We start from the raw sequence: 44051 nt of genomic DNA on the forward strand, positions 1-44051 counted from the left end.
TTTACTTTCTTAAAATATTTATAAACACATATAACCAAACGGGGGCGTACGGCTTGCGGTTGTTTCCACCCGCACCACACGGGGGGGGGGGGGCCCCTGGCCACCCGCCCTCGGTACCGGTGCGTCTCCTAGACGCCGACGAACGAACGCAGCGCGGCGGCGCGGTCCGTGCGCTCCCAGGTGAACTCCGGCAGCTCACGGCCGAAGTGACCGTAGGCGGCGGTCTTGGAGTAGATCGGACGCAGCAGGTCCAGGTCGCGCACGATGGCGGCCGGACGCAGGTCGAAGACCTCCTTGACGGCCTTCTCGATCAGCTCCGGCGCCACCCGCTCGGTGCCGAAGGTCTCGATGAACACACCCACCGGGTGGGCCTTGCCGATCGCGTAGGCCACCTGGACCTCGGCGCGCTCGGCCAGCTCAGCGGCGACGATGTTCTTCGCGACCCAGCGGGTGGCGTAGGCGGCGGAACGGTCCACCTTCGACGGGTCCTTGCCCGAGAAGGCGCCGCCGCCGTGGCGGGCGTAGCCGCCGTAGGTGTCGACGATAATCTTGCGGCCGGTGAGACCGGCGTCGCCCATCGGGCCACCGATCTCGAAGCGACCGGTCGGGTTGACCAGGAGGCGGTAGTCGTCCGCGTCCAGGCCGTAGGCGGCGACCACGGGCTCGATGACGTGCTCCCGGATGTCCGGGGTCAGCATCTCCTCCAGGTTGATGTCCGCCGAGTGCTGGCTGGAGACCACGACGGTGTCCAGGCGGACCGGGGTCTGGCCCTCGTACTCGACGGTGACCTGGGTCTTGCCGTCGGGGCGCAGGTAGGGGACGGTGCCGTTGCGGCGGACCTCGGACAGGCGCTCGGAGAGCGAGTGGGCCAGCTTGATCGGCAGCGGCATGAGCTCGGGGGTCTCACGGTTGGCGTAGCCGAACATGAGGCCCTGGTCGCCGGCGCCCTGCCGGTTGAGGACGTCGTCCTCGTGCTCGACGCGCGCCTCGTAGGCGGTGTCGACGCCCTGGGCGATGTCCGGGGACTGCGCGTCGATGGAGACGTTGACCCCACAGGAGTCACCGTCGAAACCCTTGGCGGACGAGTCGTAGCCGATCTGGAGGATCTTCTCGCGCACGATCGCGGGGATGTCGACATAGGTCTGGGTGGTGACCTCACCCGCGATGTGGACCTGACCCGTGGTGATCAGCGTCTCGACCGCGACCCGGCTGCCGGGGTCGGTGGCGAGCATCGCGTCGAGGATCGCGTCACTGATCTGGTCGGCCATCTTGTCGGGATGGCCTTCGGTGACCGACTCGGAGGTGAAAAGGCGGCGGGACACGTTGCGTGACTCCTTGCAGCGGCTGCTGGCTGACATGTGTCGGGACGGCAATACCGACCGACGCGGTTGGTTATCGGTCCACTGTAACGGGACTGGTGGGGGCGGGTGCGCGGCGGCGGGCCTCCTCAGCCGTTCGTCGGCACCCGAATGAGTCTGTCGTACTCAGCGGTAGGAATCCAGCGCGCCGAGCGGAAGTTTTGCCGACGGAACGGCGACGGACCCCCGGATCGCACTGTACGTCGGGAGTTCCCTCCGCGACGGTGACCCTCATCCCGGCAGCCGTTCGACCACCAGGTCCCAGACGCGGTCCGCGAGGTCCTCCTTGGGCCCTGTGGGAATGTCCACGGCGCTCCCGTCGGAACCGAGCACCGTCGCCTGGTTGTCCTCGGTGCCGAAGGCGCGGCCGCCGCCGACCTGGTTGACCACGAGCAGGTCGCACCCCTTGCGGGCCAGCTTGGCGCGGCCGTTGGCGATGACGTCGTCGGTCTCGGCGGCGAACCCGACGATGGTCTGCTCCGTGTGCTCCCGCGCCCGCGAGGCCACCAGGCCGGCGAGGATGTCGGGGTTCTCCACCAGTTCGATCGGTGCCGGGGCGTCCCCGGACTTCTTGATCTTGGAGGCGGCGCTGGTCACCGGGCGGAAGTCGGCCACGGCGGCGCTCATCACCACGGCGTCGGCCCCGGCGCGCTCCGTCTCCATGGCCTCGGCCAGCTCCACCGCCGACTCCACCCGCACCAGGCGCACCCCGGCGGGGTCGGGCAGGGAGACGTTGGCCGCCACCAGGGTCACGTCAGCGCCCCGGGCGGCGGCGGTGCGCGCGAGGGCGTACCCCTGACGGCCCGAGGAGTGGTTGCCCAGGAAGCGGACGGGGTCGATGGCCTCGCGGGTGCCGCCCGCGGAGACGACCACGCGTCGGCCCGCGAGGTCGGAGCGGGTGGCGCCCCGACGCAGGACCAGACGGGCGGCCTCGAAGAGTTCGGCGGGGTCGGGCAGGCGTCCACGGCCGGTGTCGGCGCCGGTGAGGCGGCCCACGGCCGGGTCCAGGACGACGGCGCCGCGCGAGCGCAGGGTGGCCACGTTGGCCTGGGTGGCGGGATGCTCCCACATCTCGGTGTGCATCGCGGGGGCGAACACCACCGGGCACCGCGCCGTGAGGAGGGTGTTGGTCAGCAGGTCGTCCGCGAGTCCGGCGGCGGCCTTGGCGAGGAGGTTGGCGGTGGCCGGGGCGACGAGGACCAGGTCGGCCGACTGGCCGATGCGCACGTGCGGGACCTCGTGGACCTCGTCCCACACGCCGGTGGCGACGGGCTGGCCGGACAGGGCGGCCCAGGTGGGCTCACCGACGAAGCGCAGGGCGTCGGCGGTGGGCACGACCCGGACTCGGTGGCCGGACTCGGTCAGTCGGCGCAGCAGCTCGCACACCTTGTAGGCGGCGATGCCCCCGCCGACGCCGAGGACCACCTGGGGAACGGAATCTGTGTCACTCACACATGGAGTTCTACCAGGCCGCGCCCGCCGCACGCCCCGGGCGGGGGTGCGACGGGCGCGGTCGGTGCCCCCGAGGGGGCGTGCCCGTGTGGGGCGCGGCTCAGGTGCCCTCGTACGGCTCGGCGGTGAGCAGGCCGGACCTGACCTCGCGCAGGGCGATGGAGAGGGACTTCTCCTGGACCTGGGTCTCGACCAGCGGGCCGACGTACTCCAGCAGGCCCTCGCCCAGCTGGGCGTAGTAGGCGTTGATCTGGCGGGCCCGCTTGGAGGCCATGGTGACCAGGCTGTACTTGCTGTCGACGCACTCCAGCAGGTCGTCGATCGGCGGGTTGGTGATGCCTTCGGCGACGGGCTCGGTACCAGCCACTTCGTTACCTCCAGGGACGGTCTGCGGCTCCGTCGGAAGCCGTGACACGGGTTGGACAGAAAGGTTCTTGGGGCCCGGAAACGGGGCGGACGCGGCCGCTGCCGGAGTGCGGCGCGGCCCGATACGCACCCGTTATCACACCTTGGGCGCTGTCATCAACGCTAGCAGCTCGTCGCACACTTCCTGCACGGACGTGTTGACGAGCGTGGTGTCGAACTCCTTCTCGGCGGCGAGCTCGACCTTGGCGACCTCCAGGCGGCGCCGGATCACGTCGTCGGACTCGGTTCCGCGGCCGGTCAGCCTGCGGACCAGCTCCTCCCACGAGGGCGGGGCGAGGAAGACGTGCAGGGCGTCGTCCATGGACTCGCGGACCTGGCGCGCTCCCTGGAGTTCGATCTCCAGCAGCACGGGGATCCCCTCGCTGAGGCGCTCCTCGACGGGTCCGCGCGGGGTGCCGTAGCGGTTGCCCGCGAACTGGGCCCACTCCAGGAGCTGGTCCTCGGCGACGAGGCGGTCGAACTCCTCGTCGGTGACGAAGTGGTACTGGACCCCGTCGCGCTCGCCGGGTCGGGGGGCGCGGGTGGTCACCGACACCGAGAGCCACACGTCGGGGTTGACCTGGCGCAGGTGGGCGACGACCGTGCTCTTTCCCACGCCGGAGGGGCCGGACAGGACGGTCAGTCGTTTCTCGGCCGGTCGGGTCTGGTCTGCGGTCTGCGCAGGCATGTGAGTATCAGGCTTCCATTCGGCTCTCCGCCACGCGGTGGGCCGTGGGCCTCGTGAGCGCTGCCGGGGCCGGACCCGGTGGTCCGGCGCGCACCGCGCGGGCGGCTCGTGCTGGCGCGCTGGCGCGCAGCGTACGGTCGCGGGAAGCTCCCTTTATATCACCGAGCCACGGTGGGGCGGACGGGGTGTGACCTGGGGCCCACCCGCCCGCCACACCGTGGCGTCGGGTTGTTGCTCACCGCGTGCCGTGGCCACTGGTGCGGCGGCTCCGCGCGACTGTGGGGGACGCGTCGGGGGCGGTGTTGGCCGGTGTCGCCACCGGACCGGTGTTACTTGGTGAGGTCGCCGAACTCGCTCTCGAGGGCGGCACGCTGGTTGGTGCCGAGGCCTCGGACACGGCGCGACTCAGCGATGTTGAGCCGCTCCATGATCTGCTTGGCACGCACCTTGCCGACACCGGGGAGGGATTCCAGCAGAGCCGAAACCTTCATCTTGCCGATGACGTCGTCCTTGAGGCCGTTGGAGAGGACCTCGGACAGCGAGATGCCGCCGTTCTTGAGCTTGTTCTTGACCTCCGCACGCTCTTTTCTGGCCTTGGCGGCCTTCTCAAGAGCCGCGCTGCGCTGCTCGGGTGTGAGGGGAGGAAGGGCCACGCCGGGTCACCTCGGTTTTCTACTCGTTTGTAGAGGGCGGACGCCTGCGCAAGTTAGTAGGTCTGACCCCTGTTAGGCAACGTAAAGTGCCCTTTCAAGGGCTATTTCATCGAAGGAACTACCCTGAGTGACGATCCAATTGCGGTCGGACACGAAAATCAGGACTTTGGTCCCGATTGCCGAGCTGGGAAAGCGCACCACCTGCGCAGGTCACCCTGCGGTGACTCGGGTCACTCTTCGCCATGGATTCCTAGTTTTGGACACGCCTAATTGGTGACCGTCCGTGATCCACAACTGTGAGTGATGGGACAGATGCGACAAATGGGACTGTCCTGCTCTCACCTGCGCCGTGTCCGGGCAGCCCACGGCCGCCCCGCCCCGGCCCCTCCCTGATTTCAGACACGACCCCCGGCCCTCCGCACGGCCGCCGCGATCGAGGCCGCCGCCGCGCCCGGGTCCGGGGCGCGGGTGATGGGTCGTCCGATGACCAGCAGGTCCGCCCCGGCCTCGATCGCCGCCTCCGGGGTGGCGACCCGCGACTGGTCACCGACGTCCGCCCCGGCCGGGCGGACCCCCGGGGTGATCAGGGTGACGTCCGGCCCCACCTCCGCACGGACCAGCGCCACCTCCTGGGGCGAGCAGACCAGCGCCCGCGCGCCCGCGCCCACCGCGAGCACGGCCAGGCGCCGCACCGCGTCCCGCGACGGACCGAGCAGCCCCACCTGCTCCAGGTCCGCCTCGTTCATGGACGTGAGCACGGTGACCGCGGCGATCCTGGTGTCCGGCGCCGCCTCGACCGCGGCGCGGACCATGTCCGCTCCCCCGGAGGCGTGCACGGTCAGGATCGAGGGACGCAGCCCAGCGACCGAGCGCGCGGCCCCGGCGACCGTGGCCGGGATGTCGTGCAGCTTCAGGTCGAGGAAGACCCCGACACGGTTGGCGCCGCGCACGGCGCTGATCACGTCGGGGCCGTAGCGCAGGTACAGCTCCAGCCCCACCTTCACCGTGCTCACGTGCGGCGCGACCGCGGAGGCCCAGGTGGCCGCCGTCTCGATCTCGTTCGCGTCGATCGCGACGGCGATGGGCGCGGAGTGCGCGGTCATGTCGGTATCTCCAATCGTGTGCCACCGGTGCTGCACCTCGTGTGCCACCGGTGCTGCACCGGTGCCGGAATACTTCCGTTCGTGCCTTACGTCCGTACTTACGCCCGTGCTTACACACGCATCGGCCGATGCACGTTCGCTGTCATGTGCACACCACCAAGGTGTGCGGTTCCCCGGATCGGCCGCTTCATGCGCCCTACCCGCGTCACTTCCCCGTAACGGCCACTCAAGCGGACGTAGGCGCACGTTCTCCGCGAACCCACCCACGTATCCCCGGAGCACGCGTTCGGCCACACAGAGCCATCTCAGGGCCGTTCAGGCCGGTCAGGGCACTGTTGGCGCGTGAACGGGTGGTCACACACCCGTTCCGGCGCGATGGGCGGCCCCCACCACGTCCGAGGCCCTGGAGACCCCGCGCGCCTCCAGCGCCTCCGTGAACTCCCGCAGGATCCGCGTGCACGCCGACGGGTCGGAGAAGTTGACCGTCCCCACCCCCACCGCGCTGGCGCCCGCCGCCATGAACTCCAGGACGTCGGTGCCGGTGCGCACCCCGCCGACGCCGACGATCGGCACCTCCGGGAAGGCCTCGTGCACCCGGTAGACGCACCCCACCGCCAGCGGGCGGATCGCCGGGCCGGACAGCCCGCCCATCCCCCCGGCCACCGCCGGGCGCAGCGTCCGCGTGTCCACGCTCATCCCCCGCAGGGTGTTGATCATGGTCAGACCGTCGACGCGGGCCGCCACACAGGCTCCGGCCAGCTCCACCACGTCGGGGACGTCGGCGGAGAGCTTGGCCAGGACCGGAACGTCCGAGCGCGCGTGCGAGCGCACCGTCTGCACGATCACCGCCGCCTGGGCGGCGTCGTCCGCGAAGTGCCGCCCCACGGGGTCGGCGGGGTTCGGGCAGGAGAGGTTGACCTCGATGGCGCCCACCCCCTCCGCCTCGGAGACCCTCCGTGCCAGCTCACCGAACTCGCCCACGCCGGACCCCGCGATGGAGACGATCGCCCGACCTCCTCGCGCCAGCAGCCAGGGCAGGTCCCGCTGGAGGAACACGTCCACCCCCGGGCCTTGCAGGCCCGTGGTGCTGAGCATCCCGCTGGGGGTCTCCGCCATGCGCGGCGCGGGTCTGCCCGCGCGCGGTTCCGACATCAACGACTTCGTGGTGACCGCGCCGATCTCCCCGATGTCGAAGAACTGCGACAGCTCACGCCCCGAGCCCGCGCAACCGGCGGCGGTGACCACCGGGTTCGGGAGTCGGAGGGAGCCGAGCCTGGTCCTGAGGTCTGCGTTCACTGGCCTTCGCTCGCTCGTGGCCCGGCGCCGCTCGGCACCGGGCCTCTCGTGGCTCTGATGTGTCAGGCGATGTCGCGGGCCGACTCCGCCGCGCGGGCCGCGCTGGACCCCTTCCACCCCGGGGCGCCCAGGGCGTCGAAGGGGATGGACCCGACGTCGTCGAAGCGCACCTGCTCGCCTCGGAACACCGGCCCGTCCACGCAGGAACGCACCATGCGGGTGATGCCGTCCTCCCCGACCACCGGGATCACGCAGGTCATGCAGACCCCGATCCCGCACGCCATGGTCTCCTCGACCGCGACCTGCACAGGGAGCCCGTGCTCCCCCGCCACCTGGGTGACGGACCGGAGCATCGGCATGGGGCCGCAGGCGTACACCGCGTCCGATCGGGAGTCCTCGATCACGCGGCCCAGGACGTCGGTGACCCTCCCCCGGGTGCCGAAGGAGCCGTCGTCGGTGGTGAAGGTCGCGGTCTCGGCGACGCGACGGGCGGTGATGGCGCTGAACACGCGGTCGGCGGAGGCCGCGCCCAGCACGAAGTCCACGCGGCAGCCGCGCCTGCGCAGCGACTGCGCGAGCGGGAACAGCGGCGCGCTCCCGGACCCGCCGCCCACAAGGACGCAGTTGACCGGATCACGCGGCAGTGGGAAGGGCCGCCCGAGCGGACCCACCACGTCGAGCAGGTCGCGTGATCTTCTCTCCGCCAGCCAGGCGGTCCCCGTGCCGCGCACCGCGAACAGGAACTCGACGGTCCCACCGTAGTCGGGCTTGACGTCGTGGATCGCGAAGGGGCGGCGCAACAGCGTGCTGGAGTGGTCCCCGCCGACCGCCACCGACACGAACTGGCCGGAACGGAACCGTTCCGCGATACCCGGCGCGACGACGGTGATGGCGTAGTAGGCGTCCACCCTGCGCACGTTCAGCACGGGGCACCTGGTCTGCACCGGTCCGTGGTCGCTCATGTCTGGTGGTGGCCTCTCTGGAACTGGGCTTCACTGTCCGGGTGCCGCGACGATCCGCGGCACCCGGACTGCGCCTGCTGTGGGCCTCCGCTCCGCTTCAGCCCGTGTCCGGGTACCCGGACAGCCAGGGATTCCTCATCCTCGTCCACGCCTGGCTCGTTCCTCGCCGACGGCTCGACTCGTCTTGCAGAACCCTGGCGGTACCCGGACTGCTACAGCCTAGGAGCTCCGGCGGCTCTCCGTGAGCGACTGGGCGTGCTCCTGGAGGGACCGCACCCCGACGTCGCCGCGCACACGGGCCTCGATCGCCTGGACGGCGGCGGCCAGGCCCTGCACGGTGGTGACGCTGGGGACCGCGCGGGCGATGGCGGCGGTCCGGATCTCGTACCCGTCCAGACGCGGGCCGGACTGGCCCGCGCTGCCGAACGGGGTGTTGACGATCAGGTCGACCTCACCGTCGTGGATGAGCTGCACGATGGTGGGCTCGCCGTTGGGGCCGGTGCCCGTGCTGTGCTTGCGTACCACGGTCGCGAGGACGCCGTTGCGGCGCAGGACCACGGCGGTGCCCTCGGTGGCCAGGATCTCGAAGCCGAGGTCGGCCAGGCGCTTGACCGGGAAGATCATCGAGCGCTTGTCGCGGTTGGCGACCGACACGAACACCTTGCCCTGGGTGGGCACGGTGCCGTTGACCGCCAGCTGGGACTTGGCGTAGGCGGGGCCGAACCCGGTGTCCAGGCCCATGACCTCGCCGGTGGAGCGCATCTCGGGGCCGAGGATGGTGTCGACGCCCTCGCCCTCCTTGTTGATGAACCGGTTGAAGGGCAGCACGGCCTCCTTCACCGACACCGGGGCGTCGGCGGGCAGGTCGCCGCCGTCGCCCTTGGCGGGCAGCATGCCCTCGGCGCGCAGCTCGGCGATGCTGCTCCCCGCCATGACGCGGGCGGCGGCCTTGGCCAGCGGAACCGCGGTGGCCTTGGAGACGAACGGGACCGTGCGGGAGGCGCGCGGGTTGGCCTCCAGGACGTTGAGGACGCCGGAGGCGAGCGCGTACTGGACGTTGAGCAGGCCCCGGACCCCGGTACCGCGCGCGATGGCCTCGGTGGAGTAGCGGATGCGCTCGATGTCCTCGCTGCCCAGGGTGATGGAGGGCAGGGTGCACGCCGAGTCGCCGGAGTGGATGCCGGCCTCCTCGATGTGCTCCATGACGCCGCCCAGGTACAGGTCCTTGCCGTCGTAGAGGGCGTCGACGTCGATCTCGATGGCGTCGTCGAGGAAGCGGTCGATCAGGACCGGGTGTTCGGGGCTGACCTCGGCGTTGCGCTCGATGTAGTCGGCGAGCATCCGCTCGCTGTAGACGATCTCCATGCCCCGGCCGCCCAGCACGTAGGACGGGCGGACCATGACGGGGTAGCCGATCTCGTCGGCGGCGGCCTTGGCCTGCTCGAAGGAGTAGGCCATGCCGTACTTGGGCGCGGGCAGTCCGGCGTCGGCCAGGACCTGGCCGAACTCGCCCCGGTCCTCGGCCAGGTCGATGGCCTCGGGGCTGGTGCCGATGATGGGCACGCCCGCGTCCTTGAGGCGGCGGGCCAGGCCGAGCGGGGTCTGGCCGCCCAGCTGGACGATGACGCCCACGACCGGCCCCGCGGCCTGCTCGGCGCGCACGACCTCCAGGACGTCCTCCAGGGTGAGCGGCTCGAAGTAGAGCCGGTCACTGGTGTCGTAGTCCGTGGAGACGGTCTCCGGGTTGCAGTTGACCATGACGGTCTCGAACCCGGCGTCGGAGAGCGCGAAGGAGGCGTGGACGCAGGAGTAGTCGAACTCCACGCCCTGACCGATCCGGTTGGGTCCCGAGCCCAGGATGATGATCTTGGGCCGGTCTCCGGTGGGGACCTCGGTCTCCTCGTCGTAGCTGGAGTACAGGTACGGCGTGGCGGCCCTGAACTCGGCCGCGCAGGTGTCCACGGTCAGGTAGACGGGGTGGATGCCCAGGGCGTGGCGGAGCTCGCGGACGACGTCCTCGGTCCGTCCGGTGATCTCACCGATCTGGACGTCGGAGAAGCCGAGGCCCTTCGCCTCGCGGAGCAGGGCGGCGTCGAGCTTGGGCGCGGTGGCCAGGACGCGGGCCATCTCCTCCAGGCGCAGCATCTGGTCCAGGAACCACGGGTCGATCTTCGTGGCCTCGTGCAGCTCCTCGACCGTGGCTCCGGCGCGCAGGGCCTGCTGGACCTGGCGCAGGCGGTGCTCGGTGGGCTGGACGGAGCGGCGCAGGAGCTCGTCCTTGTCGCCGGGGTTCCCGGCCCAGGTCAGACCGACCCCGGCCTTCTCCAGGGAGCGCATGGCCTTCTGGAGCGCCTCGGGGAAGGACCGGCCGATGGCCATCGCCTCGCCCACCGACTTCATGGTGGTGGTGAGGGTGGGGTCGGCGCCGGGGAACTTCTCGAAGGCGAAGCGGGGGACCTTGACGACCACGTAGTCGAGCGTGGGCTCGAAACTGGCCGGGGTCTCCTTGGTGATGTCGTTGGGGATCTCGTCCAGCGTGTAGCCGACGGCGAGCTTGGCGGCGATCTTGGCGATCGGGAAGCCGGTGGCCTTGGAGGCCAGCGCCGAGGAGCGGGACACGCGGGGGTTCATCTCGATGACGATGACCCGGCCGGTGGTGGGGTGGACGGCGAACTGGATGTTGCAGCCGCCGGTGTCCACGCCGACCTCGCGGATGACCGCGATACCGATGTCGCGCAGCTTCTGGTACTCGCGGTCGGTGAGGGTCATGGCGGGGGCCACGGTGATGGAGTCACCGGTGTGCACGCCCATGGGGTCGAGGTTCTCGATGGAGCAGACGACCACGACGTTGTCGTTGGTGTCGCGCATCAGCTCCAGCTCGTACTCCTTCCAGCCGAGGATGGACTCCTCCAGGAGCACCTCGGTGGTCGGGGAGAGCGCCAGGCCCTGGCCCGCGATGCGGCGGAGCTCGGTCGCGTCGTGGGCGAAGCCGGAACCGGCGCCGCCCATGGTGAAGGACGGGCGCACGACGACCGGGTAGTCGAGTTCCTCGGCCGCGTCCAGGCACTCCTGGAGGGTGTGGCAGATGCGCGAGCGGGCGGACTCGCCGCCGATGCGCTCGACGATGCCCTTGAAGATCTCGCGGTCCTCGCCGGACTGGATGGCGTCGATGTTGGCGCCGATGAGCTCGACGTCGTACTTGGCCAGGATCCCGGCCTCGTGCAGGTCGACGGCGGCGTTGAGCGCGGTCTGTCCGCCCAGGGTGGGCAGGAGCGCGTCGGGGCGCTCCTTGGCGATGATCTTCTCGATCATCTCGGGGGTGATCGGCTCGACGTACGTGGCGTCGGCGATCTCCGGGTCGGTCATGATCGTGGCCGGGTTGGAGTTGACCAGGATGACCCGCAGGCCCTCGGCCCGCAGGACACGGCAGGCCTGGGTGCCCGAGTAGTCGAACTCGGCCGCCTGCCCGATCACGATCGGGCCGGAGCCGATCACGAGGACGGATGAAAGGTCACTACGGCGCGGCATGCTCTGTTCCTCTACTACTTGGCAGCCGGTGCGGGCTGGGCGGACATCAGGTCGACGAACTCGTCGAAGAGCTCAGCGGCGTCGTGGGGGCCGGCGGCGGCCTCCGGGTGGAACTGGACGCTGAACACGGGTCGGTCCAGCAGCCGCAGACCCTCGACGACCTGGTCGTTGAGGCCGATGTGGCTGACCTCGGCCCGGCCGTAGGGGGTGTCGAAGGGCGCGTCGAGCGGGGCGTCCACGGCGAAGCCGTGGTTCTGGCTGGTGATCGCCACCTTCTTGGTGCGGGTGTCGATGACCGGCTGGTTGACGCCTCGGTGGCCGAAGGGCAGCTTGTAGGTGCCCAGGCCAAGGGAGCGGCCCAGGATCTGGTTGCCGAAGCAGATGCCGAAGAGCGGCTTCCCCGCGTCCAGCACCCCGCGCATGGCGTCGACGGAGCGGTCGGCGGTGGCGGGGTCGCCGGGGCCGTTGCTGAAGAAGACGCCGTCCGGGTCCAGCGCGAGGATGTCCTCGGCGGTGGCCGTGGCGGGCAGGACGGTGACCCTGCACCCGCGCTCGGCCAGCCGCTGGGGGGTCATGGCCTTGATGCCGAGGTCGACGGCGGCCACGTGGAAGCGGGTCTCGACGCCCTGGGGAGGCAGGATCTCGTAGGCGGCGTCGGTGCTGACCTCGACGGCCAGGTCGGAACCGGCCATGCGGGGCTGCTCCAGGATGCGGGCGTGCAGCGCCTTCGGATCGGTCTCCACGCTGCTGACCGCCGCGCGCATCGCGCCCCGGTCGCGCAGGTGGCGGGTGAGCGCGCGGGTGCCGGTCAGCGCGATGCCGACCACGCCCTGGCGGCGCAGTTCCTCGTCGAGGGTGCGCTCGGCCCGCCAGTTGGAGGGGATGCGCGCGGGCTCGCGGACGACGTAGCCCGCCACCCAGATCCGGCCGGACTCGGGGTCGTCGTCGTTGACCCCGGTGTTGCCGATGTGCGGGGCGGTCATCACCACGATCTGGCGGTGGTACGAGGGGTCGGTGAGGGTCTCCTGGTAGCCGGTCATACCGGTGTTGAAGACGGCCTCCCCGAAGGTCTCGCCGGTGGCGCCGAAGGAGCGGCCGTGGAACACACGACCGTCCTCAAGCACCAGGATCGCCGGACCGCCGGTCTCCTCGGACACGTTTCCCCCCTCTGTCGCACCAGGCATGACCTGGGCGTTCACTGCGTTCTGTGTGCTCAATTGATCTTCCCCTCCAGGACGGTGGGCACCCCGCGCAGGAACGTGGCGCGGACCCGTCCGGGCAGGGTCATGCCCCGGAAGGGGGTGTTGTCGCTCTTGGTCACCATCGCCGCGCCGTCGACGTCGACCGGCGAGGCGGGGTCGTAGAGGACGACGTTGGCGGGCTCGCCCACGGCGAGCTCACGGCCGTGCCCGCCGACCCGGCCGATGCGGGCGGGCGCGGTGGACATGCGGTCCGCGACCTCGGTCCAGGTGAGCAGGCCGGTGTCGACCATGGTGCGCTGCACGACCGCCAACGCGGTCTCCAGACCGACCATTCCCATGGCGGCGTTGGACCACTCGGTCTCCTTGGCCTCCGCCGGATGGGGGGCGTGGTCGGTGGCGACGATGTCGATCGTTCCGTCGGCCAGTCCCTCGCGCAGGGCCTGGACGTCCTCGGCGGTGCGCAGGGGCGGGTTCACCTTGTAGATCGGGTCGTAGCCCTCCACCAGGTCGTCGGTGAGGAGCAGGTGGTGGGGGGTGACCTCGGCGGTGACGTCGCAGCCGCGCTCCTTGGCCCAGCGGATGATGTCCACCGAGCCCTTGGTGGAGACGTGGCACACGTGCAGGCGTGAGCCGACGTGCTGGGCGAGCAGGCAGTCGCGGGCGATGATCGCCTCCTCCGCGACCGCGGGCCAGCCGGGCAGGCCGAGGCGGTCGGAGACGCAGCCCTCGTTCATCTGGGCGCCCTCGGTCAGACGCGGTTCCTGGGCGTGCTGGGCGATGACGCCGTCGAAGGCCTTGACGTACTCCAGGGCGCGGCGCATGAGCAGGGCGTCCGAGACGCAGATGCCGTCGTCGGAGAAGACCCGGACCTGGGCGGCGGAGTCGGCCATGGCGCCGATCTCGGAGAGCTGCTGACCGGCGAGTCCGACGGTGACGGCGCCGACGGGGCGCACGTCGCAGTACCCGGCCTCGCGGCCCAGGCGCCAGACCTGCTCGACCACACCGGCGGTGTCGGCCACGGGGTCGGTGTTGGCCATGGCGTGCACGGAGGTGTAGCCGCCCATGGCCGCCGAGCGGGAGCCCGAGGCGACGGTCTCGGCGTCCTCCCGGCCGGGTTCGCGCAGGTGGGTGTGGAGGTCCACGAGTCCGGGCAGGGCGACCAGGCCGGTGGCGTCCACGACCCGGGCGTCCTCGGGGGCCTCCAGGTCGGGGCCGATCGCGGCGATCCGGCCGTCGACGAACAGCAGGTCGACGGGGTCTCCGCCGAGCGGGCGGGCTCCCCTGATCAGGTGCGGTCCGGTGTTTTCGGGCATGAAGGTGTCGGCTTTCTCGTGTTTCGTGAAGTTCGTGGGTGGCCCGGGCGGCGTCGCGCCCCACCCCGGGCCCGCCTCGGCGGCGTCCTCGGGCGCTCGGGCGCCGGTGGGGGTCCGTCCTTCCGGACGGTCGGCCCGGGCGCGGAGGCCGGGAGCGGGCGCGGAGCTCCTAGGAGCCGCCGAGCAGCAGGTAGAGCACGGCCATGCGCAGGCTGACACCGTTGGCGACCTGCTCGGTGACGGTGCAGCGCGGGGAGTCCGCGACCTCGGCGGAGATCTCCATGCCCCGGACCATCGGCCCGGGGTGCATGACGATCGCGTCGGAGGGCATCCGGCCCAGGCGCTCTCCGTCGAGCCCGTAGTTGCGGCTGTACTCGCGTACGGAGGGGAAGAAGGAGTCGCGCATGCGCTCCGCCTGGACCCTCAGCATCATGACCACGTCGGACTTGGGCAGGACGTCGTCCAGGTCGTAGGAGACCTCGCACGGCCAGGTGTGTACCGAGACCGGCAGCAGGGTGGGCGGCGCGACCAGGGTGACGTGCGCGCCCAGGGTGGTGAGCAGCAGCACGTTGGAGCGGGCGACCCGGCTGTGCAGGATGTCCCCGACCACGGCCACGCGCAGGCCGTCGAGCCGGCCCAGGCGGTCGCGCATGGTGTAGGCGTCCAGCAGTGCCTGGGTGGGGTGTTCGTGGGTGCCGTCGCCCGCGTTGAGGACGGATCCGTCCACCCAGTGGGCCAGGCGGTGGGCGGCACCGGAGGCTCCGTGCCGGATGACGACGGCGTCGGCGCCCATGGCCTGGAGGGTGAGCGCGGTGTCCTTGAGGCTCTCGCCCTTGGAGACGCTGGAACCCTTGGCCGAGAAGTTGATGACGTCGGCGGACAGGCGCTTGGCGGCCAGTTCGAAGGAGGTGCGGGTGCGGGTGGAGTCCTCGTAGAAGAGGTTGACCACGGTGCGCCCGCGCAGGGTGGGGAGTTTCTTGACGGAGCGGTCCCCGACCTGGGCCAGCTCGGCCGCCGTGTCCAGGATGAGCGTGGCCTCGTCGCGGCTGAGGTCGCCGGTGGAGAGCAGGTGGCGCATCAGGCGTCCCCTTCCTTGGTGTCGGCCGGGGTCTGGGCTCCGGAGCGCGCGGTGGAACCGGCCCGCGGGGTGGAGTGCGACGGCTGGGAGGAACCGGGCCGCAGGCCTGCCTTGAGGGGCGACGGGCGGGCGGGGCCGAGGAGCACGCCGTCCTGGCCGTCGGTCTCGGTCAGCTGGACCGTGACGCTCTCGCGCAGGGAGGTGGGCAGGTTCTTGCCCACGTAGTCGGCACGGATGGGGAGTTCGCGGTGGCCCCGGTCGACGAGGACGGCGAGCTGGACCGCGCGGGGGCGACCGAGGTCTCCGAGGGCGTCGAGGGCGGCCCGGACGGTGCGGCCGGAGAAGAGGACGTCGTCGACGAGGACGACCACGCGGTCGTCCAGGCCCCCGGCGGGGATCGCGGTCCGGCCCAGGGCGCGGGCGGGTGCCAGGTGCAGGTCGTCGCGGTACATCGTGATGTCCAGCGAGCCGTGGGGGACGCTGAGGTCCTCGACCCGCTCGATCCGCCGGGCCAGGCGCTCCGCGAGCGGTACGCCGCGTGAGGGGATGCCCAGGAGGGTGACGTGTTCGCCGCCCTTGGTGCGTTCGAGCACCTCGTGGGCGATGCGGGTCAGTGCCCGGTTGATCTCGTTGCCGTCGAGGACGGCTCTGGTGCCTTCGGGTACGTCGGGTGTCTCCGGTACCTCGGGTGAGGGCGAGGGGACACCAGTACCCTCACCGCTGGTTGGTTTTCGCGCACGCAAAGTAGTGACCCCTTCCCTGCCTCACAGAACAGGTCGTTAAAGGATGTCGATCGGGGCCACGCTACCAGCGCGGACGGCGGGACCCCCGGGCACGTTCCACGCTCCGAGACCAGCGATGTGATGCTGATCACAAAGACTCTCGAAGATTGCCCAGCTAAGAGTATCCGTATCATGACACTCCGGATTTGCACACCATTCGGGCGAAACGCGAAATTCCCTGTAGGAGCGGGCTTTCCGCCCCCGGAAGACGCACCACTCACCCCTACTCCTCCCAAAATGAGAGGCGTCTCACCTACGCACGGTTTGGCCACTGATTAGTCGCGTTTCACACCAACGGCTTGACCTGGACACCAGCACCCCTCTACCGTCACTGTCTGTAACCACTACCGGGTGGGGTTGCACCCCGTGACCATCCGCTGGACCGCCCAGGCGGCCCGCCGAGTACGAGCGGACGTCTCCCCACTCACGCCAGCCACCGTCACGGCCGGGAGCGACAAGAAGATGCCATCCGAATACGCCAAGTCCCTCGGCGCGCGACTGCGTGCCATCCGCACCCAGCAGGGCCTGTCCCTGCACGGGGTGGAGGAGAAGTCCCACGGACGCTGGAAGGCCGTCGTGGTGGGCTCCTACGAGCGCGGTGACCGTGCGGTCACCGTGCAGAAGCTGGCCGAACTGGCCGACTTCTACGGGGTGCCGATGTCGGAGCTGCTGCCCGGCGGCGCCGCCCCCACCCCGCTGGGTCCCACACCCAAGCTGGTGATCGACCTGGAGCGCATGCAGCAGCTCCCGCAGGAGAAGGCCGGTCCGCTCTCCCGCTACGTCGCCACCATCCAGAGCCAGCGGGGCGACTACAACGGGCGGGTGCTGTCCATCCGCCAGGAGGACCTGCGCTCACTCGCGGTCATCTACGACAAGTCGCCTGGCGACCTGACCGAGGAGCTCATCAACTGGGGCGTCCTCGACCCCGAGGCCCGTCGCGCCGTCGACGCCTTCTAGGAGTCTCCGGTTCCGGGACCTCCCGGAACGGGAGAAGGCCGGGCGTTCCCCCAGGGGAACACCCGGCCTTCCGTGTGTCCGGACCCGGGAGGGCCGGACACACGTGGGAGTGCGGGCGCGGCCGGGCAGGGGCTTCCCCTCCCCGACCCGGCCGCGCCGTGCCCCACCGGACCAGCCGGCGGAGCCAGTCGAACTCGTGTTCGACAGAGGACAGTTAACACTCCCTCCGGGGGACTCGTCAAGGAGCGGCGCGCACGGCGGCACGGCGAGGACCAGCGGTGACCGACGCGCACGGCCTAGTGTGGGGGCGTGTCAGCCCACACCGAGTTACGCGCACTCGCTCCCCCCGCGTTCACGCACGCCGTACCCGCCCTGCTGGAGGTCTACGAGGCGGCCATGCGGCCCCCGCCGGACCAGCTCCCCGGACGGGCCGCCGTGATGACCTCCCACGCCGGTTACCCCGGGTTCGGATCGGTGGTGGCCCTGGAGGGCGATCGGCCCCTCGGCTTCGCCTACGCCTTCCATGGCCACGAGGGCCAGTGGTGGCACGACGTCGTGATCGAGGCGCTGCGCCTGCACGGACGGTCACGACACGTGCGCCGGTACCTGGCCGACCCGTTGGAGATCGCGGAGGTCCACGTGCTCCCGGACGCGCAGAACCGGGGCGTGGGCCGCTCCCTCCTGCACGCCCTGTGCGCGGGCAGGCCGGAGCGGACCGCGGTGCTGTCCACGCGCACGGGACCCACCGCGGCGCGCCACCTCTACCGTTCGTGCGGGTTCGTCGAGGTGCTGGAGTCCTTCTCGTTCCCCGGCTCCCCCGACCAGCCCTTCTCGATCATGGCCGCGCGGCTTCCGCTCCTCGGACCCGGTTCCCGGCGACCTCGCGGTAGATCTCCCTGGTGGCCGTGGACTGGTTGAACGTGATGAAGTGGATGCCCGGCGCGCCCTCGGAGAGCAGACGTTCGCACATGCGCTGGGCGTGTTCGATCCCGAAGGCGCGCACCGCCTCCTCGTCGTCACCGAACCGCCGGAAGCGCTCGGCCAGCGCGGCCGGGAACGGGGCACCGGAGAGCTTCTCCGAACGCGGGATGGAGGCGAGCTTCACCACCGGGAAGACCTCGGGGATGATCGGCACCTCGCAGCCGCGCGCGGCCACCCGGTCGCGCAGGCGCAGGTAGTCCTCGGCGTCGAAGAACATCTGGGTGATCGCGTAGTCGGCCCCGGCCTCGCACTTGCGCACGAAGTGGTCGGTGTCGGTCTCCACGTCGGCCGAGCGCGGGTGCTTGTAGGGGAAGGCCGCCACGCCGACGCAGAAGTCGCCGCTCTCCTTGAGGAGCCGGACCAGTTCCTCGGCGTAGGTGAGCCCGGCGGGGTGCTGGACCCAGTCGCCGTCGGGGTCACCGGGCGGGTCGCCACGCACCGCGAGCATGTTGGACACGCCCGCGTCGGCCAGACGGCCGATGAGGTGGCGCAGCTCCGCGACGGAGTGGTCCACCAGGGTCATGTGGGCGACCGGCATCAGCGTGGTGTCGGTGGCGATGCGCTCGGTGGTCTCCACCGTGAGGTCGCGGGTGCCGCCTCCGGCACCGTAGGTGACCGAGACGAAGGACGGGCCGAGGGCCTCGATCTCACGGATCGCGCGCCAGAGCCGCTCCTGGGCCCTGGCGTTGCGGGGCGGGAAGAACTCGAAGGAGAACATCGGCTCGCCCGAGTCGAGGAGGTCACGGATATGACGCGGCCTGGAAGCCGGGGTTCGGGGCGCCACGGGGCGGGTCGGTGCAGCCAACATGACTCCAACCTTAGGCGAGACCCCCTCGAGACCGGACACCCCGTCCCACTTTCTGAGACCGAAAGTGAAACTCTCCTCCATTTCCCAGAATGTGAGACAACAATTGGCACACGAGTACACACTGTCTCTCATTTTGGGAACAAGGGGTCTCATTCGGCCTCTCCCCCGGAACCTGATCCCCATCCCCCGATCCGGGGCAACCGCACGCGGACCAGCCGCTAATGTGCAGGGTATGGCCGTCTCCACATCTTCCTCAGCCTCCTCAGCCGTGTCCGTCATCCGCTCCGACGTGGACCGCGAACTCTCCTCCTTCTGCGCCTCGCACCGCGAACGGCTCCTGGAGATCGGGGAGGAACTGGCACCGGCCATGGACTCCCTGGAGGTCATGGTCTCCGCGGGCAAGCGCCTGCGGCCCACCTTCGCCTACTGGGGATGGCGGGGCGCGGGCGGCGCCGACCGAGACGACCGCATGGTGCGCGCCGCCGCCTCCCTGGAGTTCCTCCAGGCGTGCGCACTGGTCCACGACGACGTGATCGACAACAGCGACACGCGGCGCGGACGGCCCGCCACGCACAGGCGCATGGCCGCGCTCCACGCCGACCACGGCTGGAACGGTGACAGCGACGGCTTCGGCGAGGGGGCCGCGATCCTCATCGGTGACCTCTGTCTGGCCTGGTCCGACGAGATGTACCAGGCCAGCGGCTTCTCCCCGGACACGCTCCAGGCCGGGAGGCGCCCCTTCGACGCGATGCGCACGGAGGTGATGGCCGGACAGTACCTGGACACCCTGGAGCAGGTCCGGGGCACCGCCACCCGTGAGGCCGCCCTGCGCGTGATGCGCTACAAGTCGGCCAAGTACACGGTGGAGCGTCCGCTGCACCTGGGCGCCGCGTTGGCCGGGCGCCACGAGGAGCTGGCCGAGGTCTACACGGACTACGGCATTCCCCTGGGCATCGCCTTCCAGCTCCGCGACGACGTGCTCGGGGTCTTCGGTGACCCCTCCACCACGGGCAAGCCCGCCGGTGACGACCTGCGCGAGGGCAAGCGGACCCTGGTCGTGGCCGAGACCCTGGCCCGGTCCGGCGCGGCCGACGCCGAGCGCTTCGGGAACCTGCTGGGCACGCCCGACCTCGGTGTGGACGCCGTGGAGTGGATGTGCGCCCTGATCGAGTCCTCGGGGGCGCTGGCCACCTGCGAGTCGATGGTCTCCGAGTACGCCGACCGGGCGCTGACCGCCCTGGAGAGCCCCGAGGTGGACGCGGAGGCCCGTGGCCCGCTCGGTGACCTGGTGGTGGCCGCGACGCGACGCTCGCACTGAGCCCGCACCGGCCCGGGTCCGGCGACCCGTTCCGACGCTCACCCCCGAAGCCCCTAGGGGTCACCCCTGGCGACTTCGGGGGTTTTCTCCTACCTGAATCCCGTTGCGCGCTCTGTCTGGTTCCGGGTTGAATCGGAGAACACGATACATCTCGATACCGGAGTCCTCCCTTGTCCAGACAGACCCCCGTGCTCGGGCCGACCGGCACCACGGACCGGGCCCTCGCGCCCGACCTCGCACGCGGTTTCATGCTGTTGTTCATCGCGCTGGCCAACTCGGTCTGGTACCTGTGGGCGTCCCCGAGCGACGGCCTGACCGTGCACCCCGCCCCCGAGGGCGCCCTGGACTCGGTCGCCCAGTTCTTCACGGTCATGGCCGTGGACATGCGCAGCTACCCGATGTTCGCGTTCCTCTTCGGCTACGGCATGATGCAGCTGGCCCGGCGGCAGGAGGCGGCCGGGGCCGACGTGAGGAGCGTGAACGCCCTGCTGCGCCGCCGCAACCTGTGGCTGGTCGTCTTCGGTTTCGTCCACGCCCTGCTCCTGTGGATGGGCGACATCCTCGGTGCCTACGGTGTGGCCGGACTGGTCCTGGGCTGGCTGTTCTTCCGCCGCAGGGACGTGACCCTGGTCGTGTGGAGCGCGGTGCTGACCTTCCTGATGGCGGTGGGCAGCGCGCTCAGCCTCCTGGCTCTGCCCTTCGTGAGTGAGTCCGACGGTGGCGCGGGCGGCCTCGACATGAACGAGATGGCGGGCAACATCGGTGACCCGTCCGTTCTCTCGGCCGCCACGGACCGGCTGCTGAACTGGCCGCTGGTCAGCATCGGACAGGGGCTGCTCGGCCTGGTCGTGCCCACCGCGATCCTGCTCGGCTTCTGGGCCGCGCGCCGCCGTTTCCTGGAGGAGCCCGGCTCGCACCTGCGGACACTGCGCCGGGTGGCCGTGGTGGGGATCGGCGTCGGCTGGGTCGGAGGCCTCCCCGAGGCCCTGGCGCAGGTCGGTGTCCTCGACCTCACCGGGGACCAGGGGCTGATGCTCACCTTCCCGCACATGCTGACCGGCCTCTTCGGCGGTCTCGGGTACGTCGCCCTGATCGCGCTGGTCGCACACCGGCTCCAGGAGCGCGCCGGACCGGAGGGGTCGTGGTGACCGCCCTGACCGCCACCGGCAAGCGTTCCATGAGCGCCTACCTGGCGCAGTCCGTGCTCTGCGCGCCGATCCTGGCCGCGTGGGGCCTGGGGCTGGCCGCGTACATGTCCTCGTGGACGATGTTCCTGTACGCGGTGGCGGTGTGGCTGGTCACGGTGGCGGGCGCCTACGCGCTGGAACGCGCGGGGCGGCGGGGACCGGCCGAGGTCCTGCTGCGCAGGCTGTCGTACCGGCGTCCGTCCACGGCGGTCACGGCGCCCGCCGGACCGCCCGCGGCCGACGAGCACCAAGAGCGCACCAGCCCCTGACCGGGGGGCGCAAAAACGGGCGCGCCGATCAGCGGCCGGTGGCCGGTCGTACCCCAGGATGGGTTTCCATGGGCGACGATCACATGACAAACCACACCATAGGGGTGACCGGGGCCACCGGTGCGCTGGGCGGGCGGGTGGCCGCCCGGATCGCGCGGCTCGGGTTGGCGCAGCGCCTCATCGTGCGCGACATCAACCGGGCGCCGGAGTACCCGGAGAGCAGCGCGGCGATGGCGGTCTACGAGGACACGGCCGCCTTCGAGAAGGCCTGCCGCGGCGTGGACACGCTCTTCCTGGTCTCGGCCACCGAGTCCGAGGACCGGGTGGAGGCGCACCTGAGCGCCGTGGACGGCGCGGTCAGCGCCGGGGTGTCGAGGATCGTGTACCTGTCGTTCCTCGGCGCGGGTCCGGCGTCCACGTTCACGTTCGCCCGCACGCACTTCTACACGGAGGCGCACATCCGGTCCACCGGTGTCTCGCACACGTTCCTGAGACCGAGCCTGTACCTGGACCTGCTGCCGCGCTGGGTGGACGAGCAGGGCGTGGTGCGCGGCCCCGCCGGTGAGGGCAGGATCGCGTGGGTCTCGCGCGACGACGTGGCGGACGTGGCCACGGCGGTGCTGACCGACCCGGCGGTGGTGGCGGCCTCGAAGGAGGCGACCTACGACGTGACCGGACCCGAGGCGCTGTCGGTGGGCGCGACCGTGGAGAAGCTGGGCCGGTTGACCGGCCGGAGCGTCCGGTACGTGCCCGAGACCTGGCAGGAGGCCCTGGAATCGCGCCGCCCGAGCGGGGCCGCGGAGTGGGAGATCGAGGGCTGGGCCTCCTCGTACGCGGCGATCGCCGCCGGGGAGATGGACGTGGTCTCGCCGGTCGTGCCCGACCTGACCGGCCATCCGGCGCAGTCGATCGAGGGCTTCCTGCGCCGTCACCCGAGCGCCCTCTCCCACGTCGCGGTCTGACCGCCCCTCCCCCACCGCCGTGCCCCGTGCGCGGCGGTTTCCCCTTTCCTGACGGTCCCGAGACGGCCCTTGACCTAAATATTGGTTGAGGAACAATGCTTGGTCCTGCGAGGGAGGAACCCCGCACGAGGAGAGTGGTGGACATGCGCGCGGTTCGAGTCGACGAGTTCGGCGGCCCCGAGGTCCTGGTGGCCCGGGAGCTCCCCGACCCCGAACCCGGCCCCGGCGAGGTGCTGGTCGAGGTCGGGGCGGCGAACGTGATCTACCTCGACACCCTGATCCGCGGCGGCGCGGCCCGCGACCACTTCCCCCAGACCCCGCCCTACGTGCCCGGGGGCAGCGTGGTGGGCCGGGTCGCGGAGGTCGGGCCCAGCACGGACCCCGCCTGGATCGGCGTCCGTGTCCTCACCCGCACCGACGACGGCGGATACGCCGACCGCGTCGCGGTTCCGGCGGAGGGCCTGGTCCGGGTTCCCGGGGAGCTGCGCCCCCTCGACGCCCTGGCGCTCATGGTCGACGGCGCGACCGCGATGATGCTGGAGCGGGCCGCCCGCTTCACCCCGGACACCTGGGTCCTGGTCCTGGCCGCCACCGGCGGCGCGGGCAGCCTGGTCGTGCAGCTCGCCCGGCTCGCGGGAGCACGGGTGATCGGCGCGGCCCGGGGCCCGGAGAAGCTGGCGCTGGCACGGTCCCTGGGCGCGGAGGAGGTCGTGGACTACGCGGAGCCGGACTGGTGCGACCGGGTGCTCGAAGTCACCGGTGACACGGGGGCCGACGTGGTGATCGACGGGGCCGGCGGTGCGCTGGGGTCGGCGTCCTTCAGGGCGGTGGCCGAAGGAGGCCGGTTCCTCAGCTACGGGACGGCCGGAGGCTCCTTCGCGGAGATCGACGCGCGGGAGGCCGCCCGGCGCGGGATCACCACCCTGGGCCTGGACGCGATGCGGGCTCGGTCGGGCACGGACCGGAGCGACCTGACCCGTCTGGCCCTGGAGGAGGCACGGGCCGGACACCTGCGCCCCCACGTGGGCCTGACCCTGCCGTTGGAGCGGGCCGCCGAGGCGCACGCCGCCCTGGAGGGCCGCCGTGTGCTGGGCAAGGTGCTCCTGGTCCCCTAGGAACTCCGGGGACCGCGCTCGACGTGGTCGGGTCTGCGCGGCCTCACATCCGGGCCCTCAGCACGTCGACCTCACACCCCGGCGCGAACGGGTCGAAGCCGTGCTCGACCAGCCAACGCACCCCCAGGAGGGCGCGCGACGACCACCACGCGCGGACCACGTCGAGGTCGACGTCGGCGCCGTAACCGGCGGCGACCTCCGCCAGATGCCCCTCGTTTCCGAGCGTCAGGGTGGCGAGGTCGAAGAGGGGGTCGCCAGCGCCCGCCTCGGACCAGTCGATGACGCCGGTGACCTCGTCGCCCTCGACGAAGACGTGCTCCCTCTGGAGGTCCCCGTGCGTGAAAACCGGGGTGTAGGGGCGGATCGCGGCCTCGGCCACCCGGCGGTTACGGGCGACCAGGTCGGCGGGCAGGACACCGTTGGTCACGAGGAGTTCGCACTCCCGGTCGAGCTCCGCCGCCCACTCGCCGGGGTCCCGGCGGCGTCGGCCGGGCCAGGGAGGTGGCGGAGCCTCGTGCAGTCTCCGGACGGCGGCGCCCACCGCGGTCCAGGCCGCCGACGAGGCGGTCGACGGCTCGCCCAGACGGCCCAGGGCCGTCCCCGGGAGCGCGGCGATCGCGAGCACGGGCGGCCTGCGCCAGAGAACCTCCGGGGTCGGGACCGGCGCGAGGGACATCGCCTCGACCTCGACGTCGACACGCGCCTGGTCGGCGTCCACCTTCAGGAACACGTCACCGACGCGCAGTGTCGCGCGCTCGGAGTGGGCGACGACGACCTCGACCTCATCCATGGTGGACCAGTATCCCCGGGACGGCCGTCGAGGTCACCGGGTTTTCGCGACGGTCAGGCGTCGCCGCGCCGTGCGGTCAGGCGGGCCCGGAGCGCGCTGGCCGCCGCTCGCGGATCCTCGGCCTCGGTGACGGCGCGCACCACGACCACGCGGGTGGCCCCGGCGTCCAGCACCCGGTCCACGTTCTCCAGGTCGATGCCGCCGATCGCGAACCAGGGCCGGTCGGTGCCGAGCGCGGCCGCGCGCTCCACCAGTTCGAGTCCGGCCGCCGGGCGGCCCGGCTTGGTCGGGGTCGCCCAGGTCGGGCCCACGCAGAAGTAGTCGCTCCCGGGCTCCTCCGCCGAACGGGCGGCGGCCTCGGGGTCGTTGTTGGAGCGGCCGACCAGCGGGTCGGCGCCGATGATGTCGCGGGCCAGGGGAACCGGCAGGTCGCGCTGGCCCAGGTGCAGGACGTCGGCGCGTACCGCGCGGGCGATGTCGGCGCGGTCGTTGACGGCGAGCAGGGCCCCGTGGCGCTCGCACGCCTCCCGCAGGACCTCCAGGGCGGCCAGTTCCTGGCGGGCCTCCAAGCCCTTGTCCCGGAGCTGGATGATGTCCACGCCTCCGGCCAGGGCGGCGTCCGCGAACTCCGCGAGATCACCGCTCTCGGTCCGGGCGTCGGTGCACAGGTACAGAAGGGATGCGTCCAGGCGCTCGCGCAGGCTGGTTCCGTGGCTCGTCCTCACGCGCCCCACCCTAACCAACGGCCCGGGGGACGTCACCGGGGTGGTGCGTCCCCGGGCCGTGGACGGCTCAGAAGGCCATGCCCTGGGCCCGCCGACGGACCTCGGTGCCCCGGTTCTCCCGCATGGCCTGGATCGGCGTGCCCGGCAGGGTGTCGTCCGGGGTGAACAGCCAACGCAGGGCCTCCTCGGTGGAGAAACCGGCGTCGGTCAGCAGCACGATGGTGCCCGGCAGACCCTTGACCAGGTCCGGGCCGTCCAGGAAGGCGGCGGGGATGCAGAGTTCGCCACCGCGCACCACGCCCATGAGGCGGTTCTCGCGGATGAGCGTCTTGATGCGGTTGGGGCTCACGCCCAGCGGCGCGGCCGCCTCACGCAGGGTCAGCCATTCGCCGACGAGTTCGTCGAGTTCACGATCGCTTTGTGTCACCCACCCAATCTGCCACACCCGGCCGGGCTCCGGAGACCATCGCCCCGCCCCCGGACGCCCCGCCTGGGAGATCCCCGCCACGACCGCCCTGGACGGGTTGTCCTAGGATGAGGGCGAGGACATGTCCCGCGGGAGCCGGGTGGACCCGGCTGAGAGGGAGGCTCACCGCCTCCGACCGCACGAACCTGATCCGGGTCATTCCGGCGAAGGGAGTGGAACACGGCGCCGTGCGCAGCAACGAGGTTCCCCCACAGAAGACGATTCATCCCACCAATGCGGTGGTCGTGGTCGGCGGCGGCGTCATCGGCCGGGTCACTGCCTGGCGGGCCGCCCAGCGCGGCCTGTCCGTGACCCTGGTCGAGCCCGACCCCGTCACGGCGCCCTCCGACGCCCGCGCCTCCTCGACCGTCGCGGCGGGCATGCTCACCCCCGCGACCGAGGCGGTCTTCGGCGAGGAGGAGCTCATGGAGCTCGGGGTGCGCTCGGCGCGCCTCTACGACGACTTCGTCGCCGAACTCCAGGAGGCCAGCGGGATCGACGTCGGCCACCGCCGCACCGGGACGCTGCTGGTCGCCTTCGACCGCGACGACCTCGCGGTCCTCACCGACCTCCACGCGCTCCAACAGCGCCTGGGCATCCCCACCCAGCGGCTCACCAGCCGCGAGTGCCGACGCCTCGAACCCACGCTCGCTCCGGGCGTGCGCGGTGGCGTGCTGGCCCCCGAGGACCACTCCGTGAACCCGCGCGCGCTGCTCCTGGCCCTGGCGCGGGCCGGGGAGCGGGCGGGCGTTCGCGAGGTCCCCGGGTACGCGGAGGAGATCACCTCCCCCGGGGCTGACGGCGCGCGCCTGGGCGTACGCCTGGCCGACGGGACCGCACTGCCCGCCGCGCAGGTGGTGCTCGCCGCCGGATGCTGGGGCGACCGGGTACGGGTGCCCGAACCGGTGGTTCCGCCGCTGCGCCCGGTCAAGGGGCAGCTGCTGCGCGCCCGGGTGCCCGCCGGGGAACCGCCGCTGGTCACGCGCACCGTGCGCGGCCTGGTGCGCGGGTTCCCCGTCTACCTGGTGCCCCGGGCCGACGGCGAGGTGATCGTCGGCGCCACCCAGGAGGAGCTGGGCCACGACACCTCCCTGACGGTCGGCGGGCTCTGGCAGGTCCTGCGGGACGCGCGCGAGCTCGTCCCGGGGGTGAGCGAGCTGGAGGTCGTCGAGACCTGCGTGGGGCTGCGGCCGGGTTCCCCCGACAACGAACCCCTCCTGGGGCCCACACGGGTCCCGGGACTGCACCTGGCCGCCGGACACTTTCGGCACGGGGTCCTGCTGGCCCCGGTGACCGGGGAGGTCATGGCCGAGGCACTCACCACCGGCGCGCTGCCCCCGTACGCGCGCCGGTTCTCAGCCAGCAGACGGACGTGGGAGTAGCAGTGGAACTGATCATCAACGGACAGGCCCGGGACAGCGAGGCGACCACCGTGGACGGGGTCGTGCGCGACCTCACCGACGCCGGGGACGGCGCCGTCCCCGGCGGGATCGCCGTCGCGGTCAACGACGAGGTGGTGCGACGCACCGCCTGGACGGACACCGAGCTCTCCGCGGGCGACCGCGTGGACGTGCTCACCGCCGTACAGGGAGGCTGAACCATGACACAGACGTCCGAGTCCGTGACCGTCGCGGCACACGTGTCGGAGGACCCGCTGGTCATCTCGGGGGTCTCCTTCGGGTCCCGACTCATCACCGGCACCGGCGGGGCGCCCTCGCTGGAGGTCCTGGAGGACGCCCTCCTGGCGTCGGGAACCGAACTCACCACCGTGGCCATGCGCCGGATCACCCCGGGCACCCAGGGGTCGGTGTGGGACGTCCTGGAGCGCAACCGCATCCGCCCGCTGCCCAACACCGCCGGGTGCTTCACCGCCGTGGACGCCGTGCGCACCGCGAGGCTCGGCCGTGAGGCCCTGGGCACCGACTGGGTGAAGCTGGAGGTGGTCGCCGACGAGCACACCCTCCTGCCCGACCCGGTGGAACTACTGGACGCCGCGGAGGCGCTGGTCGACGACGGCTTCACTGTCCTGCCCTACACCAACGACGACCCGGTGCTGGCCCGTCGCCTGGAGCAGTTGGGCTGCGCCGCCGTGATGCCGCTGGCCGCGCCGATCGGTTCGGGCCTGGGCATCCGCAACCCGCACAACCTGGAGCTGATCGTCGAACAGGCCGAGGTCCCGGTGATCGTGGACGCGGGCATCGGGACGGCGAGCGACGCCGCCCTGGCGATGGAGCTCGGGTGCGACGCGGTGTTGTTGGCCACGGCCGTGACACGCGCCCGGGAGCCGGTGCGGATGGCGGCGGCGATGCGCGACGCCGTGCGCGCCGGTCGCGGTGCGCGGCTGGCCGGACGCATCCCGGTCCGCCGCCACGCCAGGGCCTCCAGCCCCGACGTGGTCTGAGTCCGCCGGGAGGACTCCGGTGCGGTGGTCCGGGGCTCCGGACCTGGGACGATCACCCGTTCCGACACACCGCGCGAACCCCCGGTGACGACACGCGAACGGACCGTTACCGACGGGTTTGGTCCCGTCCCCTACCGTGGGAGGGTGCGCGTGCCGCGCGACGGCACCGCACCCTCAGACCGCCCAGGCGCGAACGCCCCGAACCGACCCTCCGGTCGGGCTCCACGACGGTGGACACGGGGGCCGTCGCGACCGTGAACCGCGGGGCAGACCTGACACCGGCTTCCGCTATCGTGTCGGATCGACACCAGGTGTCGGGTACGCGCCACCGGCCGCGAACGCCCGCGCTCCCCGCAGCAAGGACACAACTCCGCCGTGGACATGACGACTTCCGACCCGCTTGTAGGCGCGACGCTGGACCGTCGCTACTTCGTCGAGTCAAGGATCGCCGGTGGCGGCATGGCGACGGTCTACGTCGCCCACGACCTGAGGCTGGACCGACGCCTGGCCCTCAAGGTCATGCACCCCTCCCTGGCCCAGGACCCGACCTTCGTCCAGCGCTTCATCAACGAGGCGCACTCGGTCGCCAAGCTCTCCCACCCCAACGTCGTGCAGGTCTTCGACCAGGGTGAGGACCAGGGACACGTCTTCCTCGCCATGGAGTACGTCCCGGGCCAGACCCTGCGCGACATCCTCAAGGCACACGGACGACTGGCTCCGAAGCAGGCCCTGAACTTCATGGCCTCGGTGCTGGCCGCGCTGGGGGCCGCCCACCAGGCCGGGATGGTGCACCGCGACGTCAAGCCCGAGAACGTCCTGATCAGCAAGGACGGCCGGGTCAAGGTGGCCGACTTCGGTCTGGCCCGCGCGGTGGAACAGTCCAACCAGGGCCTGACCCGCACCGGCACGCTCATGGGCACGGCCGCCTACCTGGCGCCCGAGCAGATCGAGAAGGGCACCGCCGACGCGCGCAGCGACGTGTACGCGGCCGGGATCATGCTCTACGAACTGCTCACCGGCGGCCAGCCGCACACCGGCGAGACCCCGATCGCGATCGCCTACCAGCACGTGACCGAGGACGTTCCGCGCCCCTCCCACTTCCTGCCGAACCTGCCGCCCGAGGTGGACGGCCTGGTCACCAAGGCCACCGAGCGCGACCCCCGGTACCGTCCGAGCAACGCGGGCCAGTACCTGGCCAAGGTCCTGGAGGTCCTGCGGACCCTGCCGGACCCGACGCCGGGCTCGGCCGCGCCGTTGGCCCCCGTGGCCCCGCAGGCCAACGCGGCGGCCACCATGACCGCGCCCCAGCTGATCGCGGGCGGCGCCGGTCCGGGCACCGAGAACGCCACGATGGTCGTCGACATGAACGGCGCCGACCTGGGCGGGGGCGACTACGACGACGATGACTACCCCGGACGGGGCGGGTCGTGGTTCTCGCGCAACCGCCTCCTGGTGGTCGGCGCGCTCGTGACGGCGCTGGTCGTGGGTGTGGCGGGCTGGTGGTTCCTGCTCGGCCGCTACGAGGCCGTCCCCGACGTGATCGGGCTGTCCCCCGAGGCCGCCAGCGAGCAGATCCGGGGCGCCGGACTGGTCGTGGAGCTCTCCGACGACCGGGTGTACAGCGACGACGCCGCCGCCGGCGAGGTCGGTGAGACCGACCCCGAGGTGGACTCGCGGCTCTCCCCCGGTGACACGGTGACGGTGTTCCTGTCCAAGGGCCCGCAGAACGTGTCCATGCCCGACCTCGTGGGCGACGACGTCGCCAACGCGCTCAAGGCGCTGGAGGACCTCGGCTTCGACGACGAGAGCATCGTCCAGGAGGAGCAGGACTCCCCGGACAACGACCCCGGCGAGGTGCTGGCCACCAGCCCCGAGGCGGGTGCGGACGCCGACCGCGAGGGGACGGTGACCATCACCGTCAGCAGCGGGATCCCCGTGCCGAGCCTGGCCGGGGAGAAGCGCGAGGACGCCGAGAAGACCCTCGACGAGCTGGGCCTGTCGGCCGAGATCGTCGAGGAGGAGAGCGAGAACATCGACAAGGGCCTGGTGATCAGCCAGACTCCCGACACCGGCACCAACGTCGGTCCCGGGGCGTCCGTCACGCTGACGGTGTCCAGCGGACCGCCCGAGGTCGACGTCCCGGACGTGGTGGGCGACTCCGTCCGCGACGCCCGCAAGGAACTGGAGGACGCCGGGTTCGACGTCGAGGTCGAGCGGATCTTCGGCGGCCGTGTGGTGGCGCACCAGTCGCACACCGGGACCGCTCCCGAGGGCACCAAGATCAAGCTCACCGCCACCCCCGGCGGGATCGACCTGGGCGACCTCGACGAGGACGAGGACGACTGACCGGACTCCGCGCCGCCGCGCGCCGCCCGGATGACCGCCGCCCCCTGCCCTTTCCGGAAGGGGGCGGCGGTCAGGGCGTGTACCCGCCGGACACGCCCGAGTAGTGTCTGCGGCATGAGCGGTGACGAGATCCGGGTGATGGTCGTGGACGACCACCCCATGTGGCGTGACGCGGTGGCACGGGACCTGGCCGAGGCCGGACTCCGCGTGGTGGGGACGGCGGGCGACGGCGCCAAGGCGCTGCGGATCGCTCCCGCGATCCGGCCCACCCTGGCCGTGGTGGACCTGCACCTGCCCGACACCAACGGCGTGGAGCTGACCGCCGCCCTGGTGGCGCTGCCCGAGCCCCCACGGGTGCTGGTGCTCTCGGCCAGCGGCGAGAGCGACGACGTGCTGGCGGCGGTCAAGGCCGGGGCCACCGGCTACCTGGTGAAGTCGGCCGGGCGCGAGGAGCTCCTGGACGCCGTCCGCCGGGTGCACACCGGTGAGGCCGTCTACACCCCCGGTCTGGCCGGACTGGTGCTCGGTGAGTACCGGCGGCTGTCCGCCGAGGAGGACCGCGCGGCCGACGGCCGGGAGCGGGCTCCCGAGCTGACCCCGCGTGAGACCGAGGTGCTGCGGCTGGTGGCCAAGGGGCTGGCCTACAAGCAGATCGCCCGCCGCCTCACGATCTCCCACCGCACGGTCCAGAACCACGTCCAGAACACCCTGACCAAACTGCACCTGCACAACCGGGTGGAGCTGGTGCGCTACGCCATCGACCAGGGCCTGGACGAATGACCCCGTGACGCGGCGACGGCCGGAACGCGGGGTTTCGGATGCCGTGCAAGGAGCGGGGTTGGCCTGGGCCACCCCCGCCCACTATGGTCTAGACCATAGGGCGCCAGCGCCCGGAACACCCACCAACGTCGAGGAGAATTCGTATGCGAGTCGGGGTGCTGACCGGTGGTGGAGACTGCCCTGGTCTGAACGCGGTCATCCGCGCCGTGGTCCGCAAGGGCATCAAGGACTACGGGTACGAGTTCGTCGGCTTCCGGGACGGCTGGCGCGGCCCCCTGGAGGGCGACACCATGCCCCTGGACATCGCCGCCGTACGCGGAATCCTCCCCCGTGGCGGCACGATCCTCGGCTCCTCCCGCACCAACCTCATGAAGATCGAGGGCGGCGTCGAGCGGGTCAAGGACAACATGGCCGGACTGGGCGTGGACGCTCTGGTCGCTATCGGCGGCGAGGACACCCTGGGTGTCGCCCGCCAGCTGCACGACCGCGGCGTGAACGTGGTCGGCGTGCCCAAGACCATCGACAACGACCTCAACGCCACGGACTACACGTTCGGGTTCGACACGGCGGTCAACATCGCCATGGAGGCGATCGACCGCCTGCACACCACGGCGGAGTCGCACCACCGCGCCCTGGTGGTGGAGGTCATGGGCCGCCACGCCGGGTGGATCGCCCTGCACTCGGGCATGGCCGCGGGCGCCAACGTCATCCTCATCCCCGAGCGCCCCTTCGACATGGACGTGGTCGTCAAGCACGTCGAGAGCCGCTTCGAGACCCAGTACGCGCCCATCATCGTGGTCGCGGAGGGCGCCCACCCCAAGGCGGGGCAGCTGGAGCTGGCCACCGGTGAGACGGACTCCTTCGGCCACGTGCGCCTGGGCGGCATCGGTCAGAACCTGGCCGAGGAGATCGAGCGGCGCACCGGCAAGGAGGCCCGTTCGGTCGTACTGGGCCACGTCCAGCGCGGCGGCACCCCCACCGCCTTCGACCGCGTGCTCGCCACCCGCCTGGGCGTGAACGCCATCGAGGCCGTGCACGACAAGTCCTTCGGCAAGATGGTCGGCCTCCAGGGCACCGACATCGTGCGGGTGGACCTGGCCGAGGCCACCGACACCCTCAAGACCGTGCCCGCGGAGCGCTACGAGGAGGCCGAGGTCTTCTTCGGCTAGGCGCCCGCACCGCGTACCGGGCCCCTCCCCCGCTTCGGGGAGGGGCCCGGCCGTGTCCGGAGTCTCATCCGAGGACCGTGTACTCCGGGAATGGACCGAGCGGTCCGGGGATTGTTCGATACTGGAAGGCATCGTTCCGTCCCCAAGCCCAGGCATCACCCTCCGGAGGTAGCACCATGTCCGCGTCGCTGGAGTCCGCGCCGCTCCCCGTAACCGAGGTCGGAGCCGACGCCGGGCTCGGCGAGCTCTGCGTGCTCATGAAGCTCGGCGAGATCGTTCTCAAGGGCTCCAACCGCAAGCTGTTCGAGCGCCGCCTGCACAACAACATCAGGTCCTCCGTGCGCGACCTGGGCGACATCCGCCTCTCCCAGCGCGGCGCGGGCGTGATCATCGTGCGCAAGCCCGGGGCCTCCGACCTGGAGATCGCGGAGATCGCGGACCGCATGGCCAACGTCATGGGCGTGGTCTGGGTGCACCTGGTCCGTCGCGTGGCCAAGGACCTGGACGCCATCACCGACATCGGCGTGCGTTCCCTGGCGGGCCGCGAGGGCACCTTCGCGGTGCGCGCCCGGCGCCGTGACAAGCGGTTCGAGATGAACTCCGGTGAGCTGGCCGGGTACCTCGGTTCCAAGATCATCGAGGCGCACGGCTACAAGGTGAACCTCAAGCGTCCCGACAACACCCTCCACGTCGAGGTCGACAAGGACGAGGCGTTCGTCTTCACCGACGGCGTCCCCGGCCAGGGCGGTCTGCCCGCCGGGATGAGCGGGCGGGGCCTGGTGCTGATGTCCGGCGGCATCGACTCCCCCGTCGCCGCCCACCGGATGATCCGGCGCGGGCTCAAGGTGGACTTCCTGCACTTCTCCGGGATGCCCTTCACCGGACCCGAGTCCATCTACAAGGCCTACAGCCTGGTCCGCCAGCTGGACCGCTACCAGGTGGGCTCGCGCCTGTTCGTGGTCCCCTTCGGCAAGGCCCAGCAGCAGCTGAAGAGCTCCGGTATCGAGCGGCTCCAGATCGTGGCCCAGCGGCGCCTGATGCTCAAGACCGCCGAGGCCCTGGCCGACGACCTCAAGGCGGAGTGCCTGATCACGGGGGACGCCCTGGGCCAGGTCTCCAGCCAGACGATGACCAACCTCACCGCCCTGGACGACGCGGTGGACCTGCCGATCCTGCGGCCCCTCATCGGCATGGACAAGACCGAGATCATGGACCAGGCCCGGAGGATCGGGACGCTGGCCATCTCGGAGCTGCCGGACGAGGACTGCTGCACGATGCTGACGCCGCGTCAGGTCGAGACCGCCGCGAAGATCGGTGACCTGCGGCAGATCGAGAAGCGCCTGGACGCCGAGGAGCTGGCCGAGCACCTGGTGACCACCGCTCAGCTGCACCGCCCCAGCTTCCTGGGCGAGGCCGCGCCCGCGCAGGTCGCGCCCTCCGCCGCCAAGGCCGTGACCCCGGCCGTGTAGGACCGACGGGCCCTCGGGCCCGGCGACGGTACGTGCCCCGGACGCTCGTGAGCGTCCGGGGCACGGTCGTGTCACCCCTGGACCCGTGGCTCAGGGGGCGCGGTTCAGCTGCGGGCGAGTTCGCGCGCGGGCACGGGGGTGAGGGTGCGGCCGCTCAGGGTGGCCAGGGTGCCCGCCAGGTCCCGCAGCTCCGCCAGGTCCTCCTCCAGCAGCGCCTGGGGGCCGTCGCAGAGCGCGGTCTCCGGGCTCGGGTGCACGTCCACGATGACACCGTCGGCGCCGATCGCGATGGCCGCGCGGGAGAGCGGCAGGACCAGGTCGCGCTTGCCGCCGGAGTGCGACGGGTCCACGATCACCGGCAGGTGCGTGAGGCTCTGCGCGACCGGGACGGCGCTGATGTCCAGGGTGTTGCGGGTGGCCTTCTCGAAGGTGCGGATACCGCGCTCGCACAGGACGATGTCGAGGTTGCCGCGCTGGGCGACGTACTCGGCGGCCATCAACCACTCCTCGATGGTGGCGCTCATGCCGCGCTTGAGCAGGACCGGCTTCCCGGCGTCCCCGACCGCCTGGAGCAGGGCGAAGTTCTGCATGTTGCGGGTGCCCACCTGGAGCATGTCCGCGTACGAGGCGACCAGCTCGACGTCGGCGGCGTCCACGACCTCGGTGACGATCGGCAGACCGGTCTTCTCGCGCACGTCGGCGAGGATCTTCAGGCCCTCCTCACCCAGCCCCTGGAAGGCGTACGGGGAGGTGCGGGGCTTGTAGGCTCCGCCGCGCAGGAGCGCCGCCCCGGCGGCCCTGGCCATGAGGGCGGCCTCCAGGGTCTGCTCGGGGGTCTCGACCGCGCAGGGCCCGGCGATGACGGTCATGTTGTCGCCGCCGATCGGGACACCGCGCACGCTGACCACGGTGCGGCTGTCGTGGTTCTCGCGGCTGACGAGCTTGTACGGCGCCGAGATGCGCAGTACGTCGCTCACACCGGGCTTGGCGGCCAGGCCGAGGTCCTGGAAGCGCTCGACGTCGCCGACCAGGCCGATGATGGTGCGGCTGACGCCGCGTGTCACGTACGCCTCGCCTCCGGCGGAGGTGACCAGCTCGACGAGGGCGTCGATGTTGTCGGCGGTGGCGCCCGGCGCCATAACGATGACCATGTGGTTGTCCCTGTGTGTTTGGGTGGCTGAGCCGCGCGGCTGTCACGCCGGGGCCGGGGGCTTCGACCCCGGGCGAAAACAAAGGAGCCCCGGGCCGTTACCGGCCCGGGGCTCCTGGAAGATCGTCTGTGTCAGCGCAGCGCTTCACAGGCGACCGGGGAGATGGGCCGGTAGCCATAAAAGCGCCAAAAGTTCTGCTGCATGGCAGCGACTATAGCGCAAGGTGAGCACTCCCCCACACAACCGGGGGGAGTGACGTGGCTCTCGCGGGCGCCTGGCAGGATGACAGGACGCCGTCGTCCGCCCCGGCACGGGGGGACGTACCGGGGACCGCGGGGCCGGAGCGAAGGGACGGGGGAACGGGTTGTCCGAGGGCGACGAGGCCGGGGACACGGGCGGGGACCAGCGACCACGGCTGCCTCCGGGCCAGGCGGTCCGGTACGAGCACAGGCCCCTCCACTACGGCCGGGTGCCGACCTTCCGACCGCAGCGGTGGGACTTCCGCGTCTTCGGCGCGACCGAGTCGCTGGGCACCTACCGGTGGACCTGGGAGGAGTTCGGCGCCCTGCCCCGCAGGGACGTCGTCCGCGACTTCCACTGCGTGATGCGGTTCAGCGTTCCCGACGTCCCCTGGGGCGGGGTTCCGGCCGCCGACCTCGTCCACCTCGCCCCGCCCTCCCCCGAGGTCACGCACGTGATGGCCTGGGGGGAGTACGGATACAGCGCCAACCTGCGGGTGGACGACTTCCTCGACGACGGGGTACTGCTCGCCACGCACCGCGACGGCGTGCCGCTCGCCCCGGAGCACGGCTTCCCCGTGCGCCTGGTGGTGCCCCACCTGTACGGCTGGAAGAGCGTGAAGTGGCTGCGGTCCGTGGAGTACATGGTGGGTGATCGCCGGGGGTTCTGGGAGGAGCGCGGCTACCACAACCGGGCCGACCCGTGGAACGAGGAGCGCTTCTCCCACCAGGAGGACCCCGGGGCAGGGCCCCCGCTCCGCTGACCCCGGTCCGCCGGAGGGGTCAGTCCCGGGGGACGGACATCTCGATCTCGGTGCCCTCCCCTGGCTCCGAGAACAGCTCCGTGGTGCCACCGAGGTCGCGGATCCGGCCGACGACCGACTGCGCGACGCCGAGGCGGCCCTCGTCACGGGCCCGTTCCAGGCGCCCGGGCGGGATGCCGGGGCCGTCGTCGCGCACGGTCACGGTGACCGCGTGGCCCTCGTCCTCCAGCAGGACCCAGGCCCTGGTCCCGGGCGGGCAGTGCCGCTCCACGTTGTCGAGGGCGGCGGACGCGGCGGCGGCGAGTTCGGCGGCGGTGTCCCCGGGCAGGAGCACCGGGGTGGCGGGCGCCGAGACCGAGACGCGCACGGACTCCAGACGGCGCAGGGCCTCCCGCAGGTCGGCGGGGGCGCCCGGGGCGGCCTCGGTCCCGGGCCCGGAGGGCACGGACGCCGCCGCGTCCAGGCCGTCGGTGAGCAGGGACCGCAGCCGCACCTCCTGCTCACCGGCCATCCGGCCCAGCTCGGCGGCCTGGCCTCCGATCTCGTCGCCACGGCGGCGCACGAGCGCCAGGACCTGGAGGACGGAGTCGTGGATGGAACGGGCGAGCTGTTCGCGTTCCCGGATGCGCGCCTCCATGGTCACCGCCCGGGCGAAGCGCTCCTCGGCCTGCTCCGCGACCCGTGCCATGTAGCCCACGGCCAGGCAGGCCAGCAGGAGCAGCGCCACACCCCGCACGGTGGCGGCGGTCACGTTGGCGTCCATCAGAAGGCGCAGGGTGATGTCCGCTCCGCCGTAGGCGAGGGCGACCGTGGCGGCTCCGCGTCGCCCCCAGATGACGCTGGCCGACAGGGCGGCCCCCGCGAACCAGTAGGAACTCAGCGGGGGCGCCTGGGTGAGGTAGTGGGGGGCGGCCGCCAGCCCCGTGGCGAACATGCAGCCGAAGGCCACGGCGAGGTCGGCCACCAGCAGGCGCGAGGTGCGCCAGGCCGGACGCGCGTAGGCGTAGGTCGTCACCACGGTCCAGGCGGCCATGACGACCAGCACCGCCCAGGCGACCCAGGGTCTGGACAGGTACGCGTGGTGCTGGGCGAGCGGCACCACGGCGTAGACCAGAGCGACGGCGCGGAACAGGGCGATGGTGCGCCAGAGGGGGACGTCGAAGCCCAGGGGTCAGACCACCGCCCCGTTGTCGGGACCGTTGTCACCGGGGGGCCGCGAGTCGGTCATCCGCAGGATGAGCACGACGAAGCTGGTCAGGAAGGCCGCGACGGCCAGGAACATGATCCCGTTGGGCAGCGTGAACCCCAGGAAGGCGGCCCCGAAGAGCAGCACCGGACCGCCCAGGAGGCCGATCCAGGCCGCGATGCCCACCCGGTCGCCCTGGAGCAGGGGTGGTGGCGGCGGGGGCTCGTAGTGGCCCTCCATCTCCGCCTCGGCGCGGCGTCGGTCCTCCCCGCGGGACTCCTCGTCGTCGTCCTCGCCCGGGTCCCGGGGCAGGTTGGCGAGGATGTCCCCGAGCCGGGTCTGGTGCTCGTCCGGGGCGCTGAGGTTCTCGACGTCGGGCCAGGCGACCCGGCCGCGCTGTTCACTGGTGCCCTCGGTGTCGTCGTAGAAACGCGCGACCAGGTCGTTCCAGACGTCGTCCTCGTCCTTGGGGCGCCTCCTCGGCGCCTCGGGCTCGATGTCGGCCGGGGGTCCGTCGAGCAGGTCGCCGCCGACGGGCGTGTCGTTGCCCTCGTGCGCGGCGGTGGGTTCCTGGCTCTCCTCGCCCTCGGCCTCAGGTCTGGTCTCGACACGGGGGGCCAGCAGGTCCGGCCCGGCGTCCCGGTCGCTCAGGTCGGGCAGTTCGGAGCCGAGCACGCGCTCGGCGGCGCCCCGCTCCTCGGCGTCGACGTAGAGGTGGTCGGTGGGCGGGTCCTCCGTCTGGCCACCGGAGGGTTCCAGGACGTCCTCGGCCAGGGGGACCGCGTAGGCGGCGATCCCGCTGCGCCGCAGCGCCTCCAGCATGAGGTCCGCGTGGGAGGGCGCGAGCAGGATCAGCGGAACGTAGGCGTCGGCGAGCAGGCCGTTGCCCCGACGTTGCGTCATCGGTCGGATCCTTCCCCGCTTCTCCCGCGCTCGCGTACGAACGCGAGGCTTCCTTCGAAGATGGTGGCGGCGTCGTGGTCGAGGGTCGCGACGTGGTAGCTGTCGTGGAGCAGGTGGATCGTCAGTCGCGTGTTCACCGCTCTCCTGGCGAGGATACGCAGACTGTCCGGTCCGACGACGTGGTCCTGGGGGCTCCGGTAGGCCAGAACCGGCGCCCGCAAACCGGACATGCCGTCCTGAACCGCGCGCCACAGCTTCGGGAGTGTCGCGGCGGCGGCGGTGGGCACCCGGTCGTACCCGCCCTCGGAGGCGGTCTCGATGGCGACGTCGCTGGACAGGCCCGGGGTGGAGGGCATCAGGCGCGCCGCCAGGTGGCGGATCGGCGCGATCACCGGGAGCCTGCGGTCCTCCACGGTCAGGGAGGGGTTGACCACGACCACACCGCGAACGATGTCGGGGTGTTCCTGGGCCAGGCGCAGGGTGAGGGCCCCGCCCATGGACAGGCCCATGACGTACACCTCGTCGCACCGGTCGGCGAGGTCGAGCAGGGCCGACTCCACCGCCGCGTACCAGTCGTCGCTGGTGGTGGTGGCCATGTCCTGCCAGGTGGTCCCGTGCCCGGGCAGGCGCGGGAGTTCGACGGTCAGCCCCGCCTCGGCCAGGTACTCCGCCCAGGGGCGCATCGAGTACGGCGACCCGGTGAACCCGTGGCAGAGCAGGACTCCGACGCCCGAACCCGTGTGACTGAAGGGGTCCGCCCCCGGGATCAGGGGGATGGCGCTGGTCGGTCTCACAGGTCTGCTCCCGGGATCGTTCGGCGGGGAACCGGCTGGGACGGCGGCCCCAGCCGTGAGGCTAGTCGCTCGGGCGAGCGTTTGTCATCGAGTGAACGGTAGCGTTCTCCTGCCCGAACTCCGGGAGCGCCCGGCGTGTTCCCGGGTGCCGAGGGCGGACCTGCCGCGACGCCCACACCGGTCGTGAGTATCCTCGACAGTGCCCCCGCGGCGCGTCCCCTCCCGACCCGCGACGAACGGCACGGGTCCGTTCCGGATGCTTTTGGTGGAGACCCGCACGTGGTGGGAAGATGACCTCCGTCAGTCTCCCCGTGTTCGCGGCGGAGGCGTTCCGGACAATGTCAGCCGAGCGGGACAGTGAGACGTGGCAGGCCCTGCCCAGTGCTCCCCGCGTATGCAGGGGTGATCTGAAGCGATGTTCTACTGGGTGGTCAAGGCGATCCTGGGGCCGATCCTGGCCGTGTTGTGGCAACCCCGCGCGGAGGGCGTGGAGAACGTGCCCCGGCGTGGTCCGGCCGTCATGGTCAGCAACCACCTGTCGTTCTCCGACCACTTCTTCGGTCCGCTGCCGCTGCCGCGCAAGATCACCTTCCTCGCCAAGGCCGAGTACTTCACCGGCACCGGCGTGAAGGGGTTCCTCAGCCGGGCCTTCTTCACCGGTGTGGGCCAGATCCCCATCGACCGCTCCGGCGGCAAGGCGAGCGAGGCGGCCCTGCGCACCGGGCTGCGCGTCCTCAAGCGCGGCGACCTGCTGGGCATCTATCCCGAGGGCACCCGTTCCCCTGACGGCAAGCTCTACCGGGGCCGCACCGGGGTGGCGCGGCTCGCTCTGGAGGCCAGGGCCCCCGTCGTGCCGATGGCGATGATCAACCTGGAGAAGATCATGCCCCCCGGGCGCACCGTCCCCAAGCTGGGTGTGCGCCCCAAGGTCGTCTTCGGCAAGCCGCTCGACTTCTCCCGGTACTACGGGATGGAGAAGGACCAGCGGGTCCTGCGGGCGATCACCGACGAGATCATGTACGCCCTCATGGAGCTCTCCGGCCAGGAGTACGTGGACCGCTACGCCCAGGCGGTCAAGGCCGAGATCGAGGCGGAGGAGAAGGAGGCCAGACGCGAGCAGCAGGCCAGCGCCAAGGACGAGCGCCGGACCCGCCGCGCCGAGCGAAGGTCCGATCGCCAGGCCCGCAGGGAGGCCAGGCGCGAGGAGAAGCGCGCACGGAAGGCCTCCGACCGCGCCGACGCCGAGCAGGCCGAGACGCCGCCGAGCGACGCGGGGTAGCGTCGGACGGCCGAAGGGGGCGGACACCGGGTGTTCCCGGTGGCCGCCCCCTTCTCGTCGGTCCTCAGTGCCGGGCGAGGTCGCCCGCGCCGACGATGCCCGCCTCGCCGCCGAGCTCGGCGACGCGCACCTCGGCAAGGCGGCGGCCGGGGCGACCGGAGACGTGTCGCGCGAAGGAGGCGCGGACCGGGTCGAGCAGGATGTCGCCCGCGTCGGAGACCCCGCCGCCGAGGACGAAGCACTCGGGGTCCAGGATCGCGGCCAGGTCGGCCAGGCCGAGCCCGGCCCAGTCCCCCACGATCCGGAAGCACTCCAGGGCGGCCGGGTCGCCCTCCATGGCGGCGCGGGTGATGACCTCGCCCTCGATCCGCTCCACGAGGCCGTCGGCGAGCTTGAGCATGCGCTCGCCCCTCTCGGGGTCGGTACGGGCCAGGTCCTGCCCCTCGGCCACCAGGGCCCGACCGCTGGCGTACTGCTCCCAGCAGCCGTGGTTGCCGCAGGCGCAGCGGCGGCCGTGCGGGACCATGCGGTAGTGGCCGACCTCGGCGGCGACTCCGTGGCGGCCCCGGTGCAGGGCGCCGCCGAGGACCAGTCCGCCGCCGATCCCGGTGCCCAGGGTCACGCAGACGATGTGGTCGCTGCCCCGCCCCGCGCCGAAGCGGGCCTCGGCCCAGGCGGCGGCGTTGGCGTCGTTCTCGACGACCACGGGCAGGTCGACGTGGCGCCGCACACGCTCCTTGAGGGGTTCGTCGAGCAGACCCAGGTTGACGGCGACCTGGACGGTGGCGCGGTCCTCGTCGACGAATCCGGCCACCCCCACGCCCACCGCGCCGACCTCGCGTTCGGGCCGACGCTCGCGGAGCTCCCGCACCGCCCGTCCGACGACCTCGGCCAGACCGTCGGGGTCGTGGGACGGAGTGGGGTACTTGACCTTGTCCAGGATCTGCCCGTCGTGGTCGACGACACCGGCGGCGACCTTGGTCCCGCCGATGTCTACGCCAATGGTCAGCATGGGGGCAGCTCCTTCTACTTACGCCCGAACTCTGACATAAGTCTCAAGGTTCATGGCAGATGGTTTTCAAATGGTGTAAACCATTCGATTAAACCAGGCTCAGGCGTCGCCGCACACCCCGAGAGCGACCACTGTCCGGTTCGCCCCGATCCCCCACTGTGACCCGCGAGTCCGCCGCGCCCTACCCGCTCTCACCAGGCCTGGAAGCCTCGTCCGCACCCTCCGGCGACTCACGGTGGGCGCGCGCGTCCCGCTCACGGTCGTCGCGCTCACGCCTCTCCCGCTCCTCGCGTGCCCGCGCGGCCTCCTCCCGCCCCTGCTCGAAGGAGCGCTCCATCACTCCCCAGGTGCGCCCGACGGCGTCCGCGAAGGACAGCCCGGCCCGCCCGAGGTGCCCCGCGACCTCCGGGGCGCTCTTGCGCACGATCTCCACGAACTCCTCCAGCGGGGGGCGCTGCTCCCGCGTCTCCACGCGGATCGCCTCCTCCCACACGTCGGCCTTGGCCGGGGGGTGGGTGACCGCGCTGACCCCGCGTTTGACCCCGGCGACCAGGAGCTTGCGCTGGAGGCCGTCCACGAGGCGCAGGGCGTCGTCGATGAGGTCGGGGCCGTCGGCGCTTCCGCCGCCCGTCCGCTCCGAGCGCCCGGTGTTGTTCTCGGTCATGTCCGTGAGCCTCCTGTAGGTGCGTCTGGCATCACGGTAACCGCCCCGCCCCGGGGTCGACAGGCGCCCCGGGGGAGGTTCAGGGAAGAGCCAGGGGCGCCCGGGGGTCACGCCCGGGGATGACCCCGGGGCCGCGTCACGTTGTGGAGACCGGGAGGACACACGCGGACCCGCGGGCACCGAGGAGGGCGAACGGTCGTCCGTTTCGAGGGGATTCGACGCGAACCTCACCGGATGTGCGCGAGGAACCCGCCGCGCGGTAGTCTCGGCTCCGCGCGAGCACCCACCGGGATCACCCGCTTGACCTGCGCACTCCCGGACGGCCCGACGAGAGGCGACCGCCCTCCCACAGGCGCGGTCACGCCGACAACACCACAGGGGAAGGCCCCGACCCGACCACGCCCGGCCACCGGCGGACGCCCGACGAACAGCGGGTTCGCCCCGCGAGGCGCGTCAAGCTCGGATCACCGTTGGATACCGAACGGCAACCTGTTCTACTCACGAGTAGGATGGTGTTGTTACGGTCGTCACGTCCCCACCACCCAGAACCCGTACACGTCCAGGAGCATCACGTGCGCGAATACAGCTCTCCCGCGAAGGCTGAGATCTCCGACGACGCGCGGCTGACCGACACGCTCTTTGCGCGCGCGGCCAGCGAGCCGAACGCCGTCGCCGCCCGCCGTCAGGAGGAGGCCGGGTCCGGCCAGTGGCGCGACGTGACCGTCGAGCGCCTGCACGGCGACATCGTCGGATACGCCAAGGCCCTGATCAACGCGGGCATCGGGCAGGGCGACCGTGTCGCGCTCATGTCGCGCACCCGCTACGAGTGGACCGCGGTCGACTACGCCATCTGGTCGATCGGCGCCGTCACCGTACCGATCTACGAGACCTCCTCCGCCGAGCAGATCGAGTGGATCCTCTCCGACTCCGGCGCCAAGGCCGCGTTCGTCGAGACCGAGGACCACGCCAAGCGCGTCGAGGGCATCCGGGCCAACACCCCCGAGCTCGCCCACCTGTGGCGCTTCGACGGCGACGACCTCACGGCCCTCACCGCCACAGGCACCGACGTCTCCGACGAGGACCTCGAGACCCGCCGCACCGCGGTGGGCGCCGACGACCTCGCCACCCTCATCTACACCTCCGGCACCACCGGCCGCCCCAAGGGTTGCGAACTCACCCACCGCAACTTCCTCTTCATCGCCCACTCCGCGCTGGAGGGCCCGGCCAAGCCGATCATCCTCGGCCACGAGGGCACCCCCTCCACCCTCCTCTTCCTGCCCCTCGCGCACGTCTTCGCGCGCTTCGTGCAGGTCATGGTCATCGAGGGCAAGGCCGTCCTGGGCCACTACCCCAGCACCGGCCCGGACCTGATCGACCAGTTCTCGGTCTTCAGGCCCACCTTCCTCCTCGCGGTCCCCCGCGTGTTCGAGAAGGTCTTCACCAAGGCCCAGCAGAAGGCCGAGGGCGAGGGCAAGGGCAAGATCTTCAACGCCGCCGCCGACACCGCCATCGAGTACAGCAAGGCGCTGGCCACCGGGAACGTCCCGTTCACCCTCAAGCTCAAGCACGGCCTGTTCAAGAAGCTGGTCTACGGGAAGATCACGGACCGCCTCGGCGGCGAGGCCCACTACGCGGTCTCCGGCGGCTCCGCCCTGGGCGACCGTCTCGGGCACTTCTTCCGCGGCGTCGGCCTGACGATCATCGAGGGCTACGGCCTCACCGAGACCACCGCGCCGACCTCGGTCAACAGCCCCGGCTTCAACAAGATCGGCACCGTCGGCCAGCCCATGCCCGGCACGACCGTGCGCATCGCGGACGACGGCGAGATCCTGCTCAAGGGCGACCACATCATGGTCGGTTACTGGCAGAACGAGAAGGCCACCAAGGAGGCCTTCGAGGACGGCTTCTACCGCACCGGTGACCTCGGCTCCCTCGACGCCGACGGCTTCCTCAGCATCACCGGCCGCAAGAAGGAGATCATCGTGACCGCGGGCGGCAAGAACGTCGCCCCGGCCGTCCTGGAGGACCGCATCCGCTCCCACGCCCTGGTCAGCCAGTGCATGGTCGTGGGTGACAACCGCAAGTTCATCGCGGCCCTGGTCACCATCGACCCGGAGTCCTTCGAGCTGTGGAAGTCCGCCAACGGCAAGACCGGCGAGATCTCCGACCTCACCGCCGACGCCGACCTCAACGCAGCCATCCAGGGCGCCGTGGACGACGCCAACAAGGCCGTCTCCAAGGCCGAGGGCATCAAGAAGTTCAAGATCCTGCCCAGTGACTTCACCGAGGAGGGCGGCCAGATGACCGCCTCCCTGAAGGTCAAGCGGCACGTCGTCAGCAAGCAGTGGAGCAAGGAGATCGACGACATCTACGCGGGCTGAGCCCGACGCTCCCGTTGACCGGAGGGGGCCGACCGCCCCGGGCGGTCGGCCCCCAACGTGGTTCCCCGCCCCCGCCCCCCCCCCAGGCGGCCTACAGGGACCGACGACGGAACCG

Annotated in this window: 38 protein-coding genes, 1 pseudogene and 1 riboswitch; of the genes and pseudogenes, 16 read left to right on the plus strand and 23 right to left on the minus strand. The window is 71.5% G+C overall.

All coding sequences use genetic code 11. The annotated features are described in order from the left end of the window. Positions 1-128: 128 nt before the first annotated feature. The 13 genes from metK to pyrR all read right to left on the minus strand — a co-directional run bounded on the left by metK (position 129) and on the right by pyrR (position 15781). Entirely contained in the window at positions 129-1322 is a 1194-nt protein-coding gene (gene metK, locus ACFW3L_RS19585) for a methionine adenosyltransferase (RefSeq protein WP_378742489.1), read from the minus strand. 267 nt (positions 1323-1589) lie between these two features. Then, entirely contained in the window at positions 1590-2783 is a 1194-nt protein-coding gene (gene coaBC / locus ACFW3L_RS19590) for a bifunctional phosphopantothenoylcysteine decarboxylase/phosphopantothenate--cysteine ligase CoaBC (protein ID WP_378742832.1), read from the minus strand. Positions 2784-2910: 127 nt separating this feature from the next. After that, entirely contained in the window at positions 2911-3177 is a 267-nt protein-coding gene (gene rpoZ, locus ACFW3L_RS19595) for a DNA-directed RNA polymerase subunit omega (RefSeq protein ID WP_017576780.1), read from the minus strand. Positions 3178-3312: 135 nt separating this feature from the next. Next, positions 3313-3903 carry a guanylate kinase gene (gene gmk / locus ACFW3L_RS19600; RefSeq protein ID WP_378742492.1) on the minus strand — a complete coding sequence of 197 codons (591 nt, stop codon included), beginning with the start codon at positions 3901-3903 and terminating at the stop codon, positions 3313-3315. Between the two features lie 329 nt (positions 3904-4232). Next, positions 4233-4556: an integration host factor, actinobacterial type gene (gene mihF, locus ACFW3L_RS19605; RefSeq protein WP_017546565.1), complete on the minus strand. Its 324-nt coding sequence runs from the start codon at positions 4554-4556 to the stop codon at positions 4233-4235. Between the two features lie 395 nt (positions 4557-4951). Further along, on the minus strand, positions 4952-5659 hold the full coding sequence (pyrF, locus tag ACFW3L_RS19610; RefSeq protein WP_378742494.1) for an orotidine-5'-phosphate decarboxylase: 708 nt from the start codon (positions 5657-5659) through the stop codon (positions 4952-4954). 354 nt (positions 5660-6013) lie between these two features. Then, a complete protein-coding gene (locus tag ACFW3L_RS19615) occupies positions 6014-6955 on the minus strand; it encodes a dihydroorotate dehydrogenase (protein WP_378742496.1) in 942 nt (313 codons plus the stop codon). A gap of 62 nt (positions 6956-7017) precedes the next feature. Further along, positions 7018-7917, minus strand: coding sequence for a dihydroorotate dehydrogenase electron transfer subunit (locus tag ACFW3L_RS19620; protein ID WP_378742498.1), 900 nt, complete (start codon positions 7915-7917; stop codon positions 7018-7020). A 219-nt stretch (positions 7918-8136) separates the two neighbouring features. Continuing rightward, positions 8137-11445 (minus strand): carbamoyl-phosphate synthase large subunit, encoded by a 3309-nt coding sequence (gene carB / locus ACFW3L_RS19625; protein ID WP_378742500.1) that lies wholly within the window; start codon positions 11443-11445, stop codon positions 8137-8139. Between the two features lie 14 nt (positions 11446-11459). Beyond that, positions 11460-12602, minus strand: a complete 1143-nt coding sequence (gene carA / locus ACFW3L_RS19630; RefSeq protein WP_378742502.1) for a glutamine-hydrolyzing carbamoyl-phosphate synthase small subunit — start codon at positions 12600-12602, stop codon at positions 11460-11462. Between the two features lie 56 nt (positions 12603-12658). Then, complete coding sequence (locus tag ACFW3L_RS19635; protein WP_378742504.1) at positions 12659-13960, minus strand: dihydroorotase; 1302 nt, start codon at positions 13958-13960, stop codon at positions 12659-12661. A gap of 169 nt (positions 13961-14129) precedes the next feature. Next, positions 14130-15038, minus strand: coding sequence for an aspartate carbamoyltransferase catalytic subunit (locus ACFW3L_RS19640; protein ID WP_378742506.1), 909 nt, complete (start codon positions 15036-15038; stop codon positions 14130-14132). Continuing rightward, the gene (gene pyrR / locus ACFW3L_RS19645; protein ID WP_378742508.1) at positions 15038-15781 is read right to left on the minus strand and encodes a bifunctional pyr operon transcriptional regulator/uracil phosphoribosyltransferase PyrR; all 744 of its coding nucleotides are present in this window, start codon (positions 15779-15781) and stop codon (positions 15038-15040) included. Before pyrR ends, ACFW3L_RS19640 begins: the two co-directional genes overlap by 1 nt. A gap of 501 nt (positions 15782-16282) precedes the next feature. Here pyrR and ACFW3L_RS19650 point away from each other — a divergent pair. Continuing rightward, positions 16283-16777, plus strand: coding sequence for a transcriptional regulator (locus ACFW3L_RS19650; RefSeq protein ID WP_013154123.1), 495 nt, complete (start codon positions 16283-16285; stop codon positions 16775-16777). A 309-nt stretch (positions 16778-17086) separates the two neighbouring features. Beyond that, a complete protein-coding gene (locus ACFW3L_RS19655) occupies positions 17087-17695 on the plus strand; it encodes a GNAT family N-acetyltransferase (RefSeq protein WP_378742510.1) in 609 nt (202 codons plus the stop codon). On the opposite strand, the gene metF is transcribed toward ACFW3L_RS19655, so the two are convergent. After that, entirely contained in the window at positions 17613-18542 is a 930-nt protein-coding gene (gene metF / locus ACFW3L_RS19660) for a methylenetetrahydrofolate reductase [NAD(P)H] (protein ID WP_378742834.1), read from the minus strand. The genes ACFW3L_RS19655 and metF overlap by 83 nt on opposite strands. A 256-nt stretch (positions 18543-18798) precedes the next feature. Between metF and ACFW3L_RS19665 the strand changes: the two genes are divergently transcribed. From ACFW3L_RS19665 to ACFW3L_RS19680, 4 genes and pseudogenes are all read left to right on the plus strand, one after another. After that, positions 18799-19884 carry a polyprenyl synthetase family protein gene (locus ACFW3L_RS19665; protein ID WP_378742512.1) on the plus strand — a complete coding sequence of 362 codons (1086 nt, stop codon included), beginning with the start codon at positions 18799-18801 and terminating at the stop codon, positions 19882-19884. Positions 19885-20054: 170 nt separating this feature from the next. Continuing rightward, positions 20055-21340, plus strand: a pseudogene (locus ACFW3L_RS19670) (DUF418 domain-containing protein). A 68-nt stretch (positions 21341-21408) separates the two neighbouring features. Next, entirely contained in the window at positions 21409-22302 is an 894-nt protein-coding gene (locus tag ACFW3L_RS19675; protein ID WP_378742514.1) for an SDR family oxidoreductase, read from the plus strand. Between the two features lie 143 nt (positions 22303-22445). Beyond that, complete coding sequence (locus ACFW3L_RS19680) at positions 22446-23417, plus strand: zinc-binding dehydrogenase (RefSeq protein WP_378742516.1); 972 nt, start codon at positions 22446-22448, stop codon at positions 23415-23417. 43 nt (positions 23418-23460) lie between these two features. On the opposite strand, the gene ACFW3L_RS19685 is transcribed toward ACFW3L_RS19680, so the two are convergent. The 3 genes from ACFW3L_RS19685 to ACFW3L_RS19695 all read right to left on the minus strand — a co-directional run bounded on the left by ACFW3L_RS19685 (position 23461) and on the right by ACFW3L_RS19695 (position 25359). Continuing rightward, positions 23461-24207 carry a phosphotransferase family protein gene (locus tag ACFW3L_RS19685; RefSeq protein WP_378742518.1) on the minus strand — a complete coding sequence of 249 codons (747 nt, stop codon included), beginning with the start codon at positions 24205-24207 and terminating at the stop codon, positions 23461-23463. Positions 24208-24260: 53 nt separating this feature from the next. Next, positions 24261-24932 (minus strand): thiamine phosphate synthase, encoded by a 672-nt coding sequence (thiE, locus tag ACFW3L_RS19690; protein WP_378742520.1) that lies wholly within the window; start codon positions 24930-24932, stop codon positions 24261-24263. Positions 24933-24999: 67 nt separating this feature from the next. Continuing rightward, complete coding sequence (locus tag ACFW3L_RS19695) at positions 25000-25359, minus strand: Rv2175c family DNA-binding protein (RefSeq protein WP_378742522.1); 360 nt, start codon at positions 25357-25359, stop codon at positions 25000-25002. Positions 25360-25477: 118 nt separating this feature from the next. Next, a riboswitch (TPP riboswitch) is annotated at positions 25478-25588 on the plus strand. Between ACFW3L_RS19695 and thiO the strand changes: the two genes are divergently transcribed. The 7 genes from thiO to thiI all read left to right on the plus strand — a co-directional run bounded on the left by thiO (position 25587) and on the right by thiI (position 33563). Further along, entirely contained in the window at positions 25587-26780 is a 1194-nt protein-coding gene (thiO, locus tag ACFW3L_RS19700) for a glycine oxidase ThiO (protein ID WP_378742524.1), read from the plus strand. (Overlaps the previous riboswitch by 2 nt.) Positions 26781-26782: 2 nt before the next feature. Next, positions 26783-26995, plus strand: a complete 213-nt coding sequence (gene thiS / locus ACFW3L_RS19705) for a sulfur carrier protein ThiS (RefSeq protein ID WP_378742526.1) — start codon at positions 26783-26785, stop codon at positions 26993-26995. Between the two features lie 3 nt (positions 26996-26998). After that, positions 26999-27799 carry a thiazole synthase gene (locus ACFW3L_RS19710; protein WP_378742528.1) on the plus strand — a complete coding sequence of 267 codons (801 nt, stop codon included), beginning with the start codon at positions 26999-27001 and terminating at the stop codon, positions 27797-27799. A gap of 375 nt (positions 27800-28174) precedes the next feature. After that, positions 28175-30145, plus strand: coding sequence for a Stk1 family PASTA domain-containing Ser/Thr kinase (pknB, locus tag ACFW3L_RS19715; RefSeq protein WP_378742530.1), 1971 nt, complete (start codon positions 28175-28177; stop codon positions 30143-30145). 114 nt (positions 30146-30259) lie between these two features. Continuing rightward, positions 30260-30925, plus strand: a complete 666-nt coding sequence (locus tag ACFW3L_RS19720) for a response regulator (protein ID WP_378742532.1) — start codon at positions 30260-30262, stop codon at positions 30923-30925. Positions 30926-31068: 143 nt separating this feature from the next. Further along, entirely contained in the window at positions 31069-32094 is a 1026-nt protein-coding gene (locus tag ACFW3L_RS19725) for a 6-phosphofructokinase (protein ID WP_378742534.1), read from the plus strand. Positions 32095-32270: 176 nt separating this feature from the next. Beyond that, the gene (gene thiI / locus ACFW3L_RS19730; RefSeq protein ID WP_378742536.1) at positions 32271-33563 is read left to right on the plus strand and encodes a tRNA uracil 4-sulfurtransferase ThiI; all 1293 of its coding nucleotides are present in this window, start codon (positions 32271-32273) and stop codon (positions 33561-33563) included. A gap of 104 nt (positions 33564-33667) precedes the next feature. Here thiI and aroF read toward each other — a convergent pair whose 3' ends face one another. Next, entirely contained in the window at positions 33668-34714 is a 1047-nt protein-coding gene (gene aroF, locus ACFW3L_RS19735) for a 3-deoxy-7-phosphoheptulonate synthase (protein WP_378742538.1), read from the minus strand. A gap of 364 nt (positions 34715-35078) precedes the next feature. Between aroF and ACFW3L_RS19740 the strand changes: the two genes are divergently transcribed. Further along, entirely contained in the window at positions 35079-35717 is a 639-nt protein-coding gene (locus ACFW3L_RS19740) for a molybdopterin-dependent oxidoreductase (protein ID WP_378742540.1), read from the plus strand. Between the two features lie 19 nt (positions 35718-35736). Here the strand turns inward: ACFW3L_RS19740 and macS are convergent, their stop codons facing one another. The 3 genes from macS to ACFW3L_RS19755 form a co-directional block, all read right to left on the minus strand. Beyond that, positions 35737-36819, minus strand: coding sequence for a MacS family sensor histidine kinase (macS, locus tag ACFW3L_RS19745; protein WP_378742542.1), 1083 nt, complete (start codon positions 36817-36819; stop codon positions 35737-35739). A 69-nt stretch (positions 36820-36888) separates the two neighbouring features. After that, the gene (locus ACFW3L_RS19750; RefSeq protein WP_378742544.1) at positions 36889-37806 is read right to left on the minus strand and encodes a hypothetical protein; all 918 of its coding nucleotides are present in this window, start codon (positions 37804-37806) and stop codon (positions 36889-36891) included. Further along, complete coding sequence (locus tag ACFW3L_RS19755) at positions 37803-38600, minus strand: alpha/beta hydrolase (RefSeq protein WP_378742546.1); 798 nt, start codon at positions 38598-38600, stop codon at positions 37803-37805. Before ACFW3L_RS19755 ends, ACFW3L_RS19750 begins: the two co-directional genes overlap by 4 nt. A 415-nt stretch (positions 38601-39015) precedes the next feature. Between ACFW3L_RS19755 and ACFW3L_RS19760 the strand changes: the two genes are divergently transcribed. Beyond that, positions 39016-39879: a lysophospholipid acyltransferase family protein gene (locus ACFW3L_RS19760; RefSeq protein WP_378742548.1), complete on the plus strand. Its 864-nt coding sequence runs from the start codon at positions 39016-39018 to the stop codon at positions 39877-39879. Between the two features lie 64 nt (positions 39880-39943). Here ACFW3L_RS19760 and ACFW3L_RS19765 read toward each other — a convergent pair whose 3' ends face one another. Together ACFW3L_RS19765 and ACFW3L_RS19770 are read right to left on the minus strand one after the other, a co-directional pair. Next, positions 39944-40891 carry an ROK family glucokinase gene (locus tag ACFW3L_RS19765; protein ID WP_378742550.1) on the minus strand — a complete coding sequence of 316 codons (948 nt, stop codon included), beginning with the start codon at positions 40889-40891 and terminating at the stop codon, positions 39944-39946. 181 nt (positions 40892-41072) lie between these two features. Beyond that, entirely contained in the window at positions 41073-41555 is a 483-nt protein-coding gene (locus tag ACFW3L_RS19770; protein ID WP_378742552.1) for a hypothetical protein, read from the minus strand. Positions 41556-42127: 572 nt separating this feature from the next. Here ACFW3L_RS19770 and ACFW3L_RS19775 point away from each other — a divergent pair. Beyond that, on the plus strand, positions 42128-43936 hold the full coding sequence (locus tag ACFW3L_RS19775) for an AMP-dependent synthetase/ligase (protein WP_378742554.1): 1809 nt from the start codon (positions 42128-42130) through the stop codon (positions 43934-43936). Positions 43937-44051 lie beyond the last annotated feature (115 nt).

This window comes from Nocardiopsis sp. NPDC058789 (assembly GCF_042745575.1).
In the GTDB taxonomy this organism is placed as follows: Bacteria; Actinomycetota; Actinomycetes; order Streptosporangiales; family Streptosporangiaceae; genus Nocardiopsis; species Nocardiopsis eucommiae.

Bases quoted from the DNA above. Each gene is read 5' to 3' on its own strand.
- gmk (WP_378742492.1), bottom strand. From the start codon at position 3,903: ATGCCTGCGCAGACCGCAGACCAGACCCGACCGGCCGAGAAACGACTG.
- ACFW3L_RS19770 (WP_378742552.1), bottom strand. From the start codon at position 41,555: ATGACCGAGAACAACACCGGGCGCTCGGAGCGGACGGGCGGCGGAAGC.
- ACFW3L_RS19620 (WP_378742498.1), bottom strand. From the start codon at position 7,917: ATGAGCGACCACGGACCGGTGCAGACCAGGTGCCCCGTGCTGAACGTG.
- ACFW3L_RS19675 (WP_378742514.1), top strand. From the start codon at position 21,409: ATGGGCGACGATCACATGACAAACCACACCATAGGGGTGACCGGGGCC.
- ACFW3L_RS19650 (WP_013154123.1), top strand. From the start codon at position 16,283: ATGCCATCCGAATACGCCAAGTCCCTCGGCGCGCGACTGCGTGCCATC.
- ACFW3L_RS19720 (WP_378742532.1), top strand. From the start codon at position 30,260: ATGAGCGGTGACGAGATCCGGGTGATGGTCGTGGACGACCACCCCATG.
- ACFW3L_RS19760 (WP_378742548.1), top strand. From the start codon at position 39,016: ATGTTCTACTGGGTGGTCAAGGCGATCCTGGGGCCGATCCTGGCCGTG.
- thiI (WP_378742536.1), top strand. From the start codon at position 32,271: ATGTCCGCGTCGCTGGAGTCCGCGCCGCTCCCCGTAACCGAGGTCGGA.
- ACFW3L_RS19750 (WP_378742544.1), bottom strand. From the start codon at position 37,806: ATGACGCAACGTCGGGGCAACGGCCTGCTCGCCGACGCCTACGTTCCG.
- ACFW3L_RS19635 (WP_378742504.1), bottom strand. From the start codon at position 13,960: ATGCCCGAAAACACCGGACCGCACCTGATCAGGGGAGCCCGCCCGCTC.
- ACFW3L_RS19710 (WP_378742528.1), top strand. From the start codon at position 26,999: ATGACACAGACGTCCGAGTCCGTGACCGTCGCGGCACACGTGTCGGAG.
- ACFW3L_RS19665 (WP_378742512.1), top strand. From the start codon at position 18,799: ATGGCCGTCTCCACATCTTCCTCAGCCTCCTCAGCCGTGTCCGTCATC.
- ACFW3L_RS19725 (WP_378742534.1), top strand. From the start codon at position 31,069: ATGCGAGTCGGGGTGCTGACCGGTGGTGGAGACTGCCCTGGTCTGAAC.
- ACFW3L_RS19765 (WP_378742550.1), bottom strand. From the start codon at position 40,891: ATGCTGACCATTGGCGTAGACATCGGCGGGACCAAGGTCGCCGCCGGT.
- aroF (WP_378742538.1), bottom strand. From the start codon at position 34,714: ATGGTCATCGTTATGGCGCCGGGCGCCACCGCCGACAACATCGACGCC.
- ACFW3L_RS19680 (WP_378742516.1), top strand. From the start codon at position 22,446: ATGCGCGCGGTTCGAGTCGACGAGTTCGGCGGCCCCGAGGTCCTGGTG.
- pyrF (WP_378742494.1), bottom strand. From the start codon at position 5,659: ATGACCGCGCACTCCGCGCCCATCGCCGTCGCGATCGACGCGAACGAG.
- ACFW3L_RS19640 (WP_378742506.1), bottom strand. From the start codon at position 15,038: ATGCGCCACCTGCTCTCCACCGGCGACCTCAGCCGCGACGAGGCCACG.
- ACFW3L_RS19685 (WP_378742518.1), bottom strand. From the start codon at position 24,207: ATGGATGAGGTCGAGGTCGTCGTCGCCCACTCCGAGCGCGCGACACTG.
- carB (WP_378742500.1), bottom strand. From the start codon at position 11,445: ATGCCGCGCCGTAGTGACCTTTCATCCGTCCTCGTGATCGGCTCCGGC.